The 56543-nt window shown below is 65.6% G+C and carries 52 protein-coding genes, 2 other RNA genes and 1 pseudogene (2 of these 55 cut by a window edge); 29 read left to right on the top strand and 26 right to left on the bottom strand.

The window, feature by feature from the left end; genetic code table 11:
- The 3 genes in view from J7396_RS11705 to sbcB are tightly spaced (each overlapping or abutting the next) and all read right to left on the bottom strand, a layout consistent with a single transcriptional unit that may run on beyond the window.
- Window positions 1–496, bottom strand: the start of a protein-coding gene (locus tag J7396_RS11705) for an aldo/keto reductase (protein WP_008576320.1). The gene continues 497 nt to the left of window position 1, outside the view; 496 of the gene's 993 nt are visible here — the first part of the coding sequence; it begins with the start codon at window positions 494–496; the stop codon falls past the left edge of the window.
- Window positions 496–1182 (bottom strand): DUF2461 domain-containing protein, encoded by a 687-nt coding sequence (locus J7396_RS11710; RefSeq protein ID WP_008576319.1) that lies wholly within the window; start codon window positions 1180–1182, stop codon window positions 496–498. Before J7396_RS11710 ends, J7396_RS11705 begins: the two co-directional genes overlap by 1 nt.
- The gene (gene sbcB, locus J7396_RS11715; protein ID WP_014089841.1) at window positions 1179–2624 is read right to left on the bottom strand and encodes an exodeoxyribonuclease I; all 1446 of its coding nucleotides are present in this window, start codon (window positions 2622–2624) and stop codon (window positions 1179–1181) included. The genes J7396_RS11710 and sbcB overlap by 4 nt, the downstream gene beginning before the upstream one ends.
- Before the next feature lie 147 nt (window positions 2625–2771).
- Between sbcB and J7396_RS11720 the strand changes: the two genes are divergently transcribed.
- Window positions 2772–2848: non-coding RNA, sX9 sRNA (locus J7396_RS11720), on the top strand.
- Between the two features lie 34 nt (window positions 2849–2882).
- Here the strand turns inward: J7396_RS11720 and J7396_RS11725 are convergent.
- The 5 genes from J7396_RS11725 to can form a co-directional block, all read right to left on the bottom strand.
- Complete coding sequence (locus J7396_RS11725; RefSeq protein WP_209261488.1) at window positions 2883–4250, bottom strand: NAD(P)/FAD-dependent oxidoreductase; 1368 nt, start codon at window positions 4248–4250, stop codon at window positions 2883–2885.
- Window positions 4251–4421: 171 nt separating this feature from the next.
- Window positions 4422–5693 carry a kynureninase gene (kynU, locus tag J7396_RS11730; protein WP_209261489.1) on the bottom strand — a complete coding sequence of 424 codons (1272 nt, stop codon included), beginning with the start codon at window positions 5691–5693 and terminating at the stop codon, window positions 4422–4424.
- A gap of 33 nt (window positions 5694–5726) precedes the next feature.
- On the bottom strand, window positions 5727–7907 hold the full coding sequence (locus tag J7396_RS11735; protein WP_055026647.1) for an FUSC family protein: 2181 nt from the start codon (window positions 7905–7907) through the stop codon (window positions 5727–5729).
- A 12-nt stretch (window positions 7908–7919) separates the two neighbouring features.
- Window positions 7920–8450, bottom strand: coding sequence for a 3-hydroxyanthranilate 3,4-dioxygenase (locus J7396_RS11740; RefSeq protein WP_209261490.1), 531 nt, complete (start codon window positions 8448–8450; stop codon window positions 7920–7922).
- Window positions 8451–8536: 86 nt separating this feature from the next.
- Window positions 8537–9199, bottom strand: a complete 663-nt coding sequence (gene can / locus J7396_RS11745; protein ID WP_008576307.1) for a carbonate dehydratase — start codon at window positions 9197–9199, stop codon at window positions 8537–8539.
- A 155-nt stretch (window positions 9200–9354) separates the two neighbouring features.
- Here can and J7396_RS11750 point away from each other — a divergent pair, with 155 nt between their 5' ends.
- Genes J7396_RS11750 through J7396_RS11770 form a run of 5 tightly spaced genes read left to right on the top strand, consistent with a single transcriptional unit; the run spans window position 9355 to window position 11914 of the window.
- Window positions 9355–9891, top strand: coding sequence for an N-acetylmuramidase (locus tag J7396_RS11750; RefSeq protein WP_008576306.1), 537 nt, complete (start codon window positions 9355–9357; stop codon window positions 9889–9891).
- 42 nt (window positions 9892–9933) lie between these two features.
- On the top strand, window positions 9934–10464 hold the full coding sequence (locus tag J7396_RS11755) for a DUF2589 domain-containing protein (protein ID WP_008576304.1): 531 nt from the start codon (window positions 9934–9936) through the stop codon (window positions 10462–10464).
- Window positions 10465–10515: 51 nt separating this feature from the next.
- A complete protein-coding gene (locus tag J7396_RS11760; RefSeq protein ID WP_003485902.1) occupies window positions 10516–11133 on the top strand; it encodes a DUF2589 domain-containing protein in 618 nt (205 codons plus the stop codon).
- A 46-nt stretch (window positions 11134–11179) separates the two neighbouring features.
- Entirely contained in the window at window positions 11180–11440 is a 261-nt protein-coding gene (locus J7396_RS11765; protein WP_008576302.1) for a hypothetical protein, read from the top strand.
- Window positions 11441–11914 carry a hypothetical protein gene (locus J7396_RS11770; protein WP_008576299.1) on the top strand — a complete coding sequence of 158 codons (474 nt, stop codon included), beginning with the start codon at window positions 11441–11443 and terminating at the stop codon, window positions 11912–11914.
- A gap of 11 nt (window positions 11915–11925) precedes the next feature.
- On the opposite strand, the pseudogene J7396_RS11775 reads toward J7396_RS11770, so the two are convergent.
- Window positions 11926–12114, bottom strand: a pseudogene (locus J7396_RS11775) (hypothetical protein); the annotation flags it as partial.
- A gap of 52 nt (window positions 12115–12166) precedes the next feature.
- Here J7396_RS11775 and J7396_RS11780 point away from each other — a divergent pair.
- From J7396_RS11780 to J7396_RS11790, 3 genes are all read left to right on the top strand, one after another.
- Window positions 12167–12877: a hypothetical protein gene (locus J7396_RS11780; protein WP_029819143.1), complete on the top strand. Its 711-nt coding sequence runs from the start codon at window positions 12167–12169 to the stop codon at window positions 12875–12877.
- A 168-nt stretch (window positions 12878–13045) separates the two neighbouring features.
- Window positions 13046–13915: a hypothetical protein gene (locus J7396_RS11785; protein WP_039417640.1), complete on the top strand. Its 870-nt coding sequence runs from the start codon at window positions 13046–13048 to the stop codon at window positions 13913–13915.
- A gap of 372 nt (window positions 13916–14287) precedes the next feature.
- Window positions 14288–15001, top strand: coding sequence for a response regulator transcription factor (locus J7396_RS11790; RefSeq protein ID WP_127167859.1), 714 nt, complete (start codon window positions 14288–14290; stop codon window positions 14999–15001).
- A 336-nt stretch (window positions 15002–15337) separates the two neighbouring features.
- On the opposite strand, the gene J7396_RS11795 is transcribed toward J7396_RS11790, so the two are convergent.
- From J7396_RS11795 to asnS, 5 genes are read right to left on the bottom strand one after another with little or no spacing between them, the layout of a single operon-like run.
- Entirely contained in the window at window positions 15338–15973 is a 636-nt protein-coding gene (locus tag J7396_RS11795; RefSeq protein WP_209261491.1) for an FMN-binding negative transcriptional regulator, read from the bottom strand.
- A 1-nt stretch (window position 15974) separates the two neighbouring features.
- Window positions 15975–16301: a hypothetical protein gene (locus J7396_RS11800; protein WP_008576284.1), complete on the bottom strand. Its 327-nt coding sequence runs from the start codon at window positions 16299–16301 to the stop codon at window positions 15975–15977.
- Window positions 16298–16603, bottom strand: a complete 306-nt coding sequence (locus tag J7396_RS11805; protein WP_008576283.1) for a hypothetical protein — start codon at window positions 16601–16603, stop codon at window positions 16298–16300. Before J7396_RS11805 ends, J7396_RS11800 begins: the two co-directional genes overlap by 4 nt.
- Window positions 16600–16857 (bottom strand): hypothetical protein, encoded by a 258-nt coding sequence (locus J7396_RS11810; RefSeq protein ID WP_029819147.1) that lies wholly within the window; start codon window positions 16855–16857, stop codon window positions 16600–16602. Before J7396_RS11810 ends, J7396_RS11805 begins: the two co-directional genes overlap by 4 nt.
- The gene (gene asnS / locus J7396_RS11815) at window positions 16858–18252 is read right to left on the bottom strand and encodes an asparagine--tRNA ligase (RefSeq protein WP_209261492.1); all 1395 of its coding nucleotides are present in this window, start codon (window positions 18250–18252) and stop codon (window positions 16858–16860) included.
- A gap of 204 nt (window positions 18253–18456) precedes the next feature.
- Here asnS and J7396_RS11820 point away from each other — a divergent pair, with 204 nt between their 5' ends.
- The 7 genes from J7396_RS11820 to J7396_RS11850 all read left to right on the top strand — a co-directional run bounded on the left by J7396_RS11820 (window position 18457) and on the right by J7396_RS11850 (window position 25403).
- On the top strand, window positions 18457–18795 hold the full coding sequence (locus J7396_RS11820) for an iron-sulfur cluster assembly accessory protein (RefSeq protein WP_007966300.1): 339 nt from the start codon (window positions 18457–18459) through the stop codon (window positions 18793–18795).
- 406 nt (window positions 18796–19201) lie between these two features.
- Window positions 19202–19633 carry a 30S ribosomal protein S6 gene (gene rpsF / locus J7396_RS11825; RefSeq protein ID WP_003485869.1) on the top strand — a complete coding sequence of 144 codons (432 nt, stop codon included), beginning with the start codon at window positions 19202–19204 and terminating at the stop codon, window positions 19631–19633.
- A gap of 11 nt (window positions 19634–19644) precedes the next feature.
- Window positions 19645–19875 (top strand): 30S ribosomal protein S18, encoded by a 231-nt coding sequence (gene rpsR / locus J7396_RS11830; RefSeq protein ID WP_002804494.1) that lies wholly within the window; start codon window positions 19645–19647, stop codon window positions 19873–19875.
- A 187-nt stretch (window positions 19876–20062) separates the two neighbouring features.
- Window positions 20063–20512: a 50S ribosomal protein L9 gene (gene rplI / locus J7396_RS11835; protein WP_003485864.1), complete on the top strand. Its 450-nt coding sequence runs from the start codon at window positions 20063–20065 to the stop codon at window positions 20510–20512.
- A 209-nt stretch (window positions 20513–20721) separates the two neighbouring features.
- The gene (gene smc, locus J7396_RS11840; RefSeq protein WP_014089857.1) at window positions 20722–24225 is read left to right on the top strand and encodes a chromosome segregation protein SMC; all 3504 of its coding nucleotides are present in this window, start codon (window positions 20722–20724) and stop codon (window positions 24223–24225) included.
- 56 nt (window positions 24226–24281) lie between these two features.
- On the top strand, window positions 24282–25013 hold the full coding sequence (zipA, locus tag J7396_RS11845; protein WP_014089858.1) for a cell division protein ZipA: 732 nt from the start codon (window positions 24282–24284) through the stop codon (window positions 25011–25013).
- A gap of 6 nt (window positions 25014–25019) precedes the next feature.
- Window positions 25020–25403, top strand: coding sequence for a hypothetical protein (locus J7396_RS11850; protein ID WP_014089859.1), 384 nt, complete (start codon window positions 25020–25022; stop codon window positions 25401–25403).
- Window positions 25404–25584: 181 nt separating this feature from the next.
- Here J7396_RS11850 and J7396_RS11855 read toward each other — a convergent pair whose 3' ends face one another.
- A complete protein-coding gene (locus J7396_RS11855) occupies window positions 25585–26709 on the bottom strand; it encodes a pyridoxal phosphate-dependent aminotransferase (RefSeq protein WP_031422051.1) in 1125 nt (374 codons plus the stop codon).
- 344 nt (window positions 26710–27053) lie between these two features.
- Between J7396_RS11855 and ligA the strand changes: the two genes are divergently transcribed.
- The 3 genes from ligA (at window position 27054) to J7396_RS11870 (ending at window position 31309) form a co-directional block, all read left to right on the top strand.
- The gene (ligA, locus tag J7396_RS11860) at window positions 27054–29555 is read left to right on the top strand and encodes an NAD-dependent DNA ligase LigA (RefSeq protein WP_209261493.1); all 2502 of its coding nucleotides are present in this window, start codon (window positions 27054–27056) and stop codon (window positions 29553–29555) included.
- The gene (gene epmA, locus J7396_RS11865) at window positions 29552–30514 is read left to right on the top strand and encodes an EF-P lysine aminoacylase EpmA (RefSeq protein ID WP_209261494.1); all 963 of its coding nucleotides are present in this window, start codon (window positions 29552–29554) and stop codon (window positions 30512–30514) included. Before ligA ends, epmA begins: the two co-directional genes overlap by 4 nt.
- A gap of 108 nt (window positions 30515–30622) precedes the next feature.
- Window positions 30623–31309: a DUF3011 domain-containing protein gene (locus tag J7396_RS11870; RefSeq protein ID WP_008576270.1), complete on the top strand. Its 687-nt coding sequence runs from the start codon at window positions 30623–30625 to the stop codon at window positions 31307–31309.
- 4 nt (window positions 31310–31313) lie between these two features.
- Here the strand turns inward: J7396_RS11870 and J7396_RS11875 are convergent.
- Window positions 31314–31390, bottom strand: a non-coding RNA gene (locus J7396_RS11875) — sX9 sRNA.
- A gap of 123 nt (window positions 31391–31513) precedes the next feature.
- Here J7396_RS11875 and mtnA point away from each other — a divergent pair.
- From mtnA to J7396_RS11890, 3 genes are all read left to right on the top strand, one after another.
- The gene (gene mtnA, locus J7396_RS11880) at window positions 31514–32578 is read left to right on the top strand and encodes an S-methyl-5-thioribose-1-phosphate isomerase (RefSeq protein ID WP_011347031.1); all 1065 of its coding nucleotides are present in this window, start codon (window positions 31514–31516) and stop codon (window positions 32576–32578) included.
- A 209-nt stretch (window positions 32579–32787) separates the two neighbouring features.
- Window positions 32788–35487: a DNA gyrase subunit A gene (gene gyrA, locus J7396_RS11885; protein WP_014089864.1), complete on the top strand. Its 2700-nt coding sequence runs from the start codon at window positions 32788–32790 to the stop codon at window positions 35485–35487.
- Window positions 35488–35711: 224 nt separating this feature from the next.
- A complete protein-coding gene (locus J7396_RS11890) occupies window positions 35712–38180 on the top strand; it encodes a membrane-bound PQQ-dependent dehydrogenase, glucose/quinate/shikimate family (RefSeq protein ID WP_136733806.1) in 2469 nt (822 codons plus the stop codon).
- 334 nt (window positions 38181–38514) lie between these two features.
- Here J7396_RS11890 and J7396_RS11895 read toward each other — a convergent pair whose 3' ends face one another.
- The 5 genes from J7396_RS11895 to hutI form a co-directional block, all read right to left on the bottom strand.
- Entirely contained in the window at window positions 38515–39243 is a 729-nt protein-coding gene (locus tag J7396_RS11895) for a hypothetical protein (RefSeq protein WP_008576266.1), read from the bottom strand.
- A 269-nt stretch (window positions 39244–39512) separates the two neighbouring features.
- A complete protein-coding gene (gene hutU, locus J7396_RS11900) occupies window positions 39513–41180 on the bottom strand; it encodes a urocanate hydratase (RefSeq protein WP_014089866.1) in 1668 nt (555 codons plus the stop codon).
- Window positions 41181–41196: 16 nt separating this feature from the next.
- Window positions 41197–42054 (bottom strand): N-formylglutamate deformylase, encoded by an 858-nt coding sequence (gene hutG / locus J7396_RS11905; RefSeq protein ID WP_071117821.1) that lies wholly within the window; start codon window positions 42052–42054, stop codon window positions 41197–41199.
- Between the two features lie 181 nt (window positions 42055–42235).
- Window positions 42236–43777 (bottom strand): histidine ammonia-lyase, encoded by a 1542-nt coding sequence (hutH, locus tag J7396_RS11910; protein ID WP_209261495.1) that lies wholly within the window; start codon window positions 43775–43777, stop codon window positions 42236–42238.
- Between the two features lie 13 nt (window positions 43778–43790).
- Window positions 43791–44996 carry an imidazolonepropionase gene (hutI, locus tag J7396_RS11915; protein ID WP_209261496.1) on the bottom strand — a complete coding sequence of 402 codons (1206 nt, stop codon included), beginning with the start codon at window positions 44994–44996 and terminating at the stop codon, window positions 43791–43793.
- A 60-nt stretch (window positions 44997–45056) separates the two neighbouring features.
- On the opposite strand from hutI, the gene J7396_RS11920 reads away from it, so the two are divergent.
- The 3 genes from J7396_RS11920 to hutC are packed head-to-tail and all read left to right on the top strand — an operon-like array spanning window position 45057 to window position 47481.
- Complete coding sequence (locus J7396_RS11920; RefSeq protein WP_008576256.1) at window positions 45057–46427, top strand: formimidoylglutamate deiminase; 1371 nt, start codon at window positions 45057–45059, stop codon at window positions 46425–46427.
- A gap of 60 nt (window positions 46428–46487) precedes the next feature.
- Window positions 46488–46715, top strand: a complete 228-nt coding sequence (locus J7396_RS11925) for a hypothetical protein (RefSeq protein ID WP_033837415.1) — start codon at window positions 46488–46490, stop codon at window positions 46713–46715.
- 28 nt (window positions 46716–46743) lie between these two features.
- The gene (hutC, locus tag J7396_RS11930) at window positions 46744–47481 is read left to right on the top strand and encodes a histidine utilization repressor (protein ID WP_008576253.1); all 738 of its coding nucleotides are present in this window, start codon (window positions 46744–46746) and stop codon (window positions 47479–47481) included.
- A 182-nt stretch (window positions 47482–47663) separates the two neighbouring features.
- Here the strand turns inward: hutC and J7396_RS11935 are convergent, their stop codons facing one another.
- From J7396_RS11935 to J7396_RS11945, 3 genes are all read right to left on the bottom strand, one after another.
- Complete coding sequence (locus J7396_RS11935) at window positions 47664–48662, bottom strand: restriction endonuclease (RefSeq protein ID WP_011347042.1); 999 nt, start codon at window positions 48660–48662, stop codon at window positions 47664–47666.
- 539 nt (window positions 48663–49201) lie between these two features.
- Window positions 49202–49762: a phasin family protein gene (locus J7396_RS11940; protein WP_008576248.1), complete on the bottom strand. Its 561-nt coding sequence runs from the start codon at window positions 49760–49762 to the stop codon at window positions 49202–49204.
- Window positions 49763–49924: 162 nt separating this feature from the next.
- Entirely contained in the window at window positions 49925–50200 is a 276-nt protein-coding gene (locus J7396_RS11945) for a polyhydroxyalkanoic acid system family protein (protein ID WP_008576246.1), read from the bottom strand.
- A 235-nt stretch (window positions 50201–50435) separates the two neighbouring features.
- Between J7396_RS11945 and J7396_RS11950 the strand changes: the two genes are divergently transcribed.
- The gene (locus tag J7396_RS11950; protein ID WP_014089873.1) at window positions 50436–51245 is read left to right on the top strand and encodes an FHA domain-containing protein; all 810 of its coding nucleotides are present in this window, start codon (window positions 50436–50438) and stop codon (window positions 51243–51245) included.
- Here the strand turns inward: J7396_RS11950 and msrQ are convergent.
- Complete coding sequence (gene msrQ, locus J7396_RS11955; RefSeq protein ID WP_008576242.1) at window positions 51187–51843, bottom strand: protein-methionine-sulfoxide reductase heme-binding subunit MsrQ; 657 nt, start codon at window positions 51841–51843, stop codon at window positions 51187–51189. The genes J7396_RS11950 and msrQ overlap by 59 nt on opposite strands.
- A 125-nt stretch (window positions 51844–51968) precedes the next feature.
- The gene (gene msrP / locus J7396_RS11960) at window positions 51969–52937 is read right to left on the bottom strand and encodes a protein-methionine-sulfoxide reductase catalytic subunit MsrP (protein WP_008576241.1); all 969 of its coding nucleotides are present in this window, start codon (window positions 52935–52937) and stop codon (window positions 51969–51971) included.
- Window positions 52938–53113: 176 nt separating this feature from the next.
- Here msrP and serC point away from each other — a divergent pair, with 176 nt between their 5' ends.
- The 3 genes from serC to aroA form a co-directional block, all read left to right on the top strand.
- A complete protein-coding gene (gene serC / locus J7396_RS11965; RefSeq protein WP_011347046.1) occupies window positions 53114–54199 on the top strand; it encodes a 3-phosphoserine/phosphohydroxythreonine transaminase in 1086 nt (361 codons plus the stop codon).
- An 82-nt stretch (window positions 54200–54281) separates the two neighbouring features.
- Window positions 54282–55490, top strand: coding sequence for a prephenate dehydratase (gene pheA, locus J7396_RS11970; RefSeq protein ID WP_011347047.1), 1209 nt, complete (start codon window positions 54282–54284; stop codon window positions 55488–55490).
- Between the two features lie 123 nt (window positions 55491–55613).
- Window positions 55614–56543: the 5' portion of a 3-phosphoshikimate 1-carboxyvinyltransferase gene (gene aroA / locus J7396_RS11975; RefSeq protein ID WP_071117826.1), read on the top strand. The gene runs 393 nt beyond the window's last position; the window shows 930 of its 1323 coding nt (coding positions 1–930); its start codon is at window positions 55614–55616; its stop codon lies beyond the right edge, outside the window.

Genomic DNA, 56543 nt, shown 5'->3' on the forward strand with positions numbered 1-56543 from the left:
CGGTGTGGCGGATCAGGCCGCGTTCGCGCAGACGCTGCATCGCCAGCAGCAGGTCGTCATTGATGTCGTGCTCGCTGGCGCCGTGCAGCTGGTAGATGTCGAGATAGTCCAAGCCAAGATTGCGCAGCGATGCTTCGCAACTGGCCGTGATCGCTGCAGCAGAGAAATCACGCTGTTCGGCACCACTGATACCGGCCTGGCCGGTCAACGTACCGCCCTTGCTGGACACGACAAGCGAATCCCGCGAACGCTGCGCCAGCAGGGGGCGCAGGATCCGCCCCAGGCGCGGTTCCGCATGGAAAGCGGAGTAATTGTGGCCGGTGTCGAGCAGGTTCACGCCTTGCGCCAGCGCGTGCTCGACCACCCGTGCGGCGGCGCCCTCGTCGAAGCGCCGGTGGCCCCAAAAACCGGAACATCCCAGACCGATCGGCGAGACCAATAGCTTGGTGCGGCCCAGCGTCCGGCGCTGCCGGCCAAGCGGTAGATCCTGTGTCATCAAAATTCCAGGTCCAAAGCCGCGCACAGGTAATCGACAAACGGGGCCAGGATCACCAGGTCCGTCTCGATAGTCTGGCGCAGTCGCGGCCCGGTCATGATGCTGTCGTCTAGGTGACGCAAGTACGCCCAGTTGCGGTGCTTGAGATCCTCGATGAACTCGAAGTCGTTGGGGAATCCACGCGGTGCGCGCACCAGTTTTTCGCTGTCGTCCATGGTGAATTTGCGCAGCAGTTTCGGGTTATGCGCGGCGGCCTTCCAGCTGCCGGGATTGTCGAAAATGAACTGGCGCAGCTTGCGTTGCGTGTCCGGCTCCGGATGCCACAGGCCAGCGCCGACAAAACTTTCGCCCGGCTGCAGGTGGATATAGAACGATGGCGCCGGCATCTGGCGGCGGCGTTCATGGAACAGGCGCGCGCCTTGCCAGTTCTTGTAAGGCGATTTGTCGTTGGAAAACCGCGCATCGCGATAGATGCGAAACAGCGAGCCGCCCTGGGTTTTTGGATCGGCGCGATAGTGTTCGCTGACCTGTGCCAGTGCCGGCTGCAGATCGGTGATCAGCTGCAGAAACGGCTGGCGCACATGCGCCTCATACTGATGCCGATGGTCGTTGAACCAGGTCTTGTCGTTGTGGCGGGCCAGGGCGCGCAGGAACTTGAAGCTGGCGTCGGAAAAGTAGGTGGTCATAGCGTGCGTTGGAGGTCCGAACCCCAGGCGGCGAGCTGATCGAGTAGGGCTTGCTTGGTAGCATCGTCGGGGTGAGTACGCCGTAAATCCGCAATCTGCGCGTGGTATTGCTCCAGGGTGACTTCACCCAGGCCGCGGTCTTCGAACAGGCGCTGGCGGCGATACACGTTCCAGCGCTCCTGTTCCTCGAACGAGAGTGTCTGCGGCCAGTTGCGCGCGCGGTAGCGAAACAGCAGCTCGATCAGGCGCGGGTCGCGAAAGCGCGCTTCCAGCGCGCCCAGTTCGTCCGGCGCGCTGGCGCGGACCTGTGCAAGCAGGCGTTTGTCGCCTTCGGCCAGAAATCCATCGTAGAGCGAGGCATCGGCATCGTTGACCGCTGCTGCCGCGGCGCGTTCGCTGCCGTAGACCTGGCGCACCTTCTCGGCAAGTTCAGGGCCCAAGGCGCGCAAGCGTGCCGCCTTGGCCACTACCGCGTCGTGATCCACACCCAGGCGCTGAAAATCTGCAGCGCGCAGATGCTGCCAGGCCACCAGCGCGGGCGACTTGTTCAGATGCACTTCCTTCAACGGAATGCGCTGTTCGCCTTCCGGCAGATCCGCGGCGCGGATGTACAGGCGGTCGGCAATATCGTCGGGGCTCAGCCGCAACAACACCTCCGGGTCGCCCTCCAGATCGAACACGATCACGCGGCTGTCGATGCGCGGGTGGCGCGTCAGCGGCAGCACCGCTGCGGCGCACAGGCGCGAGGCGGGGTAGCGCTGGGAGATATGCAGCACCGGCTGCATGGCGATGACATCCAGCAAGGTGGCGGCAAAGCGCTTGTCGCGCAGGCGCAGCGCGTAGTCCCACAACTTTGGCTGGTGCTGCTGGAATTTGCGCGCCATGCCGATGGTGGCGTACACGTCCGACAAGGCTTCGTGCGCATCGCCTTCGCGCACATCGTTGGCATCGGCCAGGTGCTCCAGCTTGAACGAGGTGGCGCCATCTTCGCGCTGCGGCCAGACGATGCCGTCCGGGCGCAGCGCATGGACCAGTCGCAGCACATCCAGCAGGTCCCAGCGCGAATTGCCGCCACGCCACTCGCGCTCGTACGGGTCGTAGAAATTGCGGAACAGGCCGCAGCGGATGAATTCGTCGTCGAAGCGGATCGAGTTGTAGCCCAGCGTGCAGGTCTGCGGCCGGCCCATTTGTTCGGCGATGCGCGCGAACGCCTCTGCTTCGGTGACGCCTTCGCGCAGCGCGTGTTGCGGGGTAATGCCGGTCACCATGGTGGCATAGGGCGAGGGCAGCAGATCGTCGGCCGGCTGCACGAAAAAGCTGATGGGCTCTTCGATCACGCGCAACTGCGCATCGGTGCGCACCGCAGCGAACTGTGCTATGCGGGTGCGGCGTGGATCCTGGCCGAAGGTTTCCAGGTCGTAGAAGAGAAAGCTGTCAGGCATGCGGGTACGACATCCAGATGCGCGGCGCACGGCGTATGCGCTGCCGGTGCCGCCCAGTATCCCTCATCGCGGCAACGTCACGCTAAGAGCAGCCAACAAAACTACTGCGCAGCCGCCAGGCGGGTGCAGCCGGTGCTCGGAATCCTCATGTACCACGCGTACACTGCGGTTCTGAGCGCGCCGTCCGCGCCCACCTGACGACTGCTCGCTACGTTTTGTTAGCCGCTCTAAGGCTGTCCTCCGTGTCTTCCGCAGAGGTCAATGCGCGCCGTCCAGCGGCTCCAGGCGTGCGTGCACAACCGCTTCCAAGGCAGCCCAGTCGATGCGCGACAGATCGCGGTGTCCCCGCGTGGCCTCCACCAGGATCTGGCGCTGGATCTCGCTGCGCGCCAGCGCAATCGAATAGCGCGTGCGCAGGAACGTCACCATGGTGTAGTGCGGCACGAAGCGGGTGGGCCAGCGCGCCTGCAATTTCTGTTCGAGCTCGCGCTGCAGCAGGAAGTCGGGGTCGTCGACGCGGTCGCGCATTTCCAGGTAGTTCTCCAGCGCCATCTGTTGGATGGCGGCCGCATCGTCGCGACGCGCAGCCTCGAAGGCCGCGAACGCGCTGGCGAGGTCGTCGTGCGCGTCCAGCTGATCTGCCAACGCCACGCAATCTTCGAATGCGCAATTCATGCCCTGCCCGTGGAATGGCACCATCGCATGGGCGGCGTCGCCGATCAGCAATGCGCGGCCATCCAGATGCCAGCGATCCAGGGTCAGCGTGCCGAGCAGTCCGGGCGGATGCTCTTCCCAATGCTCCCTGAGCTGCGGAATCAGCGGCAATGCGTCCGGGAAATCGCGTGCGAACAAGGCCAGTGCCTCATCGCCGGTGCGCGTGGTGGCAAAGCTCGGCTCGCCGGCGTTGGGCAAGAACAGGGTGACGGTGAACGTACCGCCATCGTTTGGCAGCGCAATGCACATGTAGCGCCCGCGCGGCCAGAGATGCAGCGCGTTGCCTTCGATCCGGAATCCGCCGCTCGGCTGCGGCGGAATTTCCAGCTCCTTGTACGAGTGATCGAGGAATTCGGTGCGTTCGCCCAGTGGCGATTTGCGCTGCATCGCCGCGCGCAAGGCCGAGCCGGCGCCATCGCTGCCGATCAAGCTCTGAAAGTGGATCTCGTGCGGCTGGTCGTCGCGGTCGTCGATGAAGCGCGCATAGCCGGCGTCGAAGTCCACGGTATGCAGGCGGCGGTAGAAATGCACGCGCGCGCCGGCCTCTTCGGCGAGGTCGAGCAGGGCGACATTCAGCGCGGCGCGGTGGATCGACCAGATCACCTCGCTGTCGTCGCGCCCGTAGCGCTGCAGCTGCGGTTGGCCGATGATTGGGTGCACCATGCGGCCACGCATCATCACCGCCTTGGCCATCACCGCATCTTCGGCGCCGGCCTGGCGCAGCGCATGCCGGCCGCGCTCGGCCAGCGCCAGGTTGATCGAGCGGCCGGACTCGTAGCCCTTGATGCGCGGGTCGCCACGCCGTTCGTATACGGTGACCTGCCAGCCGCGACGCGACAGCAGGATGGCCAGCAGGCAACCGGCCAGACCGGCGCCGATCAGGGTCAGGGAACGCGGAGAAACTGGGCTCAATGCAATGTCCGGCAGCAGCCGGACGCAGCGCCGGCGAAAAGGGGAAGACAGCGACTGGCAACGACGGTGGCCCCGGCAGCAACGCCGGGCGGGCTGGGAGTGTACGTGGGCGCGCGGCGATTCCGCGTGCCGTACAAGTGCTTTGGTGGCACTGCAGTCAGACTGCCGCGCTCAAGCAGCCGCCCAGGCTTCCACCTGCTCGACGAAGGTATGCAGATCGCTGAAGCGGTTGTACAGCGGCACCGGCGCAATACGGATCACGTCCGGTTCGCGCCAGTCGCCGAGCACGCCGGCCGCGTGCAGATGCTCGAACAGCGCGCGGCCCCGTGCGCGTCCGCCGGCCACCCGCAGCGACAGCTGGCAGCCGCGTCGTGCAGGTTCGGCCGGGGTGACGATCTGTAGTGCCTGCGGCACCCGCGCGTGGATCAATTGCTCCAGATGCCCGGTGAGCTGTTCGGATTTGGCGCGCAACGCAGCCATGCCGGCCTGGTCGAACAACGCCAGCGACGCGCGCAGCGGTGCCAGCGCCAGCACCGGCGGATTGCTCAGCTGCCAGCCTTCGGCGCCGGGCGAGGGCACGAACTGCGGGTCCATGCGGAAGCGGGTCTGCTGCTCATGTCCCCACCAGCCGGCCATGCGCGGCAGGTCGCTATTTGCATGCCGCGCGTGCACGAAGCAACCGCCCACCGCGCCGGGGCCGGCGTTGAGATATTTGTAGTGGCACCACACCGCGAAATCCACGCCGTCGTCGTGCAGGGTCAGCGGGAGATTGCCCACCGCGTGCGCCAGATCGAAACCCACCGCCGCGCCCTGCGCGCGCGCCAGCCGCACGATCTCGGCCAGGTCGAAGGCCTGCCCGGTGCGGTACTGGATGCCCGGCCACAGCACCAAGGCCAGGCGCGGGCCATGCTGCGCGATGGCTTCGGCAATGGCCGTCATCGACACGGTGCCGTTGGGTTCGTCGGCGTCCACTTCGATCAGATGCCTGGCCGGGTCCAACCCGTGCAGGCGCAGCTGCGATTCCACCGCGTGGCGGTCGGATGGAAATGCGCCGGCCTCGATCAGGATCGCGCCGCGCTCGGCAGTGGGACGGTAGAAGCTGGCCATCATCAGATGCAGATTGACGCTGAGGGTGTTCATCGCCACCACTTCGCCGGGTTGCGCGCCGACCACGCGCGCCAGCCCGTCGCGCACGAGTTGGTGGTAGGTCAGCCATTGGGTCGGGCCGGTGAAGTGACCTTCCACCGCCAGCGCGCCCCACCGGTCGAGCACCTCGTCCACCATCGCACGTGCCGCACGCGGCTGCAGGCCGAGCGAATTGCCGACGAAATAGGTCTGATCGTCATCGCCGTGCTGCGGGAACACGAAGGCATCGCGCAGGCCGCGCAGCGAGTCGGCGGCATCCAGGGCAGCAGCATGGGCGCGGGACAGCAGGTCGGTCATCGTCGGGCTCGCAACACGGATCAGGGCGGCAGTTTACCTGCCCGCATCGTGCACGCCGTCATGCACGGCCGGCGCATCGGCCGAGGCCGGTCGGGCAGGGCGCAGCAGGTGGGTGAGCGTGCCGATGCTGTCGGTGACGCGGTCGATGGTGTCGGCCAGCGCGGCGGTGGTTGGGGAACTGTCGGGCAATGCGGCCAGCGCATCGGAAAGCTGGCGCTCGGCGTTGCGCAAGGTGGTCGCGGCAGGAATACCGCCAGTGCGCAGGCAGTCGATCACCGCGGACAGCGCCTCATCGGCCTGCCGCGCGAAGATGGGCAGCGCGTCCAGCGTGGGCAACGGATGGCCATCGCGCAGCGCCGCTTCCAGCAACAAGCTGGCGCGGATCAGCCGGTTGCCATTGGCCAGCAGCGATTCGGCCAGCTTGAGCTCCTGCAGGTTGCGGCGGCTGCGCGGTTCGCCGCGAAGACGCTCGATCGAGGCCTGCGCATTGGTGCGGGCAACACGCGCGGCGGCACGCGTATCGCTCAGACCCTCCATCTGGCCGAGCAGCACATGGCGGAGATGGTCGCGATATGCGCTGAGCAAGTGCGCCAGCGAGGCGCGAATCTGCCGGCGTTCGCGCGTGGGCCACAACGCATAGGCGACCAGCGCCAGCGCGCTGCCGGCCACTGTCGCCTGCAGGCGCGCGCCGACCGCTTCGCCCGGTGCAACGCCTTCGAAGGACAGCAGCAGCACCAGCATGCCGGTCAAAAACGCCACGCCGATGCCGTAGTTCACCTGTGTCAGCAAGCGAAACCCGAGGCAAAACAGCGCCAGCAGGGCCATGCGGACGCTGGCGCCGTCCATGGCCAGGTGCGCGAGCAAGGTGGCAAGCAATAGTCCGACGAAGGTGCCGGCCACGCGCAACGCGCCAAAGCTGAAGGTGCCGCCGAAATCGGGCTTGAGCACGATGGCGGTGGTCATCGGAATCCAGAAGCCGTGCGGAATCTGCTGCCAGCGCTGGAAGGCGATGGCCAGCGCCAGGCACACGCCGCAACGCAACGCGTGCCGGAAGGCGACCGACGACAGGTCCAGATTCGCGCGCAACGTGGCCCAGGTCGCGGCCGGGCGCAACGCCGACGGCAGCCGCGCTTCGGCCAGTTGCGCCTGGATTTCGCCACGGCTGCTGGCCCAGTGCGCGTTGCGGATCAGCGCGCGCAGCTGGCCGCCCAGGCCTTGCGCGCGCGCGACGGCGACACGCACCAGGCGGCGTTCGCGCGTGTCGGCGTTGTCGTGCTGAAACTGTGCCAATGCACCGACCAGATCGTCGAACCCGGTCATCGAGGCATTGGCGGCCTGCGGGTCTTCACCCATGGTCATCGCGTGCGCGAGCTGTTCCAGCACGATGGCGCTGCGTTCGAGCACGCGTTCGATCGCCGGGCGCGCCTGCGAGTCGGTCAGGCGCGTCTCGGCATCGGCCAACGACAGCAGCTCCAGCCGCACCCGATCGCACAGCTCGGCGATGATGCGAAAGCTCTGCACCGCGATCGCGCGCGAGCGATGCTCGCCGTGCAGCATCACCATCGCGTCGAGTACTTCCTGCGTCGCCGGCGGCGCCGCACTGGCGTCCGGGCGCTGCCGCGCGATGCCGGCCAGCTGGCGCATCAGGTCTGCCAATGCAAAGCGTTCCGGGCGATAACGCTGCAGCGGCCACGCCGCCAACGCCAGCACCACCTGCAGCAGTCCGCCAGCGAAGATCAGCGCCGCCACACCGGGCGCCTGCTGCACCGGCAGCCGCATGTCTGCGCTGACGACCAGCAGGATCATGCTGGTCAGGCCCACCCGCGCGGCCACCGGTCCGAGCGCCACCAGCAAGCCGCCGCCCAGGCCGAGCAACAGGCCGGCCAGCACCAGCGCCGGCGTATTGTGGCCGACCCAGATGCCGAGCAAGGCAGCCAGGCCGGCCGCCAGGGCTGCCATCAACATGCGTTGCAGACGCGCGCGATACGGCCCGGGCTGGTCGGAAAACATGGTATTGAGCGCGCCGCTGCACACCGCCAGGCCGGCGGCAACCTGCCCGGTCGCCACGCCGATCGCCAGCGGCAGGACGACTGCAGCGGTGTTGCGCAGCGCGACGCGCAGGGGCACGTCGCGCGGTTTGAGGTCGATCAGTGCGCGCAGCATGGTGCCGGTTTCAGAGCATGCGAGCGGCAAACCTGCTGCGCGCAGCCGCATGCCATCGCGCTGTCAGTCCTCGACCGTGGCATAGCGCTCGGGCGCAGGATGCAGATGCCCGCACTGCGAACAGGTGCGCAGCGCCAGCGAACGGTAGAAGCGATCGAACACCGGCGGGAAGTCGGTTTCGATGTTCTTCAGCGGAAACATCGCTTCATACAACTTGTGATTGCACTGCGGGCAATACCATTGCAGGCCGTCCTGCTCGTTGGGCAGGCGCTCGCGTTCGATCACCAGGCCGATCGAGCCGGCCACGCGTTGCGGCGAGTGCGGCACCTTGGGCGGCAGCAGAAAGACTTCGCCGGCACGGATCGGAATGTCGCGCGCCACGCCCTCGTCCTGCACCTTCAGCACCATTTCGCCTTCGAGCTGGAAGAACCACTCCGGGCCTTCGTCGTAGTGATAGTCGGTGCGCGCGTTCGGCCCGCCGACCACCATGATGATGAAGCCATCCTGCTGGATGCACTTGTTGCCCACCGGCGGTTTGAGCAGATGGCGGTGTTCCTCGATCCAGGCGTGCAGGTTGATCGGCGGGATCAGCATCGACGTTCCTCGGCAAAGTAAGGTATCCGGCTCAGCCGGCCGCCTATGTCCCATGGACGCTGCGGCCGGCCACGTGTGCGTGCGGCTCAGCGCTCGGCGCGATCGGCCTGGATCCGCGCCAGCGCTGCGTCATAGCGTTCCTGCAGCAACTCGGGGCGGTCGATCGACATGCCCAGGTCGTGCGCGCGGCCATCGCGCAGGCTGTATACCCAGCCATGCACGCTCAATTGCTGGCCGCGCTCCCAGGCATCGTGCACGATGGTGGTGCGGCACACGTTGACCACTTGTTCGAGCACGTTGAGCTCGCACAGGCGTGCGTGCTGCACCGACAGCTCGCCGGCGTTGTGCAGGCAGGCTTCGTGCTTGTCGGCCACGTCGGTGACGTGGCGGATCCAGTTGTCGACCAGGCCCATGCGCTTCTGGGTCAGGCTGGCGAACACGCCGCCGCAGCCGTAATGGCCGACCACCAGCACATGCTTGACCTTGAGCACATCCACCGCGAACTGGATCACCGACAGGCAATTCAGATCGGTATGCACGACCACATTGGCGATATTCCGGTGGACGAAGACTTCGCCCGGCGCCATGTCGATGATCTGGTTGGCCGGCACGCGCGAATCGGAGCAGCCGATCCACAGATATTCCGGCGTCTGCTGGGTCGAGAGCTTGGAAAAGAATTCCGGATCCTCGCGGCGGATACGCTCGGACCAGGCGCGGTTGTTTTCAAGCAAGTGGTTAAGCTCGTTCATGCGTGCAGTATTCCAGAAAACGTGGTCGTGGCGGCTTCTATGAGCGCCCAGGATGAATCAGCTTTCAGGCTTAACGGTCTCGGCGAACGACCGATGTCCGGCCAGTGCACCCCTGGGGAAACTGGCGCCACCGATCAACTCCACAGGTGGCGCCGATGGCCGACTTCAACGCGTTCTTTCCGACCTTGCTCAAACACGAAGGCGGTTTCGTCAACGATCCCGTCGATCCGGGCGGAGCGACCAACAAGGGCATCACCCTGTCGACCTTCAAGGCCTGCGCGCAGAACCTGCTGGGCATCGAGCCAAGTCTGGCGAACCTGCGTGCGTTGACCGACGCCCAGGCTGGGGTCATCTACAAGGCGCAGTACTGGGACCGGCTGCGCGCCGATCAGATCGCGCTGCAGCCGTTAGCCAACATCGTGTTCGACTTCTACGTCAACGCCGGCAACAACGCCATCAAACTGCTGCAGACCGTGCTCAACAGCCAGACCGGCGGCAAGTTGGTCGCTGATGGCCGCATGGGGCCGGCCACCTTCGCGGCGCTGGCATCCAGCAACCAGCAAGACCTGTATGCACGCTACAAGGCCGGCCGCAGGGACTATTACCACAGGCTCGTCGCAGCGCGACCGGCGCTTGGCAAGTTTCTCAAGGGCTGGCTGGCGCGCGTGGATTCCTTTCCCGACTCGGTCTGAGCCGGCAGCGGCCCAGCGACACTTCCTACCGACGAGCCCGACATGGCGCAGATATCCCTCAATGATCTGATCGAAGCACTGGCTGGCGCGGTCATCGACGCCCAGGACCGGATCGAGCAACACCAGATGGCCAACCTGGGTGCGTTCTTCGACGAAGACAACCGTCCTAGAAGCGTCCTGATCCGCTTGCCGTCGCAGCACCCGGAAGCGGGTGAGAACGACGAAGACCTGTATCGGGCACCGCTGTTGCCGCTGGTGTCGTCCAACGTCCTGCGGATCAAGGATGTAGAGATCAGTTTCGATGCACAGCTCGGTGAACTCAGCGAGCTGGACGAAGCAGGCGTGCCGGATGCGTTGGCGGTTGCATCCGTCGTCGAGGACTGGCATCCCAAGCCGCCGGCGCTGCCAGGCCAGATCGGCATCGATCTCGGCTCCAACGCAAAAAATGCACGAAACAGTGCGGTGCACGTCGTGTTGCGCGTGGAAGGCAGCGAGCCGACCGAGGGCGTGGCACGTCTCATCAATCGCCTTGCGCAGTCGCAAGGTGTGTTCAAGACGGTCAAGGGAGAGTAACGCCCGCCGTCATCGCTTTCTTCTTAAACAACCGTTCTTCAGGAGAACATCATGAGCGATATCGTCAACATGTCCGACCAGTTCAAGGGCCTGCCGATGGCAGACCTGATCGGCGCCCCGTTGCGTGCAGCCTGCGATGCGCAGGTCATGCTGGCACGGGCCACCGCCGACTTCATCAAGGTCATCGGCTTTCTGCCGCCGACCGACCCTGCCGATCCCAACGGGAACGGCGGCACGCGCACCGCGCAGTTCAAATTCAAGCGCCCGGTCGAAGACCCTAGCGGTACCGGCATGGCAGAGGAGGAAGTGGAGATCGTTGTACCGCTGTTGACCCTCGTCAACGTCCCCAACCTGAGCATTCAGACCGTGGACGTCACCTTCGATATGGAAGTCAAATCCTCGTTCTCGGAAAAGGAAGCCGAAGACAAGAGCCTCAAGGTGGATCTGGAAGCCAGCGTCGGCTGGGGTGTCTTCAAAGCCAAGGTCAACGTGCAGGGCTCCGTGTCCAGCCACAAGGAAAATACCCGCTCTTCGGATAACTCGGCCAAGTATCACGTCGCGCTGCACGCCGAAGATCGCGGCACGCCCGAAGGCCTGTCGCGTGTGCTCGACATCCTGCAGACCGCTGCGGCCCCTCGCAAAGTCACCGCACCTGTGCCGGTGCCGTAACGTCGCTGGTGCGTCCCGTACTTTTCCCTAACCCGAGTCGTTGCCGATGATGGATTTTTCAGAAGTCAGTTTCATCAAGCGCATCGTCGTCGGCAGCGACAACCCGGCAAAAATGCAGACTGCCGAGCAGGTCGAAGCCGCGCAGCAGTTGCTCAATCGCTGCCTCAGCGAAGCGCCCAGGGGGGCAATTCTCGGAATCGAGAAGAGCTTCAATATCCTGCAGTTGGGCGAGCACCAGGTCGTGCTGCAATGGCTGTGCTACCACGTCGGGTTCAAGCGCAAGCCGGTCTGGCTGACGGAGGCATAGATGGCACGTGCGAGCTATTGCCTCGACACCTTCGTGGAGCTGCTCGACCAGGCCGTCCGACGCGCGCAACAGCGGTGCCGCCAGCGGCACGCTGCAGTCGTAAATGCCGCGGCGGCCGCATGCGACCTGTGGGTGCAGTGCATGGATGCAGAGCAAACGGCGCAGGCCGAAACGGCAACCCTGTTCTCCATTCCTGTGTGCCAATTGCGTGCGCTGCGGCTGCAGCAAATCAGCGAGTTTTCGTTGACGCTGCAAGTGCAGATCGAGCCGGTCACGCAGGCCGACGGTGCGCCCGGGTTGGCATTGCGTCTTGCGCCGCCAGATGGCCGCACGCCTGGGCATACGCTGAAGATCAGCTATCAAGGAGCCGAGCGTCCGCGTGGCGTGCTTTGGTTCGATGGTGTCGCGTTGAAGGAGTGGACGCTGCACCCGTTCATGGACGTGCCACTATCCGATCCAGGAGCGCTGCGGTGAGGCTGCTGCTGTCGGATGCCGATGCCCGGGCGCTCGCCGAGCGGCTGGGAACCGATGTGGCCACCTTGCATGCGGATCTCTGTCGGCAGTCCCGGCGCAAGCTGCGCTCCAGCTTCGTCATCTGCCTGCTTGTTGTTCTGGTCATCGCTGCGTTCGGTGTGCTGAGCGGCAGCGTGATCGATCTCTCCATGCTTTCCAATTTCTTATCGGAGCTTTTTCATGGCTGGTCAACATCGCTATCGACATCACATTTTGCGCATCACCTCGGCACTTGCCTTGTGTGTATCGCTGACTGCAGCGCAGGCAGCTCCGGCGGGCGGGATTCCGGCTGGTGACTGGCGCGGCATCCTGTCCGCCAGCGGCAGTACCGGTCCGGTCTACGTCCGTCTGAGTGCGCGCGCGGCTGGAGGCGAGGGCACCCAGGTGGCGGATCTGCGATTCGGGCCTCCCTACAATTGCGCGCTCGAGTTGCGCGCGCAGCCGGACGGGTATGCGTTGCTGTCGCGCAATGGCGGCAAGTTCTGCGAGGCGCTGACCGGCGGGGTTGCCCAACTCCAGATCGCAGAGGGTGGGGCGCACGGGATGCAGCTCACCTTGTCTGGCGGCGCCTCGCCGTTGGTCGTTGCCCTGAGTCAGAGCAGTGCTGGATTGGCCGAAGCCGGGCGCTGGCGTGGGGCGGGGCTGATCTCCGCCCAGCTGGAGATCGTGGCGACCACGATCCGTCCCGGCGACGTGCTCGGTCGCCTGCGTTACGGTGCTCCACGGGATTGCCAGGTGGAATTGCGCTATGCCGGGCGTGCAGCAGGTGCGTTGAATGCCTGGGTCGTGGCCAACGATAGAGGCTATTGCCGTCAGCTCAGCGATGCCCAGGCCAGTCTGCAGGTTCGTGCAGATGGCAGTGCCGAGCTTGCATTGCTGTTGAAGGGACAGCGAGAGACGGCGCTGTTCGAGCGGATGCCTTGAGGTGTCGTAGCCGCGTGGCTGCCAGTAAGGACGTCATTTATGTGGAAGCGAGCCAGTCGGCGCGCCGGCCTACGACGACGTGCAGTGGCCCAGCCGGTCCCGCCGGCGGATTTCGGCGGGCCGGCATTTTCCAGCGTGCTCGAACAACTGGAGCTCGAATGCCGGGCGATGGTGTCCTACGCACTGAAGCAAGGTCTGGCGATGTCTCCCGATCTGCCTGGCCGGCTGGCAGAGCTGCGCGTGATGCCTGGCGCCTCCTTGCACGGCGAATCCGGCGCGCGCGAATTGGCCGGTCTGCACCGACAGCTGGTGCGTGCGATCCAGCCGGCAACGCCGCAGGCGGTGGTGCTGATCGAGCGCGAGCGCCTGCGCGGTGGCTGGTTGCGCTGGCTGGGGCCGATTCCGTTGATCCGCACCTTGACCTTGACCTCGGTCGGTTGCCTGGCCTCAGTGGTCGGTCTGGCAATGTCCAGCCTGGTGAACGAGCACAACATCACGCTGGGCTTCCTCGCTTCCTCGGGGAGCACGCTGGGCTGGAACGTGATGTTCATCCTGGCCTGTGCCGGACTCGGTGCGGCGTTCTCCGCGTTGTTCCAAGCCCATCGTTACGTTGCCGACGCAACATACGATCCGCGCTTCGATTCCTCCTATGCCGCGCGCATGATCCTCGGTCTCATCGCTGGCCTGATCCTGGTGGAGTTGCTGCCGGAGAATCTTTTTGCTGACAGCAGCCTGGGCGCGTTCGGAAAGCCCGCATTGGCGATGATGGGCGGCTTCTCGGCAAGCGCGGTGTATCGCCTGCTGCAACGCATGGTCGAGGTCATGGAAACGGTCGTGCGCGGCGATTCCGGCCAACAAGCCGCTGCCGCGATCCAGTCGCAGCGGGCGTCTGCCGAATCCGAAAGCATCCGCGCCCGTGGCGAACTTGCCGCGGGTCTGTTGGACCTGCAGCGTGAGATGCAGGCCGACCCGCGCCTGGATCAGGTGCGCCAGCAACTGACCGGCCTTGCCAGGCAGATGATGTCAGACGAGTCCTGATCGTTCGCGCATGAAATGCGCTCAACACGCGCGTGCGCCCTTCTTTGCCCGTCCGTAGAGTGCGGTTTGGCACGGCCTGCCGGGCATCAGGTGGCAGCGCGCGTTCGCATCGTGCGGCATAGCTCGCTTCGGCGTCGGCGCAAATTGCGTAACACGCTTCAGGCAGGCGCACCCGACACGGCGCCTCAGCGACATTAGCGGCGCTGTCGATACCAGCATCTGATGCTCGCCAAATCAGTTCAAGACCGATGGCCCGGAGATAAGCGTGTGACAAGCTCGCTCAAGTGCTCCTGCCGAGCATCTGCCGATTCGCTGCAGCGCGCCGCGTGCAAGCCGCTGCACAGCGCGGTCCCCATTCGTGCACCAGAGGGTATGATGAAGACACGTATCGTCGTCGCTGCCGATCGCACCATCCTTGTGGAAGGGATGGTCGCTTTGCTGCAAAAGGTTCCCGGTATCGAAGTGGTAGGCCATGCAGAAGACGGGCTGGCATGTCTTCAGATCGCCGCCAGAGAGCGGCCTGATATCGTTCTGGTGGATGTGCTCCTACCCGGCCTCAATGGTATCGATCTGACGCGGCGCTTGATGCAGCGCAGCCCCAACAGCCGGGCAATCTGTATCGCTCCGTCCGATGCCTGTACCCAGGCCAGCGCAGTCTTCGAAGCTGGCGCCAAAGCATATCTGGCGCGCACCAGCCGTTTTGCCGAATTGCTGCGGGCGATTCAATGCGTCATCCAGGATCAGACCTATATCAGCCCGCAGATGTCGCGTTCGCTGATCGCCGGGCTGCGTCGAGCCGCCAAGGCCGATTCTGCCTACACCCGACTCACCTCACGCGAGCGCGAAATCGTGCAGCTCTATTCGGAAGGCCTGTCTACCAGGCAGATCGCCAACCGCTTGCACCTGAGCGTGAAAACGGTGGGGACGCATCGCGAAAACTGCATGTTGAAGCTCAATATCCAAAGCATCGCTCAGCTGACCCGTTATGCGATCGCCCAGGGCCTTTCTCCGCTTGAAGCGGCAATCGACGATAACAGTGAGTCATCCGATGGCTGCGTAGCGCAGCACATGCGCCGTGCCGGCTGAGGCGTGTCGGCATGCACTGCGGTACATCGGCGTCGGCACATTTCTGAGCGCCAAAAGCGCCGATCTGGCTGGCGCGCTGTCCAAGGCCGGCAATGGTGCCGTTGCCGGCGCGCGAGGCGGCAATCTGGAGTCGATTCAACGGCTGGAGCGAATGCTCGAACATGACCGCACCGGCAAACTACTGCTCATGCCATGAGCGTCGCGAAGGGCAATTCCTTACGAAGTGGGAGACACCTGCAATGACCTGTGCGCGGGCCGATGCAGGCGTCGGCCGCAGTGTGGCCGACGCGCCCCAGCCGTTTGGTGACTAGCCGTTCGGGGTACGAAGCGGCCGCCTCAGCGCGTCGTATCGACATCCAGCGCCGCCTGCATCAATGCCGCGATGGCGTGCGCGTCTTGGTCGGCTTGCTGCGTCAGGAACTGGGCGACACTGCGTTGATTGCCGGCCGGGTGGTTCTGGCTCAGCTTGAAGGTGAGCTCGATGCGGCTTGGAACGAAGCGGAAGCCGACCAGGCCGCGCAATTGCCGGCGATGACTGTCGCGCTCCATTTCGAACTGCCAATCGCTGCCCACGCGTTGCTCGAAGTGCGCGCTCATGCGCGCAATCAGACTGCCCAGCGCGTCTTCATCGCTCACCTGGTTGCAGCGTCCATGCAGGTGCGCAACGGCGTAGTTCCAGGTGGGCACACGCGCAGCTGCGTCCTTGTCCAGGTACCAGGTGGGCGAGACATAGGCATGCGGGCCCTGCAACACCATGACCGCGTCGCCAGCAGTGCGCGCCTGCGGATTGGGGCGTGCCCAATGGCCTTCGATCACGACATCCTGGCCATCGCGCTGATACAGCACCGGCAGGTGCGAGATCGCCGGCTGCCTGTCCTCGTCCTGGCTGATCAGGGTGACGAACGCATCGCGCGCGAACAGCCAGTCCAGCAAGGCCAGATCGGTCTGCGCAAATGCGCGCGGGGCGTACATGTCAGGCGCGGCCGCCCATGTTCACGACCATGCGCGCACGCAGCTCGGCATCGTCGTTACCTTGGGGCGGCGAGACTTCATGCAGCGAAAAGCCGCGGATGAGCGCGTCTTCCTCGTCCAGCCCTTCCAGTGCCACGAATTCGGCATCGAACAAGGCTGCGCGTGCGCTGTCTTCGCTGTCGTAGGGCAGCGTCTTGCCGTCGCTGTCCAGTACCTCGGCGGTGCCGGCTTCGTTGACGCGCAGGCGCGCCCAGATCAGCGTGCGGCCGATCGTGGCCAGCCACCAGGAGTCGCGGGCGCCCTGCAGGGTGTCTTCGTAAGTGGTCATTGCATTACCTTGGAAAGCAGGCCGAGCAGGGCCGCCATGCCCAGGCCGAAAAAGATGGTGAGCAGCGAGAGCCAGGCGGGTGTGGCCAGACCGGACAGCGCAGTGTCGCGGTAGCTGCGGTAACGGCGCGCCAATAACCAGCGCAACGCCACAGGGCTGATGAAGGCAGGGTCGCCGAAGCTGGCCAATGCCTCCGGGTGGCGGTCGCGCATGTGCACCAGGGTCAGCGGCCAGAAGATCAGCAGCGCGGTCAACCCGGCGACGGCGACACCGACAAAACACAGTGCGAAGAACAGGGTCATGTGGCCGCCAGCAGGAGTGCGAGTTTGGGGAGTGTCGCGCCGATAACCAACGCGGCGATGGACCAACGCATTGGACCGGTGGCATGCCGGGTTGCGGCGCGCGCGGCGTCGGTCTGCCACCAGCGTTGCGGCTCCAGTTGGCGCGCTGCCAGCCGCGCCAGCAACACGCTCCGTACCGCCGTCAGCCCGGCCATGATCGCCGCCAGCCAGAAGGCCAGCGATTGCAGCAGGGGGACGGCGGCCGGCAAGCTCACTCAGAACTCCGCGCTGCCTGGCGCACGCGGGTAGGGGATCGCGTCGCGGATGTTGCTCAACCCGCATACGTACACCACCAGCCGCTCGAAGCCCAGGCCGAAGCCGGCATGCGGCACCGAGCCGTAGCGACGGAAATCGCGATACCAGCTGTAGTGCTCCTTATCCAGGCCGAACTGCGCCATGCGCGCGTCGAGCACGTCCAGGCGTTCTTCACGCTGGCTGCCGCCGATGATTTCGCCGATGCCCGGCGCCAGCACGTCCATCGCCGCAACGGTCTTGCCGTCTTCGTTCAAGCGCATGTAGAACGCCTTGATGTGCTCGGGGTAATTGGTCACCACCACCGGGCGGCCGATGTGTTCTTCGGTGAGCCAGCGCTCGTGCTCGGTCTGCAGGTCCAGGCCCCATTCCACCGGGAAATCGAACTTCTTGCCGGAGTTCTGCAGCAGCTTCACCGCCTCGGTGTAGTCGATCTGCTCGAACGGTGCATTGATGAACGCTTCGAGCTTGGTGATTGCGTTCTTGTCCACGCGCTCGGCCAGGAACGCCAGGTCGTCGCCACGCTCATCGAGCACCGCGCGGAACAGGTATTTGAGGAACTGCTCGGCCAGGCGTGCGTCTTCGGCAAGATTGGCAAAGGCGATTTCCGGCTCGATCATCCAAAACTCGGCCAGATGGCGCGTGGTGTGGCTGTTCTCGGCACGGAAGGTCGGGCCGAAGGTGTAGACCTTGCTCAGCGCCAGGCAGTACGCCTCCACGTTGAGCTGGCCGGACACTGTCAGGAAGGTTTCCTTGCCGAAGAAATCGCGGCTGAAATCCACATTGCCGCTGGCATCGCGTGGCAGGTTGACCATGTCCAGCGTGGAGACGCGGAACATCTGCCCGGCACCTTCGGCATCGGAGGTGGTGATGATCGGCGTGCTGATCCAGTTGAAGCCGTTCTGATGGAAGAAGCGATGCACCGCCTGCGCCAGGCAGTTGCGGATGCGGGTCACCGCACCGAACAGGTTGGTGCGCGGGCGCAGATGCGCCACTTCACGCAGGAATTCCGGCGTCATCGGCTTGGGCTGGATCGGGTACGTCAACGGGTCTTCGACCCAACCGACGATCTCCACGCCGCTGGCCTGGATCTCGAACGACTGGCCCTTGCCCTGCGACTTGACGAGTACGCCCTTGGCGATCAGCGAGCAGCCGCTGGTCAGCCGCTTGATCTCGTCGAAATTGGGCAGCGTGTCGTTGACCACCACCTGGATCGGAGCGAAGCACGAGCCGTCGGTCACGTTGATGAAGGCCAGTCCGGCAGATCCGCGCAAGGTGCGCACCCACCCCCGTACCGTGACTTCGCCGCCTTCCGGGAGCTTTCCCGCAAGCGCATGTTCAACGCTGACCACCGTCATGACTGTTCCTCGCCGTAGCGACCTTGAATGGCCTGCGAGTTTACTGGCTGCGGCCGCGCCGGCGCGAGCATCTGAACCGCGTGCCGACGGCGGCGCTTGTCGCAGGCGCAGGCTGCCCCCATCTGTTGCGGACGCCGCCACTCAGCGTTCTGCCCGGTTGTTGCGGCCTCGCTATACTTGCCACCACTGTTTCGGAGTGCCCTCATGGCCGTCAGCCTCACCCCCGCCGCGCTGGAGCGCGTGCAGCGTTTCGTGCAGCAGACCCCGGGTGCGTTGGGTCTGCGCTTTGGCGTGACCAAGACCGGTTGTTCCGGATGGGGCCACGTCACCGACCTGGCACGCGAGGCGCGCGACGACGACGCGGTCTTCGAGCAGGGCGGGGTACGCATCTTCGTCGACCCCGCCAGCCTGCCGCTGGTGGATGGCACCTGCATCGACTTCGGCAAGCACGGCCTGAGCGAGACCTTCACCTTCAGCAATCCCAACGCCACGGCCGAATGCGGCTGCGGGGAGAGCTTCACCACCGCGGACGAGCATCGCTGAGCGCGACCTGAGCCAAGCGGCGCTGGAGTGTTTCCTTCTCCCACCGGGAGAGGCTGCCCCAAAAGGGTCGGATGAGGGGACGGGCGAAGCTTCGCGTGGTTGAACGACACGAGTGGCTTTGCCCCGTATCCTCACCCCAACCCCCGCTCTGCGCCCCAGCCCGCGCTTGCAGCGCGGGCGCTCCAAGCCACGCGCGCCAGTGGCGCGCAGACCGCGCCTTGGAGCCCCGGCAGGAGAGGGGCTTTGAAAGTACCCTTGCCCGGTCTGTTGCGGCTAAGCATCTGATCTGCCATACTTTCCTGCTTCCTGCCCGATTCCGGGCGGAAACCCTTGCTCCACCGGCCGCTTGCGCGGACCACCGGGGAGCTGTCCGGCCCACGTGGCCACATCCGAAAGGTAAAACAACATGAGTCGTCATTACGAAGTCGTGTTCCTGGTCCATCCGGACCAGAGCGAGCAGGTCCCGGCCATGATCGAGCGCTACAAGTCGCTGATCGAGGGCGGTAACGGCACCATCCACCGCCTGGAAGACTGGGGCCGTCGTCAGCTGGCCTACCCGATCCAGAACCTGGTGAAGGCGCACTACGTGCTGCTCAACATCGAAGTCGACCAGGCCGTGCTGAGCGAGCTGGTGGAAAGCTTCCGCTTCAACGATGCGGTGCTGCGTCACCTGGTCGTCAAGCGCGATGGCGCCGACACCGAGCAGTCGCTGATCATGAAGAGCAAGGACGAGAAGGGCGACAAGCCCGAGCGTAGCGAGCGTCGTCGTCGTGACGACGAAGAGGGCGAAGCGCCCGCCGCCAACGATAACGACGGCGACAACGCCGAAGCCGCTTAAGGAGCGCTGTCATGTCCAAGTTCTTCCGTCGTCGCAAGTTCTGCAAGTTCACCGCCGAGGGCGTCAAAGAGATCGACTACAAGGATCTCAACACCCTGCGTCAGTACCTCACCGAGAACGGCAAGATCGTGCCGAGCCGCGTAACCGGTACCAAGTCCAAGTACCAGCGCCAGTTGGCCACGGCCGTCAAGCGCGCACGTTTCCTAGCGCTGATCCCGTACACGGACAACCACGACGTTTAATCCGAGTCCCTCGGAAGAGCCCGCACATTCGTGTGCGGGTAATTAAAAATATAGAGGCCGGTCATTCGAGATGCGGTGTTAATCGTGCTTTTACGATTCCCGACTCCCGATTCCCGAATCCCGTCTTTTCGGACAGCACCCGTTGCGCCCGCCACATGCCGGCGCTAACGAATAACGGAGTAACACCATGGATCTGATTCTTCTGCAGAAAGTGACCAACCTGGGCAACCTGGGCGACAAGGTCAGCGTCAAGCCGGGTTACGGCCGCAACTTCCTCGTGCCGCAGGGCAAGGCCGTGCCGGCTACCGCTGCCAACGTTGAAGCGTTCGAAACCAAGCGCGCCGAGTACGAAGCCAAGGCCAACAGCATCCTGGCCGAGGCACAGAGCCGCGCCACCAAGTTCGAGGGCGCCAGCGTCACCATCGGTGCGCATGCATCGACCGAAGGCAAGCTGTACGGCTCGGTTGGCCCGCGCGACATCGCCGAGGCGTTCACCGCCGCCGGCCTGCCGCTGGAAAAGAGCGAAGTGATCCTGGGCGAAGGCGCATTCCGCAATGTCGGCGAATACGACGTTGTGCTGCACCTGCACGCAGATGTGGAAACCACGGTCAAGGTCATCGTCGAATCCGACGCCTGATCCAGGCCACATGTGTCACCCGAAGGGCGCCTTGTTAGGCGCCCTTCGTTTTTGGGGTGCCGCCGCCAGTGCGGGCATGCCCGTTATACTCATGCCCCATTGCCGGTTCCACGGCCCGCGGATCTTATGGATCAAGGGCTTGGGCGCTGGCTTCACAGGAAAAGTACCTGCCGGCCTCGTCCGCGCGGTGCCCGGAATCTCCAGCCCCCATGCGCCTGTCCACGATCAAGCTGTCCGGTTTCAAATCGTTCGTCGACCCGACCACGTTGCACCTGCCCACCAACATGACCGGCATCGTCGGCCCCAATGGTTGCGGCAAGTCCAACATCATCGACGCGGTGCGCTGGGTGATGGGCGAAAGCTCGGCCAGCCGCCTGCGTGGCGATTCGCTGACCGACGTGATCTTTTCCGGCTCTTCGGCACGCAAGCCGGTATCGCAGGCGACGGTGGAGCTGATCTTCGACAACTCCGACCACACCATCAGTGGCGAGTTCGCCTCGTTCAACGAGATCTCGGTCAAGCGCCTGGTCAGCCGCGACGGCAATAGCGCCTACTACCTCAATGGCACCAAGTGCCGGCGCCGCGACATCACCGATCTGTTCCTGGGCACCGGCCTTGGGCCGCGCAGCTACTCGATCATTGAGCAGGGCATGATCAGCCAGATCATCGAAGCGCGCCCGGAAGACCTGCGCGTCTATCTGGAAGAAGCCGCCGGCATTTCCAAGTACAAGGAGCGCCGCAAGGAAACCGAGACGCGTATTCGGCATACGCGCGAAAACCTCGATCGTCTGAGCGACCTGCGCGAAGAAATCACCAAGCAGCTGGCGCATCTGCAGCGCCAGGCGCGGCAGGCCGAGCAGTACCAGGCACTGCAGGAAGAGCGCCGGATCAAGGACGCCGAGTGGAAGGCGCTGGAATACCGCGGTCTGGATGGTCGGTTGCAGGGCCTGCGCGAGAAGTTGAATCAGGAAGAGACACGCCTGCAACAATTGATTGCCGAGCAACGCGATGCCGAAGCACGCATCGAGACCGGCCGCGTGCGCCGCGAAGAAGCCGCCGAAGCGGTGGCCAAGGCACAAGCCGACGTGTACCAGGTCGGTGGCGCGTTGGCGCGTATCGAGCAGCAGATCCAGCACCAACGCGAACTCTCGCATCGCTTGCACAAGGCGCGCGATGAGGCGCAAAGCCAGCTGCAGGAATTGACCCAGCACATCAGCGGCGACTCGGCCAAATTGAGCGTGCTGCGCGAAGCGGTCGCCGCCGCCGAACCGCAACTGGAGCAACTGCGCGAAGACCACGAATTCCGCCAGGAGTCGCTACGCGAAGCCGAAGCGCGGCTGGCCGACTGGCAGCAGCGCTGGGAAACCCATAACCGCGACACCGGCGAAGCCTCGCGTGCCGGTGAAGTGGAGCGCACGCGCGTCGATTATCTGGACCGCCAGGCACTGGAAGCCGACCGCCGCCGCGAAGCACTGGTCAACGAGCGTGCCGGGCTGGACCTGGACGCATTGGCCGAGGCGTTCGAGCAGATCGAACTGCGCCATGAAACCCAGAAGACCTCGCTGGACGGCCTGACCGAGCAGGTCGAGGCGCGCAAGCACGCGCTCGCCGGCCTGCAGGAACAGCAACGCGCCAGCCAGGGCGAACTGGCCGAAGTGCGCAAGCAGGCGCAGGCCGCGCGTGGTCGGTTGTCGTCGCTGGAAACCTTGCAACAGGCCGCGCTTGGCCAGGAGCAGGGCGCCGCAGTGGCGTGGCTGAAGTCGCGCGGACTGGATTCGGCCGCGCGCGTGGGCGAGCGCATCAGCGTCGAGAGCGGCTGGGAAAACGCGGTCGAAGGCGCCTTGGGGCAGTTGATCGAAGGCGTGCTGGTGGAGGCGCCGGAGCAACTGGTCGACGCGCTGGGCGAGTTGGGCGATGGCCGCATCGCGCTGGTGTCCAGTGCCACTGACAATGCGAGCTTCGCGCCGACCTCGCTGGCCGCCAAGGTGCAGGGGCCGATCGCGATCCGTCGCCTGCTTGCGCGTCTGCACACCGCCGAGGATCTGGACGCTGCGCGCACGCTGCAACGCAGCCTGCCCGAAGGCGATTCGGTGATCACCCGCACTGGCGAGCGGCTGGGCGAGGGTTGGGTGCGCGTCTCGCGCTCGGGCGCGGCCAAGCAGGGCGCGTTGCTGCGTGAGCGCGAGATTCAAGAACTGCGTACGCAGATCGAAACCTTGCAGGAGCGCGAAGCCGAGCTTGAGCATCAGCTCTCCAGCTTTCGCGAACAATCGCTGGCGGCAGAGCAGCAGCGCGAAGACGCGCAGCGCCAGCTGTACATGGCGCACCGCAGCGTTTCCGAACTGGCCGGGCAATTGCAGAGTCAGCAGGGCAAGGTCGACGCGGCGCGCACGCGCATCGAGCGCATCGAAACCGAATTGGCGCAACTGCTGGAAACGCTGGACACCAGCCGCGAGCAGGCCCGCGAGGCGCGCGCAAAACTCGAAGACGCAGTCACCCTGATGGGCGATCTGCAGGGCACGCGCGAAGCGCTGGAAAGCGAACGCCGTCAACTCACCGATGCACGCGACCAGGCGCGCGATGCCGCGCGCGGCGTGCGCGATGCGATGCATGCATTGGCGCTGACGCTGGAGTCGCAACGCACCCAGATCGCATCGCTGAGCCAGACCCTGGAGCGCATGGACAGCCAGCGCGGGCAGCTCGATACGCGCCTGGAAGATCTGGTCGCCCAGCTGAGCGAAGGCGATTCGCCGGTGGAAACACTGGAACACGAACATCAGGCCGCGTTGAGCGAACGCGTGCGCACCGAGCGCGCGCTGGGCGAAGCGCGCACCCTGCTCGACAGCATCGACAGCGAGCTGCGCAGCTTCGAACAGACCCGCCAACAACGCGACGAACAAGCGCTGGCGCAGCGCGAGCGCATTTCGCAACGCAAGCTCGATCAACAGGCGCTGGTGCTCAACGCCGAGCAACTGGAAGCGGCGGTGGTCAAGGCGGGCTTCGTGCTGGAAGACGTGGTCAACGGGTTGCCCGAGGCGGCCAACGTGGCCGAATGGGAAGCGGCCGTTGGCCAGATCGACGCGCGCATGCGTCGCCTGGAGCCGGTGAACCTGGCCGCCATCCAGGAGTACGGCGAGGCCGCGCAACGCTCCGAATACCTGGACGCGCAGAACCTGGATCTCAACACCGCGCTGGAAACGCTGGAAGAAGCCATTCGCAAGATCGATCGCGAGACCCGCGGCCGCTTCAAGGACACCTTCGACCGCGTCAACTCCGGCGTGCAGGCGCTGTACCCGCGCCTGTTCGGCGGCGGCCATGCGTATCTGGAACTCACCGGCGAAGACCTGCTCGACACCGGCGTCACCATCATGGCGCGCCCGCCGGGCAAGCGCGTGTCGAGCATTTCGCTGCTTTCCGGCGGCGAGAAGGCAATGACTGCGGTGGCGCTGGTGTTTGCGATCTTCCAGCTCAACCCGGCGCCGTTCTGCCTGCTCGACGAAGTGGACGCGCCGCTGGACGAAGCCAATGTCGGCCGTCTTGCCAACATGGTGCGCGAGATGAGCGAAAAGGTGCAGTTCCTGTTCGTCAGCCACAACAAGGCCACGATGGAAGCCGCGCGCCAGCTCTCCGGCGTGACCATGCGCGAGCCGGGCGTCAGCCGTCTGGTCAGCGTGGACTTGGAAGAGGCCGCACGTTTGGCGGGTGCGGCATGACGTGCCATGCTTGTTGGAATAACGACACCTGTCACTCTTATGCGGAGGCACGCTGAATGTCCGACATGGCCATGATCCGGATCGGGATCCTGATCGCTGGACTGCTGCTGGTCGCGGCCATCTTCCTGTTTGGTCGCCCGAAGAAATCGCCGCAAGGGCGCCGGGTCGACAAGGACGAAGGCCAGCAGCGCGAACGGCGCGAGCCGGTGATTTCCAGCGAGTTTGGTGTGGAGGGTGACGCTGCAGAACGCGCAGAAGGCGTCGAGCAGAGCGAGCTCAACCTGGAAGGGCAGGATGCTTCCGGCGGCAACGAGGTCGGCAAGCGCCCGAACCAGGATTTCGACAAGATCGTGTCGTTGTTCGTGGCCGCCAAGGCGGGCCAGGTGTTGCGCGGCGAAGATGTGGTGGTGGCCGCAGAGAAGACCGGGCTGGTGTTCGGCCACATGAACGTGTTCCACCGCTTGGTGGAAGGCCACCCGGAGCGCGGGCCGATCTTCAGCATGGCCAGCATCCTCAAGCCCGGCAGTTTCGACATGGCCAACATCCGCGAGATGCAGACGCCGGCGATTGCGTTCTTCCTCACGCTGCCGGCACCGATGACTGCGCTCGACGCCTGGGAAAAAATGCTGCCCACCGTGCAGCGCATGGCCGAGCTGCTGGATGGCGTGGTGTTGGACGACAGCCGCAATGCGTTGGGCCGCCAGCGTGTTGCGCATATCCGCGACGAACTACGCGCCTACGATCGCCAGCACCAGGCACCGCCGCTGACCAAGTCGCCGCGCTGGTGAGTTGACATGTTGAGCCTGCGGGGCGTGTTGGCGGTGGCGTTGCTGCTGGTGCTGTGGGCGATCTTGGCGATGCCGTTGTTGTGGATCTTCACCAGGATCGCCGCGCGCCTGCGCAAAAGGCCGCGACATTCGCCCTGGGTGGTCGTGGGCTTTGCTGCCGCGATCACGTTACTGGTCGCGCCGGTGCCGACGCCTTTCGTCAGCGTGTTCATGCCGCACGCCATCGCGCTGCTGGATCGCCGCTATTACCTGCACATCCTGCAAGGCCCGCCGCTACTGCACGAGCTGCTGTTGTGGAACGCCGGCTCGATGGCGCTGACCTTCGTCATCAGCTATCTGTGGATCCGCCGCACGCTGCGCGCACCGGAGCCTGATGGATTGGATCGCTAGGAACTTAAAGCCCCTCTCCTGCGGGAGAGGGGGTGGGGTGCGGGTACGGGGCGAAGCCCTCGTGCAGCCGGACAACGCCAGGCGTCGCTCGCATCCTCATCCACCCCTTCGGAGCACCTTCTCCCCCATGAAAGAGGACAATGTCCCCAGGGAGAAGGATCTACCACTCAGTGCTGAGTGCTCAACGCTTGGCTTTCCCGAATGCCTCGCGGAAGCGCAGCATTTCCGCTTCGGTCCCCACGCTGACGCGCACGCGCTTGGGCCAGATCGGCCAGCTGCGGCCGACGATGACGCCCTGCTTTTGCATCGAATCGGCGAACACGCTCGCATCGCGCTTGACGTCCAGCAGGAAGCAGTTGGCTTGCGAGGGCAGGCAGGTGTAGCCCTTGCCCTTGAGCCAGGCGATGGTCTCCTCGCGTACGCGGGCGTTCTCGGCGCGGCGGGTCTGCACCAGCAGCGGGTCGCGCAGGCTGGCGATACCGGCGGCCATTGCCGGAACCGACACCGGGTTGCTGCCGAAAGCGGCAAGTTTGGTCTGCAGGCCGGGCGGGGCAAGGGCGGCGCCCAGGCGCAGGCCGGCCATGCCGTAGAGCTTGGAGAAGCTGCGCAGCACGATCAGATCCTGGCGCTGACGCACCAGATCGGCCACCGAGGGCTCGTTGCTGTAGTGGATGTACGCCTCGTCGACCACCAGCACGGCGCTGGCCGGTTTGTTGGCCAGCAACCATTCGATGTCGGCGCGCGGGGTGATGGCGCCGGTGGCGTTGCCGGGGTTGCACAGGTACAGCATGCCGGCAGTCGGGTCGGCCTTGGCCATCGCCTTGACGTCATGCGCGCCATCGGCACGCAGCGGCACCTTGCGTACGGCCACGCCGCGGGCGGTGGCGCTTTCGATCAACGGGTCGAAGCTCGGGTCGGCCACCACCAGCCCTGCACGCGCGGACGTGAACAGGCTGCCGGCACGGTTCAGCGCGTCCCGCGAGCCGGGGAATAACGACAGATGATCGTTGGGCAGCTGCAGCTCGCCGGTCATCAGGTTACGCAGATCCTGCTCCATCTCGAGCAGGTAGCGGCCCGAGCGTGCCAGCGAACGGGTGGCAGCGTCCAAGGCGGCCGGGGCAGGCCCGAGCGGATGCTCGTTGAGGTTGAGGTAGACCGTGCCGGCCGCCGCGGCCACGCCCGGCGTTGCCGGCGCCGCGGCGCGCTTGCGGGCCGCTTCGGCTGCGGGTGCCAGCCCCAGTGCAGAAACCGCCACGCCGGTGGTAGCGAGGCTGAGAAACGAACGGCGCGAGACGGGCAACGACACGGCGAACTCCATAGGCGGCGGGCAAAGAGGGCGCCACGCTAGCGGGTTTGTGTCTGTCTGCCTATCGGGGAATTGCCATAAAACTGGTTCGACGCGTGCTTGCAGGCGTTGGACGGCAGAGACAGGTGGCGTGACGGTGGCTGGCTGTAATGGCCGTGCTCCTGCCGGGCCCGCTGTCCAGCCCGGATGCGAATGGGTGCTGACGCACCCGGTGCGCATCGACGCAAACGACTTCATCCATCGCTCAAGCATCGCTCAGTCATCGCGAACGGCACCCGCACCGCTGACCTTGGCATCGGCATGGCCCGTTAGAATAGGCGGCCCAGAGCCAGCCCTGCGATCGTATGACTGCCAACCCGGATCCCGCTCAGCGCATCGATGCCCTGCGCCGTCGCATCGAAGACGCCAACTACCGGTATCACGTGCTCGACGAGCCGCAGATGGCCGACGCCGATTACGACAAGTTGATGCGCGAGCTGGAGGCCTTGGAGCGCGCGCACCCGGAATTGGCCAGTGCCGATTCGCCAACCCAGCGCGTCGGCCATCTGGCCGCCTCGCGATTTGCCGAAGTGCGGCATGCCTTGCCGATGCTGTCGTTGGGCAATGCCTTCAGCGAGGAGGAAGTGACCGAGTTCGTGCGCCGCATCAGCGAGCGGCTGGAGGTCAAGCAACCGCTGTTTTCCGCCGAACCCAAGCTCGATGGCCTGGCAATCAGCCTGCGCTACGAGAATGGCGAGTTCGTGCAGGGCGCCACGCGCGGCGATGGCGCCACCGGCGAGGATGTCAGCGCCAACCTGCGCACCGTCAAGGCGATTCCATTGCGGCTGCGCGGCGAGGGCTGGCCGCAGGTGCTGGAAGTGCGCGGCGAGGTCTACATGCCGCGCGCCGCGTTCGAGGCCTACAACGCACAGATGCGTGCGCAGGGCGGCAAGGTGCTGGCCAACCCGCGCAATGGCGCGGCCGGCTCGCTGCGCCAGCTGGATGCGCGCATCACCGCGCAGCGCCCGCTGAGCTTCTTTGCCTACGGCGTCGGCGAAGTGAGCGAAGGCGCATTGCCGCAGACCCATTCGGCGATCCTGGCGCAACTGCGTGCGTGGGGCTTTCCGGTCAGCGCGCTGGTCGAGGTGGTGCAGGGCAGCGATGGTCTGCTGGCGTATTACCAGCGCATCGGTGCCGCACGCGATGGGCTGGCCTTCGATATCGATGGCGTTGTGTACAAGCTCGACGATCTGGCCGGGCAACGCGCAATGGGCTTCGTCTCGCGCGCGCCGCGTTGGGCGATTGCGCACAAGTTCCCCGCACAGGAGCAGTCCACCACGGTGGAGGCGATCGAGATCCAGATCGGCCGCACCGGTGCGGCCACGCCGGTGGCGCGCCTGAAGCCGGTGCATGTGGCCGGGGTGATCGTCACCAATGCCACGCTGCACAACGCCGACCAGATCGCGCGGCTGGATGTGCGCGTGGGCGACACGGTGATCGTGCGCCGCGCCGGGGATGTCATTCCTGAAGTGGCCGCTGTGGTGGCCGACCAGCGCCCGCCCGGTACCCAGGCCTGGCAGATGCCGACGCAATGCCCGGTGTGCAGTTCGCAGATCGTGCGCGAAGAAGGTCAGGCGGTCTGGCGCTGTTCCGGCGAGTTGACCTGCCCGGCGCAGCGCAAGGAGGCGTTCCGGCATTTTGTCTCGCGGCGCGCGATGGATGTGGACGGCCTGGGCGAAAAATTCATCGAAGTGCTGGTCGACAGTGGCCTGGTGAAAGGCGTGGCCGACCTGTATCTGCTAAGCGTGGATCAGCTGCTGCAATTGCGCCTGATCAGCACGGCCGAGAGTCCGCACGCGTTCTTGCGCGAGGCGCGCGAGCATCTGGCCAGCGGCGCATATGCGCCGCTGGAAACCAGCGTGGTCGGCATCGGCGTGGACCTGGCCGGCGAGCGCGACGTGCCGCAGACCTGGCAGGCCGACCTGCTGCGCGCAGGCTTGCCGCGCTTCGACTGGAACCGCAAGAAGATCGCCACCAAGTGGGCGGAGAATCTGATCGAGGCGATCGAAACATCGCGCGACACCACGCTGGAGCGTTTCCTGTTTGCGCTGGGTATCGAGCATGTGGGCGAAAGCACGGCCAAGGCGTTGTCGGCCTGGTTCGGCGATCTGGAATTGATCCGGCATCTGCCGTGGCCGCTGTTCAAGCGCGTGCCGGACATCGGCGGCGAAGTGGCGCGTTCGCTTGGGCACTTCTTCGATCAGGCCGGCAATCAGCAGGCCATCGATGACCTGCTGCAGCGTGGCGTGCGCATCGGCGATACGCATCCACCTTCGCCCAAGCTGCGCGAGGCGCTGAGTTTTGCCAGCGTGCTGGAAGACATGGACATTCCCAAGGTGACGCCGGTGCGCGCGCAGCAGCTTGCCGCGTCGGTGGATTCGTTCGCTGCGCTGCGCACGGCCGGTGCCGATGCCTTGCAGCAGGCCGGCGTTCCCGCACCCGTGGTGGCCGCGTTGCTGCAATGGCTGGATCGCCCCGAAAACACTGCGCTCGCGAATGCGGCGCAGCAGGCGATGGAAACCGTGCTGGCGCGTCTGCCCCAAGCCGATGCGCTGCAGACCGGCCCGCTCGATGGCCAGACCGTGGTCATCACCGGGACCCTGGCTGCGCTGACACGCGATGCGGCCAAGCAGCGGCTCGAAGCATTGGGCGCCAAGGTCGCCGGTAGCGTCTCCAAGAAGACGGCATTTCTGGTGGCCGGCGAAGAAGCCGGTTCCAAGCTCGACAAGGCGCAGTCGCTGGGCGTGGAGATCTGGGACGAAGCGCGTCTGCTGGCCTTCCTGGGCGACCACGGCCAACAGCCATGAGCACGGCGCAGTTGGATCTGGCCGCGCTGCAGTTGCGGGCGCGGCTCAACGCCACGATCCGCGACTTCTTCGCCGAACGCGGCGTGCTGGAAGTGGAAACGCCGGTGCTTTCGGAGGCCGGCAATACAGAACCGAATATCGAAAGTTTCAGTACGCGCTTCACCGGCCATGTCGATGCCGGCGCGCCGCTGCGCTGGTTGCGTACCTCGCCGGAGTATCCGCTCAAACGCCTGCTTGCCGCCGGCCTGGGCGATTGCTACGAACTGGGACGGGTGTTTCGCAACGGCGAAGCCGGTGGCCGTCACAACCCCGAGTTCAGCATGCTCGAATGGTATCGGGTGGGCTGGAACGATCGCAGCCTGGCGCAGGAGACGATCGAACTGGTGCGTCGCGCGCTGGCGCTGGTCGGACGCCAGGCGAGGGTGCAGGTGCTGACGTATCGCGCGCTCTTTGTGCAGGCGCTGGGCATCGACCCATTGTGCGACCCGATCGAAACGCTACGCGCTGCCTTGCATGACGTGGCGATCGATCCTGTGGGTCTGACCCGCGACGATTGGCTGGACCTGCTGATGACCCATCGCATCCAGCCGGGCTTTGCCGCCGACACTCTGACGGTGGTGCACGATTGGCCGGCCAGTCAGTGTGCGTTGGCGCGGATCCGCTACGACGACCCGCCGGTCGCCGAGCGCTTCGAGCTGTATCTGGGCAGTTTCGAGGTGGCCAATGGCTATCACGAACTGAACGATGCGCAGGAGCAGCGTGCGCGCTTCGTGCGCGACAACGCCTTGCGTGCGGCACGTGGATTGCCGCAGCTGCCGCTGGACGAGCGCCTGCTGGCGGTGTTGTCGCAGTTGCCCGACTGCGCCGGTGTGGCGGTGGGCGTGGATCGCCTGTTGATGGCCTTGCGCGGCACCACGCAGATTGCCGACGTGCTGGCGTTCGACTTCGCCCGCGCCTGAGTCATCTGGCTGTCATCGGCGCCGTATTGCTATCTTCACATCGATGATGCTCTCATCTTCACGTCCACGGGGGCGCGACGAAGATCGTTCGGGGTGAGGATTGTCGGCATGAAGTGGCTGGTCAGCTTATGCGGTTTGTGGTGCTTGCCGCTGCTGCTGCTCGCCGATGCGCGCGCGTCCGACCGCGCAGCCGGCGTGGTGCGCTGCGAGTCCAAGGACCTGGCGCGCGTGCACTGCGCGATGGACACCGCCCAGGGCGTGCAACTGGTGCGCCAGCTCTCCGAAACCAGCTGCATCCGCGGTAGCGAATGGGATGTCGAACGCGACGGCGTGTGGGTCGAACAAGGCTGCCGCGCCGAATTCGCAGCGACCCGTGCGAAGACCGCAACCGTGATGCGCCGCGTGGTGCGCTGCGATTCCAATGGAGGCACGGTGGCGTGCCCGGTGGTGCTGCGGGGCGCGCCGGTGCGGCTGCTGCGGCAACGCTCGATGTGGCCATGCAAGGAAGGGCGCACCTGGGGCGTTCGCCGCAACGAAATCTGGGTCTCGCGTGGATGCGACGGCGAATTCGAAGTGGGCGCAGAAGATGGCTCCGGCTTTGTCGCGGTGCCGCGCATGGTCACCTGCGAATCGAAGAAAAGCGCGCGGCGCACCTGCGGCGTGTCGGTGGAACGTGCGGTGCGCCTGGGCCGGCAGATGTCCAAAACGCCCTGCGTGGAAGGCCAGACCTGGGGCTGGAGCCGCGACGGGGTGTGGGTGAACGACGGCTGCCGCGCCGAGTTCATCGTCGACTGAGAGCGGCCAACACGACATCGCGCGCAGTCGTCAGGCGGGTCGGGATGACGCGCCGTCAGAGCAGGTGTACGAGTGGTACCTGCCGATTCCGGGCACCGGCACCGGCTGCGTCCGCCTGCCGGCTGCGCAGTGGGTTTGTTCGCCGCGCCAAGGCCGCGCGGTCGTGCAACGGCGCAGGCGCTGCGCGCGCCTTACAATGGACGCATGAACGACAGCGCCCATATCGATTACGCCCGCTACGACCACATCCGGCCACTGCTGTGGACCGGCGATGCCCTTGAATTGCTCGACCAACGCAAGCTGCCTTTCGAGGTGGCGCATGTGCGTTGCGACAGCAGCGACGCGGTGGCCGAGGCGATCCATTCGCTGGCCGTGCGCGGTGCGCCGGCGATCGGCATCGCGGCAGGTTGGGGCGTGGTGCTGGCCGCGCGCGACATCGCTGCCGACGACGGCAGCGCTGCGCTGCAGAAGCTGGAGCCGGCGCTGCTGCGGCTCAACGCGGCGCGTCCGACTGCCGTCAACCTGGCCTGGGCGCTGATGCGCATGCGCCGCGTACTGGGCGCGGCCGGCGCCGACTGGCGCGAGGTGATCGCGCGCGAGGCGCAGGCCATCGCCGATGAAGACCTGGCCGCCAACCGCCACATGGGCGCGCTTGGCGCCGCGTTGATCGCACCGGGCAGCGGCGTGCTCACCCATTGCAACACCGGCTCGCTGGCCACCGCCGGCTTTGGTACCGCACTGGGCGTGATCCGCGCCGGCATGGCGCAACAGCGCATTGCCAAGGTGTTCGCCGGAGAGACCCGGCCGTGGCTGCAGGGCGCACGCCTGACCGTGTGGGAGCTGCAGCAGGACGGTATCGACGCCACCCTGATCGCCGATTCGGCGGCCTCGCATCTGATGAAATCCGGACTGGTGCAGTGGGTGATCGTCGGCGCCGATCGTATCTGCGCCAATGGCGATACCGCCAACAAGATCGGCACCTACCAGCTGGCCATCGCCGCGCGCCACCACGGGGTCAAATTCATGGTGGTGGCGCCGTCGTCCACGGTGGATATGGCAACGGCCAGCGGGGACCAGATCGAGATCGAGCAGCGCGATCCCGGCGAGTTGTTCGGCGTGGGCGGGGTCAGGACGGTGGCCGATGGCATCCATGCCTGGAACCCGGTTTTCGACGTCACTCCGGGCGATCTGATCGACGCAATCGTCACCGAACGCGGCGTGATCGCGCAGCCGGACCTGGCGCGGATGCAGGCCGCCTTCGGCGCCTGAGCCCGGGGCCGGCCGCCCGGCTTCCAACGCCGCCCAAACTCCCTGCAAGTGCTTGTTTCTGGCTGGTAAAGCGGAGGCGTCGGGATGCCCTGCCGTGGTACAATCCGGCGCTTGAATCGATCGGCGGGAGCGTGGGGTCGGCAGCCTGATGCAAGGGCGCTCCCGACGCGGCTTTCCGGCTCGCCCGCCACCTCACATACGGAACCCGAATGGCAGAAACCGCCAAGGAAATCATCCAGGTCAACCTGGAAGACGAGATGCGCAAGAGCTACCTCGATTACGCGATGAGCGTGATCGTGGGCCGCGCACTCCCCGATGCCCGTGATGGCCTCAAGCCTGTGCACCGGCGCGTGCTGTACGCGATGCACGAGCTGGGCGCACACAGCAACAAGGCCTACTTCAAGTCGGCGCGTATCGTCGGCGACGTCATCGGTAAATACCATCCGCACGGCGACCAGTCGGTGTACGACACGCTGGTGCGCATGGCGCAGCCGTTCTCGCTGCGCTACATGATGGTCGACGGTCAGGGTAACTTCGGTTCGGTCGACGGCGACTCCGCTGCGGCAATGCGTTACACCGAGTCGCGCATGTCGCGGCTGGCGCATGAGCTGATGGCCGACATCGACAAGGAAACCGTCGATTTCCAGCCCAATTACGACGAAAAGGAACAGGAACCGACGGTCATGCCGACCCGGTTCCCGAGCCTGCTGGTCAATGGCTCGGCCGGTATCGCGGTGGGCATGGCCACCAATATCCCGCCGCATAACCTGACCGAGGCGATCAACGCCTGCATCGCGCTGATCGACACACCCGAGCTGGATGTCGAAGGCCTGATGGAATACATCCCCGGCCCGGATTTCCCCACCGCCGGCATCATCAACGGCACTGCCGGCATCGCGGCCGGCTACCGCACCGGCCGTGGCCGTGTGCGCATCCGCGCCAAGGCCGATGTGGAAGTGGCCGACAACGGTCGCGAGGCGATCGTCGTCACCGAGATCCCGTACCAGGTCAACAAGGCGCGGCTGATCGAGAAGATCGCCGAGCTGGTCAAGGAAAAGAAGCTCGAAGGCATCAGCGAGTTGCGCGATGAGTCCGACAAGGACGGCATGCGCATCTACATCGAAGTCAAGCGCGGCGAATCTGCCGAGGTTGTGCTCAACAACCTGTACCAGCAGACCCAGATGGAGGCGGTGTTCGGCATCAACATGGTGGCGCTGATCGACGGCCGCCCGCAGTTGATGAACCTCAAGCAGATGCTGGAGGCGTTCATCCGCCACCGCCGCGAGGTGGTCACCCGCCGCACCATTTTCGAACTGCGCAAGGCGCGTGCGCGTGCGCACGTGCTGGAAGGCCTGACCGTCGCGTTGGCCAACATCGATGAAATGATCGAGTTGATCAAGACCTCGGCCAACCCGCAGGAAGCGCGCGAGCGCATGCTGGCCAAGACCTGGCAACCGGGCCTGGTGGGCGCGCTGTTGGGCGCCGCCGGCGCCGAAGCCTCCAAGCCGGAAGATCTGCCGCCGGGCGTGGGCCTGATCCAGGGCTTCTACCAGCTCAGCGAAGTGCAGGCCTCGCAGATCCTGGAAATGCGTCTGCATCGCCTCACCGGCCTGGAACAGGAAAAGCTGACCGACGAGTACAAGCAGTTGCTCGGCGTCATCGAAGGCCTGATCCGCATCCTGGAAAACCCGGACGTGCTGCTGCAGGTGATCCGCGACGAGCTGATCAATATCCGCGAAGAATATGGCGACGAACGCCGCACCGAAATCCGTCACAGCGAAGAAGATCTGGACATCCTGGATCTGATCGCGCCGGAGGACGTGGTGGTGACGCTGTCGCACGCCGGGTACGCCAAGCGCCAGCCGGTGAGCGCGTACCGCGCGCAGCGCCGCGGTGGCCGTGGCCGCTCTGCCGCAGCGACCAAGGAAGAAGATTTCATCGACCAGCTGTGGCTGGTCAACACGCACGACACGCTGCTGACCTTCACCAGCAGCGGCAAGGTGTTCTGGCTGCCGGTGCACCAGTTGCCGGAAGCCGGCTCCAATGCGCGTGGCAGGCCGATCATCAACTGGATTCCGCTGGAAGCCGGCGAGCGCGTGCAGGCGGTGCTGCCGGTGCGCGAATACGCCGACAACCGCTACGTGTTCTTCGCCACACGCAACGGCACGGTCAAGAAGACGCCGTTGAGCGAATTCGCCTTCCGTCTGGCGCGCGGCAAGATCGCCATCAACCTGGACGAGGGCGATGCGCTGGTCGGGGTGGCCTTGACCGATGGCGACCGCGACGTGTTGCTGTTCGCTTCCAACGGCAAGACCGTGCGCTTTGGCGAATCCACCGTGCGTTCGATGGGCCGTACCGCCACCGGCGTGCGCGGTATCCGTCTGACCAAGGGCGAGGAAGTGGTCAGCCTGATCGTGGCCGAGCGTGCTGGCGGTGTCGAAGAAGAGATCGAAGGCGAGGAGGTCGATGACGTGGTGGAAGCCACCGATGGCGGCGAGTCTGCCGTAATCGAGGTCGCCGACGACGGCAACGTGGCCTACATCCTGACGGCCACCGAGAACGGCTACGGCAAGCGCACCCCGCTGACCGAGTACCCGCGCAAGGGGCGTGGCACCCAGGGCGTGATCGGCATCCAGACCACCGAGCGCAACGGCAAGCTGGTGCGTGCGGTGCTGCTGGGCGCCACCGATGAAGTGCTGTTGATTTCCGATGGCGGCACGCTGGTGCGCACGCGTGGTTCGGAGATCTCGCGCGTTGGCCGTAACACGCAGGGCGTCACGCTGATCCGCTTGTCCAAGGGCGAAAAGTTGCAGGCGGTGGAACGCCTGGACGCGTCGCTGGATGAAGTGGATGAGGTGGTGGACGAAGCAGGCGCAAGTGTGAGCGAGGCGCCGCCAACTGACGCATGATCGCAGCGCCAACGCGACGCAGTTGAGCAAAAACGCCGGTGAAAACCGGCGTTTTTTTATGCGCGAAGGTTTGGGGCGCCACGCTTTATGGCGAGTGCTGACATCTGCAACGCAGTGTCTTCATGCGTTCGCCGCAAAGATCGCGGCTCTTTCACTGGCCCGGGTCGAAGGTAGCGGGTGGTGCGGCGGCGTTGCGTCGCCGCTGAGTCGAAGAGGAACAACGGATGACGATTCTGGATCGTCCTTCCGGTCGCGGCCATTGGGCGCTGGCGACCTTGGGAGGCGTGATTGCTTTACTGGGCGCGGTGCTGCTTGCCGGTGGCGTGTGGCTGGCTGCGTTGGGCGGCTCTTGGTATTACGCACCGGCCGGTGCGGCGATGCTCGTTGCCGGCGTGCTGCTGTTTCGTGGCCGCAACGCGGGCGCCTGGTGGTTTGCCGGCGTGGTGGCGGTTTCGTTGCTCTGGACGTGGTGGGAATCAGGCAGCGATTACTGGCGCTGGGTGCCGCGTCTGGGCCTGATCGTGGGTCTGGCATTCGTGCTTGCGCTGTTGCTACCGAAACTGCATCGCCCTGTGTCGCGCACGGTATCGCGCAGCCTGGCCGGTGCGCTGGCGATGGTATTTGTGGTGGCGTTCGCATTGGCGTTCATGCCGCATGGCGTGACTGAAGCCGATGGCGCGCTGGCGCATGCGGCAGGCATGCTCGGTGGTCTGGTCAACCGCGACACCTCCGCCTCGGTCGCGGCGTCCGGCGTACAGCCGGCGAATGCACCGGCCGACGGCGATTGGGCCGCATACGGACGCAGCCAGGCCGGCCAGCGCTATTCGCCGTTGCAGCAGATCAATCGCGACAACGTCGCGCAGCTGCAGCAAGCCTGGCTTTTCCACACCGGCGATCTGCCGAACAAGCGCTGGGGTGCGGAAACCACGCCGCTGAAGGTGGGCGACAGCCTGTACCTATGTACTGCACGCAACCAGGTGATTGCGCTGGATGCCGCCAGCGGCAAGCAGCGCTGGCGCTACGATCCCAAGGTCAAGGACGAGGCGATTCCGTACACGGCGGCATGCCGTGGCGTCTCGTATTACGAAGTGCCGGTGGCTGCTACCGCGGTGGATGCTGGAGCAACCGCACAGCTGTGCCGCACGCGCGTGATCGAAGGCACGCTCGACGGGCGCTTGATTGCGCTGGACGCACGTAGCGGCACGCCATGCCCGGATTTCGGCAGCAACGGTCAGGTCGACATCACCGTCGGTATGGGCCAGACGCCGCCGGGCTATGTGTCGATCAATTCGCCGCCGGCCATCGTGCGCGGCGTGGTGGTCACCGGGCATCAAGTGCTCGACGGGCAGAAGCGTTACGAGCCCTCCGGTGTGATCGAAGGCTTCGATGCGGTGACCGGCAAGTTGCGCTGGGCCTGGGACATGACGCATCCGGAATGGAACGGCGCACCGCCGCCGGGCCAGAGCTGGACGCGCGGCACGCCCAATATGTGGACCACCGCCGCAGCCGATGAGCAGTTGGGCTATGTCTATCTGCCGATGGGCAATTCCACAGCCGATTACTGGAGCAGCTCGCGCACGCCGCAGGAAAACCGTTACGCGACCTCGCTGGTGGCGCTGGATGTCGCCACCGGCAAGCCGGCATGGAATTTCCAGACCACCCACATCGATGCATGGGACTACGACCTGGGCTCGCAGCCGAGCCTGATCGACTTCCCCAAGGACGGCGTCAACGTGCCGGCGGTGCTGTTGCCGAGCAAGCAGGGCGAGCTGTACGTCCTGGATCGGCGCACCGGCAAGCCGCTGGTGGGCGTGGAAGAGCGTGCGGTGCCAGGCGGTGGCGTGGAGCCGCAGATGCGTGCCAGGACGCAGCCGTTCTCGCTGTACCACACGTTGCGCAAGCCGGATCTGACCGAACGCGACATGTGGGGCATGACCCCGATCGACCAGCTGGTTTGCCGTATCCAGTTCCGCAAGGCCAGCTATAAGGGCATCTACACGCCGCCGGAAGCGGACCGGCATTCGATCGAGTACCCCGGTTACAACGGTGGTTCGGATTGGGGCAGCGTGGCGGTAGATCCGCACCGCGGTGTGATCGTGGCCAATTACAACGACATGCCCAACTACAACCTGCTGGTGCCGCGCGCCAAGGCCGACAAGCTGGGTTGGGCACCGCGTGATGAAGTGCGTGGCGATGCGGGCGGTGCGGAAGGCGCAGGCGACCCGCAGACCGGCACGCCGTATGCAGTCAACGTCAATGCCGGCTGGCGTCTGCCGTTCACCAAATTGCTGTGCAAGGAGCCACCGTATGGCGGCATCCGCGCCATCGATCTGGCCAGCGGCAAGACGCTGTGGGACCGCCCGTTCGGCAGTGCGCGCGGCAATGGCCCGTTCGGCATCCGTTCCGGCCTGCCGATCGAAATCGGTACACCGAACAATGGTGGCGCGGTGGTGACGGCAAGCGGTTTGATCTTCATTGCCGCAGCCACCGACGACCTGATCCGCGCGATCGATCTGGCCACCGGCAAGGAGCTGTGGCATGCCAAGTTGCCGGCCGGTGGCCAGGCCAACCCGATGGTGTACGAATACGGTGGCCGCGAGTATCTGGTCATCATGGCCGGCGGGCACCACTTCATGGAGACCCCGGCAGGCGATGCGTTGATCGCCTACGCGTTACCGCAGAAGGCGCAATGATGTCGGAGACGAGCGGGGGCGGCTGCTAAAGACAGGCAGACGCAATGCCACGTGGTTGGTGGCTGGAATCGGAGTGTGCAATGCAGGCAGACATGCTGATGTCGCCCGTGAGTCGTCCTCCGGCAGCTAAGAGGGGTCGCACCATTCGTCAGTGACTCAGGACGTTGAAGCACGAAAAAGCGCACCGCAAGCGGTGCGCTTTTTTCTTGAAGCACATCTGGCAAGCGCTCAGCTATCTCGGCAAGACAACGCTAATCTTGCCTAGTGCTTGCCCACATGATGCATCAGGCCGCACGCTTTCCCGATTCCCGATTCCCGATTCCCGATTCCCGAATCACCCAACGTTCGCCGCCACCTCGTCGTCCTGCACCGCATCGCGCACATCCTGCGCCAGCGTCGCCTTGACGATGATCGAGCGGATCGCATCGGTGGCCTCGGACAGCGGCACATCGTTGCTCAGGCGCTGGAAGGTGTCGCGGCTGTTGTAGCCGGAGCCATCCTTCAGGTAATGCTCGTACATCGATAGCAGATCCTGGCAGGCGGTGATCAGCGCAGCGACATTGCCACGCACCAGCGCGTGACCGATCTGATCGAAGCTGTGCAGGCAATCGGCAAGCCAGTGCAGGTCGTAGCGCGCGGTGGCAGGCTCGGGTGCGTTGTGGCCGCGGCTATAGGCGCTGTAGCGACGCAGGCTGCGCGCCACGCGCGCCACATGCGCGAACAGCGTGCCGATCTCGCTGGCGATATCCAGCCGCTGCACCAGCACCATGGGAATCACTTGGCCGGCAGCGGCTGCCTGCTGCTCGGAGGCGTTCTGCTCATGCTGTTCCAGCGATTGCTTGAGCACGGCATAGCTACGCTGCAGCGATTCCAGTTCCAGCGTGGTGGCCGCCGCACGCGCCTTCAGTTGCGACAGCGCCGCCTGATAGCGGCCAAGGCTGTCCTGCGTACTGGCAAGCTCGCCGGATTCGGCACGCAGCTGGCGGCCACGCACGAATGCCAGCCCGGTCGCGATCAGCGCCCAGAGTGCGAATGCAGGCACCAGGTAGATCAGGATGCCCATGGGGATTCCTCGAAACGTTGCATATCTTGTCGGCCTGCAACGCGCAGACTTGAGGCTGATCCTCGGCGCATGCCCTGATCCGGGACATCGTGCCCAGACACGGCAACTGCATGGTGCCGGCGCACAGCATCTGATGTGGCCAATGGCAGCCGTAAGAGGCCCGACAGCGGGCCCTTGCGGGGGACCGCGGAATGCATGAACAAGGCTGCGGGCGGGAGCGGCCCGGATGCTGCAGCGGTGCCCCCAAAGCGTGGCGCTGTTCGGCCGGGTCAGCGAAGAATGCCAGGCAAATCCAGCCCTTTTTCCTTCGCGCAATCGGTTGCAATGGCGTAACCGGCATCGGCGTGGCGCATCACCCCGGTGGCCGGGTCGTTCCAGAGCACGCGTTCGATGCGCTTGTCGGCGGCCTCGCTGCCGTCGCAGACGATGACCATGCCGGCGTGCTGCGAAAAGCCCATGCCGACGCCGCCGCCGTGATGCAGCGAAACCCAGGTGGCGCCGCTGGCGGTGTTGAGCAGGGCATTGAGCAGCGGCCAGTCGGAGACCGCGTCCGAGCCGTCGGCCATCGCTTCGGTTTCGCGATTGGGCGAGGCCACGCTGCCCGAATCCAGATGGTCGCGGCCGATCACCACCGGCGCCTTCAGCTCGCCGCTGCGCACCATCGCGTTGAAGGCCAGGCCCAGCCGGTGGCGATCGCCCAGGCCCACCCAGCAGATGCGCGCGGGCAGGCCCTGGAAGGCGATCTTTTCGGCGGCCATGTCGAGCCAGCGATGCAGGTGCGCATCGTCGGGGATGAGCTCCTTGACCTTGGCGTCGGTCTTGGCGATGTCGTCCGGGTCGCCGCTGAGCGCAACCCAGCGGAACGGGCCAATGCCGCGACAGAACAGCGGGCGGATGTAGGCGGGCACGAAGCCGGGGAAATCGAATGCGTTGTCGATGCCGGCTTCCAGCGCCATCTGGCGCAGGTTGTTGCCGTAATCCACGGTAGGCACGCCCAGTGCATGGAAGGTGAGCATGGCGCGGATGTGGTTGGCCATCGACTCGCGCGCAGCGGCTTCCACTTCCTTGGGCGCGCTCACGCGTTTTGCGTCCCACTCTTCCACGCTCCAGCCCTGCGGCAGGTAGCCGTTGACCGGGTCGTGTGCAGAAGTCTGGTCGGTCAACAGATCCGGTTTGATCCCGCGCAGCAGCAGTTCGTCCAGCACGTCGGCGACATTGCCGAGCAGGCCGACCGACAGCGGTTTTTTCGCGGTGCACGACTCCTCGATCAGGCGCAGCGCCTCGTCCAGAGAGTCGGTCCACGTATCCAGATACCCGGTACGCAGGCGCATGTCGATGCTGGAGCGGCGGCACTCCACCGCCAGGCACGAGGCGCCGGCCATTACCGCCGCCAGCGGCTGCGCGCCGCCCATGCCGCCGAGACCGCCGGTAAACAGCCACTTGCCGGCCAGATTGCCGGCGTAGTGCTGGCGGCCCATTTCCACGAAGGTTTCGTAGGTGCCCTGCACGATGCCTTGCGCGCCGATGTAGATCCAGCTGCCGGCGGTCATCTGGCCGTACATGGCCAGGCCCTTTTGATCGAGTTCGTTGAAGTGGTCCCAGTTGGCCCAGCGCGGCACCAGGTTGGAGTTGGCGATCAGCACGCGCGGCGCATCGGCATGGGTGCGGAACACGCCCACCGGTTTGCCGGACTGCACCAGCAAGGTTTGGTCCTCGTCCAGCCGCGTGAGCGCAGCGACGATGGCGTCGAAGGATTCCCAGTCGCGCGCGGCGCGGCCGATACCGCCGTAGACCACCAGTTCCTGCGGGCGCTCGGCCACGTCCGGGTCCAGGTTGTTCATCAACATGCGCAGCGGCGCTTCGGTGAGCCAGCTCTTGGCGGTGAGCGTGGTGCCGGTGGCGGCGCGGATGACGCGGGTTGCATCGTGACGGGTCATGCCGGGTTCCTTGCAATCAGCGGTTGGCCGCAGGCGGCGCGGTGTCGGAGGAGGGCGCATTGGCGAAGTGCAGGCAGGCCTGCAGCACGTGGCGCAGTACCGCGCGCAGCACCACGGCGTGTACCGGCTGCCACGGCGTTGGCCAGTTTTCGGGCGTGAGGCTGTCGGGCTCGCGCATGTAGCCGCGACAGGCCAGTTCCATCTGCAAGGTGTGCACGCCATGCGCGGGCTGCGCGTAGTGGCGGGTGATCCAGCCGCCCTTGAAGCGGCCGTTGCGCACCGTGCTGGAGCCGCTGCTGCGGCACAGGCGCTCCACCGCATCGACCAGGCGCCGGTCGCAGCTGCGGTCCTCGTTGCTGCCGATATTGAATTGCGGCAATTCGCCATCGAACAGATGCGGGATGAACGAGCGGATCGAATGTGCGTCGTAGACCACGATCTTCGCGTGCTGCGCGCGCAGGCGCGCAATTTCCCCGGCAAGCGCGGCGTGGTACGGGTCGAACCAGCGCGTGCGACGCAACGCGATCTGCGCCTGATCCGGTGCCGCACCATCGGCATACAGCGGCTGATTGTCGAAGGTGGTGAGCGGGCACAGACCGGTGGTGTTCTGGCCCGGATACAGCGAGGCCCCGCTCGGGTCGCGATTGACGTCGATGACCGAGCGCGAGATGGCAGTCCGCAGCGTGGTGGCGCCCAGCGCCTGTGCGAAGTCGTAAAGCTGGTGTACCCACCAATCGGTATCGCGGCGCGCCAGCCACGGCGACACGAACTGGTCGGCCACGTCCTCCGGTAACTCGGTGCCGGTATGCGGAAAACTGACGATCAACGGCGCGTCGCCGCGGTGCAGTTCCAGCCAGTCGGGCAGGGCGTTCATCGCTGCGCTCCATGCACGCGTGCTGCGTGCGTGCGGCATGCGTTGCGCAGCTGCGCGTTGCGGATGCCTCGCGTGCGCGGCGCGGCGTCATCGCAAGTGCGTGTGCTTGGAGAGATCGCGAAAGACTGCAGTTGCGGCCGCGACGAGGCAGGTATCGATTCGCTGCACAAGCGCTGCCCACTCATATGTCCTGCTCCACACCCGGCAACGGGATCGCCACTGCCTGCGCCAGCGCGCCCGAGCGCACCAATGCGCTGGCAGCCAGCATGTCCGGATGAAAGTAGCGGTCGTCCTGCAGTGTCGGCACCTGCGCGCGCAACAGGGCACGCGCCGCTTCCAGCGCAGTGCTGGAGCGCAGTGGCGCATGGAAATCGCAGCCCTGCACGGCGGCCAGCAGCTCGATGCCGATGACGTTGGCGGCGTTCTCGGCCATCGCCAGCAAGCGGCGCGCACCGTGCGCAGCCATCGACACGTGATCTTCCTGATTGGCCGAAGTCGGAATCGAGTCGACACTGGCCGGATACGCGCGCTGCTTGTTTTCCGACACCAGCGCGGCGGCGGTCACCTGCGGAATCATGAAGCCGGAGTTCAGGCCCGGGCGCGGGGTGAGAAAGGCGGGCAGGCCGGACAGTGCCGGGTCGACCAGCATCGCGGTGCGGCGTTCGCTGATCGAGCCGATTTCGCAGACCGCCATCGCCAGCATGTCCGCGGCGAAGGCGACCGGCTCGGCGTGGAAGTTGCCGCCAGACAGCGCTTCACCGGTATCGCTGAGGACCAGTGGGTTATCGGACACGCCATTGGCTTCGATCTGCAGGGTGCGCGCGGCCTGACGCATCACATCCAGCGCCGCCCCCATCACCTGCGGCTGGCAGCGCAGGCAGTACGGGTCCTGCACGCGCACATCGCCCAGCCGATGCGATTCGCGAATGGCCGAATCGGCCATCAGGGCGCGCAATGCGGCAGCGGTGGCGATCTGCCCGGGCTGCCCGCGCAAGGCATGAATGCGCGCATCGAAGGGCGTATCCGAGCCCTTGGCCGCTTCCACCGACAACGCGCCGGTGACCAGCGCGGCCTGCAGGACGGTTTCGATCTCGAACAGACCGGCCAGGGCGCAGGCGGTGGAAAACTGGGTGCCGTTGAGCAGGGCCAACCCTTCCTTTGCGCCCAGCACGCGCGGCTGCAGCTGCGCATGTGCAAGCGCGTCGGCAGCAGGCAGTCGCTGCGCGCCGACGAAGGCTTCGCCAACGCCGATCATCACCGCGGCCAGATGCGACAGCGGTGCCAGGTCGCCGGAAGCGCCCACCGAGCCCTGGCATGGCACCACCGGGGTGATGCCGGCGCGCAGCATCGCTTCCAGCAACGCCAGCGTGCCCGGCTGCACGCCGGACGCGCCCTGGGCCAGGCTGGTGAGCTTGAGCGCCATCATCAGCCGCACCACCGGTACCGGCGTGGGCTCGCCCACACCTGCCGCGTGCGACAGCACGATATTGCGCTGCAGGGTCTGCAGATCCTCGCGCTCGATACGCACGCTGGCCAGCTTGCCGAAGCCGGTGTTGACGCCATACACCGGCTCGCCACGCGCCACGATGGCCTCCACCGTTTGCGCGCTGCGCAGCACCGCGGCAGCGCATGCATCGTCCAACGCGACGTCGGCACCGCGATACAGCGCACGCCATTGCGCCAGCGTGACCTGGCCGGGTTGCAAGACAACAGAAACACTCATGACGACTCCGGATTCAGCACAGATGCCCGCGCCAGACGCGGGCATGAAGAGGATTGAAGCCCATGCGGTAGACCAGGTCGGCCGGCGCATCGATGTTCCAGATCGCCAGGTCGCAGTCCATGCCGGCGCGCAACTGGCCCAGGCGCTCGCTGCGGCCAAGCGCCCGCGCAGCCTCGCGGGTGAACCCGGCGATGCATTCGTCCACGGTCATGCGGAACAACGTCGCCGCCATGTTCATCGCCAGCAGCGGGCTGGTCAGCGGCGAGGTGCCCGGGTTGCAATCGGTGGCCAACGCCAGCGGCACGCCGGCCGTGCGCAGCGCGGCAATCGGTGGCAGTTGGGTATCGCGGGTGAAGTAGAACGCGCCTGGCAGCAGCACTGCCACCGTGCCGGCAGCGGCCATCGCCGCAATGCCCGCCTGGTCCAGGTACTCGATGTGATCGGCCGACAACGCGCCGTAGCGTGCGGCCAGTTCGGCGCCGTGCTGGTTGCTCAATTGTTCGGCGTGGATCTTGATGCGCAAACCATGCGCTTGCGCCGCAACGAAGACTTGTTCGGCCTGCGCCTGCGAGAACGCCAGATGCTCGCAGAACACGTCCACCGCCTCGGCAAGTCCTTGCGTGGCGATCGCCGGAATCATCTGCGTGCAGACCTGGTCGATGTAGTGCTGCGCCTGCCCGCCAGGCGGCACGGCATGCGCGCCCAGGAAGGTCGGCACCACTTCCACCTTGCGCAGCGCGGCGAGTTGGCGCGCCACGCGCAGCTGCTTGATTTCATCGTCCAGCGTGAGCCCGTAGCCGGATTTGATTTCCAGCGTGGTGACGCCTTCGCCAAGCATCGCATCCAGGCGCGGCAGGCTGGCGGCCAGCAACGCCGCACCGCCGGCGGCGCGGGTGGCGCGCACCGTCGCCACGATGCCGCCGCCGGCTGCGGCGATGTCGGCATAGCTGGCGCCGCGCAGGCGTTGCTCGAACTCATTGGCACGGTTGCCGGCGTACACCAGGTGCGTGTGGCAATCGATCAGGCCGGGGCTGATCCAGCGGCGCCGGCAGTCGTGCGCACTGTCGGGCTGCAGCGCCGGGGCCTGTGCGGCTGCGCCGGCGTAGACGATATGGCCGTGCCGGCAGGCGACGATGCCATCGTCCACGATGCCCAGGCCGCCATCGGTCGCATCCAGGGTCATCAGTTGCGCGTTGTGCCACAGAACGTCGCAATGCATGGCGCAGGCTCGTGGTGTCTGATATGTATATACAATAAGTTCGGCGATCGAGGGTGTCTAGTGGCAGACCAACAGACGCAGGTGTTCTGGGCAGCCCGGGCATTGTTGCCCGACGGCTGGGCGAGCAAGGTGCGGGTCGCGGCAGAGCAGGGCCGCATCGTTTCGGTGGAGGCCAATGCGGCTGCTGCGATTACCGACACGCGCTGCGACGTGCTGTTGCCTGGCTTGGGGAATCTGCACAGCCATGCCTTCCAGCGCGGCATGGCGGGGTTGACCGAAGTCGGCGGGCGCAGCGGCGACAGCTTCTGGAGCTGGCGCGAGCTGATGTACCGCTTCGTCGACCGGCTCGACCCGGACAGCCTGCAGGCAATCGCCGAGCAGGCATATGTTGAAATGCTCGAAAGCGGCTTCACCCGGGTCGGCGAATTCCATTATCTGCATCACGCAGCCAGCGGTGTGCCGTATGCGCAGCCCGGCGAAATGTCCGAGCGCATTGCCGCCGCTGCCGCCAACACCGGCATCGGGCTCAGCCTGTTGCCGGTGTTCTATGCGCACTCGGATTTCGGTGGTGCCACCCCCAGCCCGGCGCAACGCCGTCTGATTCACGACATTGACGGCTTCGCGCGCTTGCTGGACGACTGCAGACACAGCCTGAAAGCGCTGCCGGACGCGGTACTCGGGCTGGCGCCGCACAGCCTGCGCGCGGTCACTCCGCAGCAACTGGCAGCGCTGGTGCCGCTTACCGATGGCCCCATCCACATCCATATCGCCGAGCAGCAGCGTGAAGTGGATGCCTGCCTGGCCTGGTCCAAGCAGCGCCCGGTGCAGTGGCTGTTGGCCAACGCGCCGGTGGATGCGCGCTGGTGCCTGGTACACGCCACGCACGTGGATGCACACGAACTGCAGGCAATTGTCGCCAGCGGCGCGGTCGTCGGTCTGTGCCCGATCACCGAGGCGAATCTGGGCGATGGCGTGTTCCCGATGCAGGCCTTCGCTGCTGCGGGCGGGCGTTTCGGCGTGGGCTCGGATTCGAATGTGCTGATCGATGCAGCCGAAGAACTGCGCCTGCTCGAATACGGCCAGCGCCTGACGCTGCAGGCACGCAATGTCGTGGCGCAGGGGCCGGTGTCGAGCGGACGCTGGCTCTACGATCAGGCCGGCATGGGTGCCGCGCAGGCGCTGGGCCTCGCGCAGACCGGCATCCGTGCCGGCGCAGCGGCCGATCTGATCGAACTGGACACCGCGCATCCGGCCCTGCTGGCGCGCAGCGACGACGCCTTGCTGGACAGCTGGCTGTTTGCCGCGCGTGGCACCGCGGTGCGCAACGTCTGGCGCGGCGGGCGCTGGGTGGTGCGCGAGGGGCAGCATGTCGACCGCGCCCGTATCGCCGCACGGTTTGCCGCGGTGTTGCGCAGCCTGCTGGGCCAGTGACATTGCTCATCGCACGGTGGCGAGAGTGGTCAGGTGGCTGCCCAACGGCGCGCAGGAGTCGTGGTGTACGCTTTGCACCTGCCGATGACGGGCCCCGGCCGCAACCGCCAGTGGCTGCGCCTGAACCGCTCCAAGCGGATGCGCGCGCAGTGCTGCTCCTGGAGCCACCGCAGACGCAGCTGCGTCGCCGGAGCAGGTGCACGCAGTGCGCTCGTCCATGCAGCGTGCATGGTGCATGCCGCAACGTGCAGCTGGCGCACGCTGCCGACCATGCGGCATGCCGATTGAATAGCCGCTCTTTCCGGAGACCCGCGCTTTGACCGCCACCACCACCATCGTGCCTGGCACCTTGCATCAGCGCATCCGCCAGGATCTGGAACAACGCATCCATAGCGGCGACTGGCCGCCCGGGCACCGCGTGCCGCCTGAGCACGAGTTGATGGCGCAGTACGGCTGCTCGCGCATGACGGTGAACAAGGTGCTCGGCTTGCTGGCCGATGCCGGCATGATCGAACGCCGCCGCCGTACTGGTTCGTTCGTCGCACGGCAGCACCCGCATCTGGAACAGGTGGCGCTCTCGATCCCGGACATCGAAGTGGAAATGACCACGCGCGGCCATGCGTACCGGTTCTCTTTGTTGTCGCGGCAGCTGCGCAACGTGCGGCAGCGCGTGCCGCAGGAACGTGCGCTGGGCAGCACCGGCAAGGTGCTGGAATTGCAGAGCGTGCACCTGGCCGACGGCCGCCCGTTTGCGCTGGAGCACCGCGTGATCGACATCAACACCGTGCCCGACGCATTGGACCAGCCGTTCACGGAGGTGGCGCCGGGCAGCTGGTTATTGCGCAACGTGCCATGGACGCGCGCCGAGCACCGCATCAGCGCTGCCAGTGCCGACGCCGCGCAGGCCGAGCAGCTCCAGGCGGACGACGGCGCGGCCTGCCTGGTGATCGACCGCCACACCTGGCGCGGCGAGCTGCCGGTCACCTACGTGCGCCAGATGTTTCTAGGCGGTTCGTACGATCTGGTGGCACGGTTCGCGCCGGGACTGCGCTGAGATGATGTCGGCAGGCGACGGGCGCGGTACCGCAGCGCTCAAGTCGCCAGGTGCTCGCTGAACGGTAGCGGCCGTGTTGCAGTCGCTGCACGCCGGGAAGGCGGCGACTGCGTGTTCACGATCAGGTGCCCGGCTGGGCATGCAGGCGACGCGGCACGACGACAGCAGCCAACGCCCCAGGATCAAATCGTGCTGCATTGACGCCAGCGCACCGGCTCGGCGGTGCCCGGGCGCGGGTTGAGTTGCACGCGCACCGTGCGCAGGTACGGGTAGCGTTGCAGCTCGCGGCAAATCAGCGGCCATGCCGCGCTGTCTTCCACCGTCCGATCCACTACCAGGGTTGCCTGGGTCAGCCAGATGCCACGCACCAGCCCCGGTGTCTGCGCCAACGCCTTGGAAACCTCGCGCTGATAGCCTTGGATGGTGGCTGCATCCGGTTCTGCGCCGGCTGCCGGCGCGGCCGGGGCCACTGCAGTAGGTGACGGGCCCGGCTGGGCGGTACTGGCGGAGGGCGTGGGCGGTGCGACCACGCGGGCCGGTGCGGGAATCGGTGCAGACGCCGCAGCGGGCGGTGTGGCCCGCGTCGGAGCCGGCGGGCGCAGCGCCAGCACCGCCATGACGGCCAGCGTCGCCAGCGCGGCGCCGGCGATGATGCTATGGCGGATCGCGCGGCGGCGCGCCGCACCAACCACGCCGGCTTCCACATCGCCAGGCAGATAGGGTTTGAGCAGCGGCCACAGACGCACACCGTCCAGCACTTCGATCGATTGTTTCTCCGCGGCGGCGATACCTTCGCGCTCCATGCGGCCTTCGGTCACCATCACGCCGCCGTTTGCACCAGCCAGCCGTGCCATCGCGCCCAACTCGTTCACCGCCGCCACGCCGATGCGATAACCGCGCCCGTGCTTGCAGGCCACCAACCGGGTGCCATGCTCGGTCTGCATCATGAAGTCGGCGGTGGGCAGGCCATCCTGCGGCAGCTGGGTGGGCTGCCATCCGCGTTGATCCTGCAGGACGCGCAGCACCACGGCGGAAAAATCGCGCCAGTGCATGATGGCCAGCGCACGGACGCCTTCATGCACTTCATTGGCGCGTCGTCGTACCAGCCACAGGTAGGCAGACACCGCCAGCCAGAGCAGCAGTGCGGCCAAGGGCGCCAGAATCCAGGAAGGCATGAGCATCAAGCAATGGCGCGTATAACGAATCGTGCGTGTAGAAGAATCCTTCGCGAAAGATTCGTCAATGGATCGTGCGCGGTGATATCGCGAGCCGTGATCCAGATAGCGAAAGACCCGCCAGTCCGAAGCCGTGAGGGGAGGGGAGCAAACGGACTTCGTAACGCAGGACTGGCGGGTCGTTCCCGATTGTCCAAAAAATCATGTTGCTTTGCAACATCGGGCCGGAAGAGCTGCGTTTTGGCGCTAAGCCACTGATTCAAAAAGGCTGCGCAGAGCCAAATCGCACGTCAGCGACGCTGCATCCTCACGCCGGTCCATCGCCAACGCGCGGCTGCGGATTAGCCAATACACCACCCACGGTGAGTTGCACCCATCGGCGCGGGTAGCACCAGCCGATGACACCGCTCGAGGTGGCTGGGGGCGCCGCGCTTGGCCGGCGTGCAGAAACGTAGTGCGCAGCTGCACTCGGCGATGACTCCCTTCACCATCTCGGGCAACAACCGCGCCGTCACATGACAGCGCGGCTGCTTTCACTGTTGCGCTCATTCCGGGTCGAACGCACCGGGATTGCTGGACGACGATGCCGCCCCGGCACCCGCGCCGCCGGCAGCGGTCGTCTCGCTGGCCGCCTGCGCCGCCTGGTTAGCGGTACGGTTGGCACGCTTGGTGGCCGCGGTATTTGCGCGGACCTGGGCCTTCAGCGATTCGACCTCGCGCCGCAGGTTTTCCAATTCTTCCTGCTCGGGAATGTTGAGCGTGCGCAGCACGCCCTTCACGCGTTCGTCGAAGGCCTTGCCCAGTCTGTCCCAGCCGCGCACCGCGGTATCGCGTGCCTGCTCGAACTGGGTTTCCACCTCTTCGCGCAATTCGTCGACGCTCTCGGCCGCCCTGCGCTGGCCGGTGCGCTCATAGGCGGCGCCCTCGCGCACCAACGAGTCGAACAGCTTGCTGCCTTCGTTCTGCACGCGCCCAAGCGCGCCCAGACCGGCAAGCCATACGGTCTGAGCCGATTCGCCAAGCCGGCGCGAGATCTGTTCCGCCTGCGCCTGGAAGCCCTGGGCCGCGTTACCGCGGTTACCGTTCTGATCGTATCCGGTCGTCATGCGATGCTCCTGTAGGTTGCCAACGTGACATTGCGTTCACCCTAGTGCCGACCCTGCATCGGGCAGGTGAAGCACTGCCCGATCAGGCGTGCCGAAAGCATCTACCCGCAAGCGCCCGAGCAGGTGACTTGACGCTGAAGCAGCGCAGCGCCAATCGCGCGATCAGGCCAGTTTTTCGGCCAGCAAGCGCCGGATTTCCGATTCCACCATCGGCTGCACCGCCGACAGCAAAAAGCCGAGTTCGGCGGTGACGTGCACTTGTTGCGGCAACAGCGCGATTGCTCCGTCCACGCCGGCACGTGCGATGCGCAAAGTGTCGCCTTCCCAATGCGAAGCGACGCCGTAGCGATCGGTCAGCTTGCGCGCCGCCTCGTCGATGGCCGCGCGTGCCTGGGCCGGCGTCAAGGAATGGTCGTGGCGGATATCGATGCTGGACATGGGTGCGATGGGTCATGCGAAAAGTGAGGGCGCATTGTGCGCATGCCAGGCCCCAGCTCCAAGTGCGGCCATGTGTGGCCTTGCTGTCCGTGTCGCAAACACAGGTCTGCAAGCTGCGCTGCCGCCTGCTCAGCCGACGGCAGCGCGATCCTGGCGCGCCCGCGCCAGCGATCCAGCACGGCTCCGATCACCACCGATGGCCGCGCATGGGGGCAAACCTGCTAGGCTGCGGCGGGTGCGCGACCTGCAAGTTCATTTCACCCACCGGCAGCAGCCGGATCATTCCCTCAAGCCCGGCGTCCACCGGATCGTCCGTCATGCCTCCGGCAGCGTGCGGGTGGTCGGCGATGCGCAGGGCGCGTTGCTGTTGGCGCAGTTCTGCCTGGACCAACGCGGCCTGTGGCTGCAGGTAGCCAGCGGCATTCGCGGTATCCACGTCAATGGGCGCCCGGTGCGTCGCATGGCGCTGCTACGGGCGGGCGATGCGATCTATGCCGATGGCGTGGAAATGCTGCTGCGCAGTGCCCCGTCCAGTGCGCCGGCCAACGATATCCACGACGACACGGCCAACCTCGGCGAGGTCTGCCTGTTGTTGCGCGGCATCGGCGGGCGCCATCATGGTCGCAGTTTCACCCTGGATCGCGCGCGTCTGGTCGGCAGCGATGCTGCCGCCGATATCGTCATCGACGACCCGGCATTTGCGGCGCAGCACGCCCGTCTGGAACGACACGGCGACCGTGTGCTGATCCGCGATCTGGGTTCGGAAGAGGGGAGCTGGATCAATGGCGTCCAGGTGCGCGACGGCTGGCTGCAGGCTGGCGACCAGGTCGTCTTCGATGCGCGCCACCGTTTCGTGGTGGAAGTGCCGCGGACGCACCACGGCACCACCTGGGATCTGCCCGATACCGAACCCCCGCCGCCGCCGCGTGCGGTTGCAGAGCCGACGCGCGCACCGGTGAAGGTGGCCCGCTGGCCCTGGTTGCTGCTTAGCGCGGTGTTGCTGGCGGCGGCGTTGAGCGCCTTGCTATGGTTCGGCGCGCGCTGAGTTTCTTCCAGACGCGCCAGCTCAGCAATACCGCAAGAATGCCGGCGTACAGGGCCGGCTCGCGGATATCGGATTTCACCAGCCACCAGAAATGCAGCACCGCCAGCAGGCCGATCGGATAGATCAGCGTGTGCAGGCGGCCCCAGTTGCGCTTGAGCCGACGCATCCACCCCTGGGTGGAGGTGATCGCCAGCGGCATCAGCAACAACCACGCCGCAAACCCCACCGTGATGTACGGGCGTTTGAGGATCTCCTCGAAAATCTGCGTCCAGAAGCCGCGCAGGTCCAGCGTGAGGTAAGCCGCCAGATGCACGCTGGCGTAGAAGAACGCGTACAGGCCCAGCATGCGGCGGAAGCGGATCACCACGGCCTGCCCGGTGAGTTGGCGCAACGGCGTGATCGCCAGGGTGATCAGCAAGAAACGCAGCGCCCACAGCCCGGTGCGGTGTTCGATCTCGGCCACCGGGTCGGCGCCCAGCGCGTCGCTGCCGCCTTGCCACACCTGCCAGAATTGCCAGCCGAGCAGGGCGATCGGCGCCAGCGCGGCGGCATGCACCAGCGTCTTGGCAGCAATCACGGAAGTGGATGTCTTGGCCATGCGATCTCGAAGAAGGAAACGATGCTGAAGCGTAGGAGCGCACCCGGGCGCGACTGGCTTTGGTGGTCATGCCCGTCGCGCCCGGGTGCGCTCCTACGCCGGGTCGATGCCAGATTGTGTGTTGCCTAGAACCACTTTTTCAGATCCATGCCTGCATACAGCGAAGCGACCTGATCGGCATATCCGTTGAAGGGCTTTGTGGCGATGCGCTCGGCAAACAGCTTGCTGGCGGTGCCGGCGATGCGGCGTTCGGTCTTCTGGCTCCAGCGCGGGTGGTCCACTGCCGGGTTGACGTTGGAAAAGAAGCCGTATTCGGACGGTTGCAGATCGTGCCACGCGGTCTCGGGCATTTTTTCGACGAAACGGATTTCCACGATCGATTTGATGCTCTTGAAGCCGTACTTCCACGGCACCACCAGGCGCAACGGCGCGCCGTTCTGCTGCGGCAGCGGCTTGCCGTACAGGCCGGTGGCCAGCAGGGTCAGCGGATGCATCGCCTCGTCGATGCGCAAGCCTTCGCGGTACGGCCAGTTGATCGAGCGGTAGCGTACGCCCGGCATCTGCTGCGGGTCGGCCAGGGTGGTGAATGCCACGTACTTGGCCTTGGAGGTCGGCGCGAAGCGCTTGAGTACCTCGCCCAGCGGCACGCCCGTCCACGGGATCACCATCGACCAGCCTTCCACGCAGCGCAGCCGGTAGATGCGTTCTTCCGGCGCGATGCCCTTGAGCAGCTCATCCAGCGACAGGCTGCCGGGCTTCTCGCATTCACCGCCTACCTTCACCGTCCAAGGCGACAGCTTCAGGGTCTTGGCCGCCTTGGACGGATCGGTCTTGTCGGTCCCGAACTCGTAGAAGTTGTTGTAGCTGGTGACGTCTTCCAGCCGGGTCAGTTCCTCGGCCGTGCGAAATCCGCTGCGCGCCTGCGCCGGCGTCACCACGGTCTTGGGAGGCGGGGGCGGGTCGGCTTCGGCACATCCGGCCACGCCCAGCGCGGGGGTCAACGCAAATAACTGCAGCAGCCGGCGGCGGTCGCGGTAAACGGCCTCATCGGTGATCTCGCTGGACGGCAAGTTGAAAGCATCGCGAAACGACATGGCAGGCTCCGGCAGTGGCTGCAGCGTGAGAGTAACGAACCAAGACAAAAGTTCGCCTGGGCACCTGTCTACGTTACGTCAGGCTCAGTCAAAAGGATGCAGCTGCAACTTTTTTGTCCGCTGCCAAGCCCGATGCGCTGCGGCATACTAGAAGGCTAGCTCGACCAAGGTGTGCCATGACACGCGCGTTCAATTTCAGTGCCGGCCCTGCGACATTGCCGGAATCGGTCCTGCGGCAGGCGCAGGCAGAGATGGTCGAGTGGAACGGCGTCGGCGCCTCGATCGTGGAAATCAGCCACCGCAGCGCCGATTTCATGGCGGTGGCGGCTGCCGCCGAAGCCGATCTGCGCAGTTTGTTGTCGATTCCCGACGACTATGCGGTGCTGTTCACCGCCGGTGGCGCCACCACCATCCAGGCGCTGCTGCCGCTGAATTTTGCCGCGCCCGGCCAGGCGGCCGACTACGTGATCACCGGGCATTGGGGCAAGACCGCGATCAAGCAGGCGGCCACGTCTGTGGATGCGCGCATCGCCGCCGACGCGCAGGCCGATGGCTTTGTCGACATTCCCCCGGCGGCCAGCTGGACCTTGTCGCCGCATTCGGCCTACGTGCACATCACCGCCAACGAAACCATCCATGGCGTCGAATTTCGCGACACGCCGGACGTGGGCACGTTGCCGTTGTTTGCCGACTTCAGTTCGTCGATCGCCTCCGAGCCGCTGGATATCTCGCGCTACGGCCTGATCTACGCCGGCGCACAGAAGAATCTTGGCCCGGTGGGCATTTCGGTGGTGATCGTGCGGCGCGATCTGCTGGAGCGCGCCGGGCAACCGCGTGCGGACATCTTCAATTACGCCTCGCATGCCGCGCGCGATTCGATGCTCAACACGCCGCCGACCTGGAACTGGTACGTGCTCGGGCTGACCGTCAAGTGGATGCTGGAACAGGGCGGAGTGCAGGAGTTCGCGCGCCGCAATGCCGAGAAGGCCGCGCTGGTGTATGGCGCCATCGATGGCTCCGGCGGCTTCTATCGCAACCTGATCAAACCGGCAGTGCGTTCGCGCATGAACATCCCGTTCTTTCTGCCGGACGAGCAGCTGGATGCGCTGTTCGTCAGCGAATCCAAGGCAGCCGGGCTGCTCGCGTTGAAGGGGCACAAGGCAGTCGGTGGCATTCGGGCGTCGCTGTACAACGCGATGCCGGTGGCCGGCGCGCAAGCGCTGGCTGCGTTCATGCACGACTTCCAGCAGCGTCACGGCTGAGTCTTCATCTACCCGCGGCGTCTGCCGCGCAGGCGCATGCGCTGACAGCGCACATGCGCCGCCATTTTAGGAATGCCCAGCGATGGCCCCCAAGTCCGACAAGTCCACGGCCGCCACAGGCGGCAAGAAAAAGCCGACCAAGACATCGGTGCGTGCTTCAGACAGCAAACCTGCAAACACGCCGGCTGAAAAGGCCGCGATCAAGACCGCCGCGCCGGTGCTGGCCGATGTGCGTGCCAAGATCGACGAGATCGACCGCAACATCCAGGCGCTGATTGCCGAGCGCGCCAACTTTGCGCATCAGGTCGGCAAGGCCAAGGGCAAGCTTGCGGCAGCGGTGGATTACTATCGCCCCGAGCGCGAGGCGCAGGTGCTTCGCATGGTGGTGGACCGCAACGAAGGCCCGCTCAGCGACGAAGTGCTGGTGCACGTCTACCGCGAAATCATGTCGGCGTGCCTGGCCCAGCAGGAGCCGCTGAAGATCGGTTACCTCGGCCCGGAAGGCACCTTCAGCCAGCAGGCGGTACTCAAGCATTTCGGCCGCTCGGCGGTGGGGTTGCCGATGGCGACCATCGAAGAAGTGTTCCAGGAAGTGGAAGCCGGCAACGCCGATTTCGGCGTGGTGCCGGTGGAAAATTCGGGGCAGGGCACCATCCAGGTCACCCTGGACATGTTCCTGACCTCCAACCTGAAAATCTGCGGCGAAGTCGAGCTGCGCGTGCATCAGTACCTGCTTTCGCGCAACGGCCGGCTGGAAGATATCGAACGCATCTACGCGCATTCGCAATCGTTCGCGCAGACTGCAGGTTGGTTGCGCTCGCATCTGCCCAAGGTGGAAAAGATCGCGGTGTCCAGCAACGCCGAAGGCGCACGCCGCGCACGCAATGCTGAAGATGCCGCGGCCATCGGCGGCGAAAGCGCAGCCCACGTGTATGGCTTGAAGAAGGTCATCATGAAGTCGATCGAGGACGACGACGACAACACCACGCGCTTTTTGGTGATCGGGCGGCAGATCTTTCCTTCGTCCGGGCACGACCGCACGTCGGTGCTGGTGTTCATCCACGACAAGCCAGGTGCGTTGTTCGACGTGCTGAGCCCGTTCGCACGCCACGGCATCAGCATGAACCGCATCGAATCGCGGCCCTCGCATCAGGCCAAGTGGGAATACGGCTTCTTCATCGATCTGATCGGCCATGTCGAAGACGATGCGATGAAGCAGGCGCTGGCCGAACTGAAAGCGCACTCGGCACAGATCAAGGTGCTGGGTTCGTATCCGGTGGCCATTCCCTGAGCATCGAAGCTCGATACGACAATCCATGCCGGAGCGCCGCGACCTTGTATCGACGGCAGCGCCGCAACCTTCTTCAAAGCGCATCGTCAGCATTGGCGATGCCGCAGCCATCGGATCACATGCATGAGCAGCAGCACGCACCACTGGATTGCCCGTCGCGGCACCGCACTGCAGGGCAGCCTGGCCATTCCTGGCGATAAATCGGTTTCGCACCGCGCGGTCATGTTCGCCGCGCTCGCCGACGGCGTTTCGCAGATCGATGGGTTTCTCGAAGGCGAAGACACGCGTTCGACCGCTGCCATTTTCGCCAAGCTGGGCGTGCGCATCGAAACGCCGTCGGCGTCGCAGCGCATCGTGCACGGTGTAGGTGTGGATGGTCTGCAGCCGCCGGCCGAGGCGCTGGATTGCGGCAATGCCGGCACCGGGATGCGTCTGCTGGCCGGCCTGTTGGCGGCGCAGCGCTTCGACAGCGTGCTGGTGGGAGACGAGTCGCTATCCAAGCGGCCGATGCGGCGCGTGACCGGCCCGCTGGCGCAGATGGGCGCGCGGATCGAAACGCAGGACGATGGCACGCCGCCACTGCACGTGCACGGTGGGCAGGCACTGCACGGCATCGATTTCGTCTCGCCGGTTGCCAGCGCGCAGGTCAAGTCAGCGGTGCTGCTGGCCGGTCTCTATGCGCAGGGCGAGACCTCGGTGACCGAGCCGCATCCCACCCGCGACTACACCGAGCGCATGCTGTCGGCATTCGGCGTGGAGATCGATTTTTCGCCTGGTAAGGCCCGTCTGCGCGGTGGGCAGCGTCTGCGCGCGACCGATATCGCGGTACCTGCGGATTTTTCGTCGGCTGCGTTCTTCATCGTCGCTGCCAGCATCGTTCCCGGCTCGGAGGTGGTGCTGCGCGCGGTCGGATTGAATCCACGCCGCACCGGGCTGTTGGCTGCGTTGCGCCTGATGGGCGCGGATATTGGCGAAGAAAACCACGCCGAACACGGCGGCGAGCCAGTCGCCGATCTGCGCGTGCGTTACGCGCCATTGCGCGGTGCGCAGATC

Origin of the sequence: Xanthomonas sp. A1809 (assembly GCF_017746015.1) — a bacterium.
Taxonomy (GTDB): Bacteria; Pseudomonadota; Gammaproteobacteria; order Xanthomonadales; family Xanthomonadaceae; genus Xanthomonas; species Xanthomonas euvesicatoria.

Excerpts from the sequence above, each read along its gene's own strand:
- epmA (WP_209261494.1), top strand. The coding sequence starts at position 29,552 with ATGAGCACGGCGCAGTTGGATCTGGCCGCGCTGCAGTTGCGGGCGCGG.
- asnS (WP_209261492.1), bottom strand. The coding sequence starts at position 18,252 with ATGACGGTGGTCAGCGTTGAACATGCGCTTGCGGGAAAGCTCCCGGAA.
- rpsR (WP_002804494.1), top strand. The coding sequence starts at position 19,645 with ATGTCCAAGTTCTTCCGTCGTCGCAAGTTCTGCAAGTTCACCGCCGAG.
- ligA (WP_209261493.1), top strand. The coding sequence starts at position 27,054 with ATGACTGCCAACCCGGATCCCGCTCAGCGCATCGATGCCCTGCGCCGT.
- zipA (WP_014089858.1), top strand. The coding sequence starts at position 24,282 with ATGTCCGACATGGCCATGATCCGGATCGGGATCCTGATCGCTGGACTG.
- J7396_RS11740 (WP_209261490.1), bottom strand. The coding sequence starts at position 8,450 with ATGCTGATCCCGCCGATCAACCTGCACGCCTGGATCGAGGAACACCGC.
- J7396_RS11710 (WP_008576319.1), bottom strand. The coding sequence starts at position 1,182 with ATGACCACCTACTTTTCCGACGCCAGCTTCAAGTTCCTGCGCGCCCTG.
- rplI (WP_003485864.1), top strand. The coding sequence starts at position 20,063 with ATGGATCTGATTCTTCTGCAGAAAGTGACCAACCTGGGCAACCTGGGC.
- rpsF (WP_003485869.1), top strand. The coding sequence starts at position 19,202 with ATGAGTCGTCATTACGAAGTCGTGTTCCTGGTCCATCCGGACCAGAGC.
- serC (WP_011347046.1), top strand. The coding sequence starts at position 53,114 with ATGACACGCGCGTTCAATTTCAGTGCCGGCCCTGCGACATTGCCGGAA.
- J7396_RS11790 (WP_127167859.1), top strand. The coding sequence starts at position 14,288 with ATGATGAAGACACGTATCGTCGTCGCTGCCGATCGCACCATCCTTGTG.
- hutU (WP_014089866.1), bottom strand. The coding sequence starts at position 41,180 with ATGACCCGTCACGATGCAACCCGCGTCATCCGCGCCGCCACCGGCACC.
- J7396_RS11800 (WP_008576284.1), bottom strand. The coding sequence starts at position 16,301 with ATGACCACTTACGAAGACACCCTGCAGGGCGCCCGCGACTCCTGGTGG.
- msrQ (WP_008576242.1), bottom strand. The coding sequence starts at position 51,843 with ATGGCCAAGACATCCACTTCCGTGATTGCTGCCAAGACGCTGGTGCAT.
- J7396_RS11755 (WP_008576304.1), top strand. The coding sequence starts at position 9,934 with ATGGCGCAGATATCCCTCAATGATCTGATCGAAGCACTGGCTGGCGCG.
- hutH (WP_209261495.1), bottom strand. The coding sequence starts at position 43,777 with ATGAGTGTTTCTGTTGTCTTGCAACCCGGCCAGGTCACGCTGGCGCAA.
- J7396_RS11735 (WP_055026647.1), bottom strand. The coding sequence starts at position 7,907 with ATGCGGCTGCGCGCAGCAGGTTTGCCGCTCGCATGCTCTGAAACCGGC.
- J7396_RS11765 (WP_008576302.1), top strand. The coding sequence starts at position 11,180 with ATGATGGATTTTTCAGAAGTCAGTTTCATCAAGCGCATCGTCGTCGGC.
- kynU (WP_209261489.1), bottom strand. The coding sequence starts at position 5,693 with ATGACCGACCTGCTGTCCCGCGCCCATGCTGCTGCCCTGGATGCCGCC.
- msrP (WP_008576241.1), bottom strand. The coding sequence starts at position 52,937 with ATGTCGTTTCGCGATGCTTTCAACTTGCCGTCCAGCGAGATCACCGAT.
- J7396_RS11935 (WP_011347042.1), bottom strand. The coding sequence starts at position 48,662 with ATGCTCATGCCTTCCTGGATTCTGGCGCCCTTGGCCGCACTGCTGCTC.
- gyrA (WP_014089864.1), top strand. The coding sequence starts at position 32,788 with ATGGCAGAAACCGCCAAGGAAATCATCCAGGTCAACCTGGAAGACGAG.
- J7396_RS11940 (WP_008576248.1), bottom strand. The coding sequence starts at position 49,762 with ATGACGACCGGATACGATCAGAACGGTAACCGCGGTAACGCGGCCCAG.
- J7396_RS11820 (WP_007966300.1), top strand. The coding sequence starts at position 18,457 with ATGGCCGTCAGCCTCACCCCCGCCGCGCTGGAGCGCGTGCAGCGTTTC.
- sbcB (WP_014089841.1), bottom strand. The coding sequence starts at position 2,624 with ATGCCTGACAGCTTTCTCTTCTACGACCTGGAAACCTTCGGCCAGGAT.
- hutI (WP_209261496.1), bottom strand. The coding sequence starts at position 44,996 with ATGCATTGCGACGTTCTGTGGCACAACGCGCAACTGATGACCCTGGAT.
- J7396_RS11760 (WP_003485902.1), top strand. The coding sequence starts at position 10,516 with ATGAGCGATATCGTCAACATGTCCGACCAGTTCAAGGGCCTGCCGATG.
- J7396_RS11890 (WP_136733806.1), top strand. The coding sequence starts at position 35,712 with ATGACGATTCTGGATCGTCCTTCCGGTCGCGGCCATTGGGCGCTGGCG.
- hutG (WP_071117821.1), bottom strand. The coding sequence starts at position 42,054 with ATGAACGCCCTGCCCGACTGGCTGGAACTGCACCGCGGCGACGCGCCG.
- J7396_RS11805 (WP_008576283.1), bottom strand. The coding sequence starts at position 16,603 with ATGACCCTGTTCTTCGCACTGTGTTTTGTCGGTGTCGCCGTCGCCGGG.
- J7396_RS11785 (WP_039417640.1), top strand. The coding sequence starts at position 13,046 with ATGGTGTCCTACGCACTGAAGCAAGGTCTGGCGATGTCTCCCGATCTG.
- mtnA (WP_011347031.1), top strand. The coding sequence starts at position 31,514 with ATGAACGACAGCGCCCATATCGATTACGCCCGCTACGACCACATCCGG.
- J7396_RS11795 (WP_209261491.1), bottom strand. The coding sequence starts at position 15,973 with ATGTACGCCCCGCGCGCATTTGCGCAGACCGATCTGGCCTTGCTGGAC.
- smc (WP_014089857.1), top strand. The coding sequence starts at position 20,722 with ATGCGCCTGTCCACGATCAAGCTGTCCGGTTTCAAATCGTTCGTCGAC.
- J7396_RS11945 (WP_008576246.1), bottom strand. The coding sequence starts at position 50,200 with ATGTCCAGCATCGATATCCGCCACGACCATTCCTTGACGCCGGCCCAG.
- J7396_RS11895 (WP_008576266.1), bottom strand. The coding sequence starts at position 39,243 with ATGGGCATCCTGATCTACCTGGTGCCTGCATTCGCACTCTGGGCGCTG.
- J7396_RS11770 (WP_008576299.1), top strand. The coding sequence starts at position 11,441 with ATGGCACGTGCGAGCTATTGCCTCGACACCTTCGTGGAGCTGCTCGAC.
- J7396_RS11850 (WP_014089859.1), top strand. The coding sequence starts at position 25,020 with ATGTTGAGCCTGCGGGGCGTGTTGGCGGTGGCGTTGCTGCTGGTGCTG.
- J7396_RS11750 (WP_008576306.1), top strand. The coding sequence starts at position 9,355 with ATGGCCGACTTCAACGCGTTCTTTCCGACCTTGCTCAAACACGAAGGC.
- pheA (WP_011347047.1), top strand. The coding sequence starts at position 54,282 with ATGGCCCCCAAGTCCGACAAGTCCACGGCCGCCACAGGCGGCAAGAAA.
- can (WP_008576307.1), bottom strand. The coding sequence starts at position 9,199 with ATGAACGAGCTTAACCACTTGCTTGAAAACAACCGCGCCTGGTCCGAG.
- J7396_RS11870 (WP_008576270.1), top strand. The coding sequence starts at position 30,623 with ATGAAGTGGCTGGTCAGCTTATGCGGTTTGTGGTGCTTGCCGCTGCTG.